The sequence below is a fragment of the Ancylobacter sp. Lp-2 genome (assembly GCF_020523795.1).
Taxonomy (GTDB): Bacteria; Pseudomonadota; Alphaproteobacteria; order Rhizobiales; family Xanthobacteraceae; genus Ancylobacter.
Genome location: NZ_JAJALI010000003.1, coordinates 449965 through 507635 on the forward strand (window position 1 = coordinate 449965; position 57671 = coordinate 507635).

The window sequence follows — 57671 nt, forward strand, 5'->3', positions numbered from 1 at the left end:
GGTGGCGCTGGCGCTCAGGGTGAGCCGGCGCACGCCAATCGCGCTGCTCACCAATAACGGGCACATCATGAAGGAGCATTTCGACCTTCTGGTGCCCGGCCTGCGCGACGTGTTCGGCCCGGCCATGCATGTCGCCGCCGAGTTCAACACCAAGAAGCCGGACCCGGACATCTACCGCCGCCTCGCCGCGCTTTACGGCGCCGCGCCGCAGGAGGCGGTGATGATCGACGACAAGCAGGTGAACATCGACGGCGCGCTGGCCGCCGGGCTGCATGCCCACCGCTTCACCGACGCCGCCGGGTTGGAGAGGTTTCTCGCCGGGCTCGCTCTTCTATAGAGAAAGCCCGGCACGCCGCCCGATCACAGCCGGGCCAGCCGGTCGCGCCATGCCGCCGACGCGCATGGGGCTCGCGCGTGGGGCCACCTGCGCGCGCCCTTGAGCGACGCCGGACCGAGGCTGCCACAGCCCCCCTTCGCCTCTGGCTCCTTCCACTGGCTCGCCCTGCCCCAGCGCCGCGCCGGGGCCACTCGCCCGGCATGATCGGGGCCACCACCCCCATCCAGTGAGGCAGCGAAAGACGCGCGCAGCCGGCGCCACGCCCTCGGCCTCGCCTTTTCTTGCGCCGAAACAACAAATACTTGCCCTGCGCCAGCTTCTCGTGTCTTCCGGCAATTGACGCCTATCGGGTATCCCGACAAAATCACGCCATTGTCGAATTGTTCTTCCGACCGCGTCGTTGACAACAACGACCGCGAAGTTGCGTCGCCGTGTTCTCAGCATTCACCGGATCATCGCAAGGGGGCGCATACCTATGGCGGACTACAGTATAATTGGCTCTTATAAAGTTACGTTTTCCTCCGGCACCCCGTCCACCATAACGACCATTCAAACATTCGCCCCAAACCCGACAACCGCCACGGATAACACCACCGACGATGCGTTTTCCGTCGGTGAGTTCATCTATTATTCGGGTGACCCATTTGGGACCGGGTATTTCGATGTCTATATCGGCTACACGCCATATGGCTTCATCACCGAACTCGCCGGCGACTACTACCTGAACACCGACAATCCCAGCCTGGCCCTCGGCACGGTTCTCTCCGTGACCGAGCAGGACCTGATCGTCTGTTTCCTCGCCGGCACGCGGATCGCGACGCCGGCCGGCGAAGCCGCCATCGACACGCTCGCGGCCGGCGATCTCGTGCTGACCCATGAGGGCACGGCGAAGCCGGTACGCTGGCTGGCGCGGCAGACGGTCGCCACCGTCTTCGCCGATCCCTCCAGGGCCATGCCGATCCTGGTCCGCGCCGGCGCGCTCGGCGAAGGCCTGCCGATGCGCGACCTCGAGGTCTCGCCCGATCATGCCCTGCTGGTCGACGGCACGCTGGTACAGGCCGCCGCGCTGGTGAACGGCACCAGCATCCGGCGCCGCAGCGCCATGCCGCCGACCTTCACCTACTATCACGTCGAACTCGACGACCAGTCGCTGATCCTCGCGGAGGGCGTGCCGGCCGAAACCTTCGTCGACAATGTGACGCGCCGCCGCTTCGACAATTGGCAGGAGGCGCCGGAGGCGAGCGTCGCCGAGCTCGACCTCCCGCGCGTGAAGTCGGCCCGGCAATTGCCGCCCGCCCTCCGCACCCGCCTCGCCGAGCGGGCGCGACTGATCGGGAGCGACGCCCCCGAAGGAACCGCTGCGGCCTGACCGGACAGCGGCGGCCGACCGCTCGGGCGCGATTCGATATCCTTGAGACGACGGCCCCTATATAGAAGGCATGATCCTGCAATCCTGCCGGAGAGGGGCATCCATGACCGGGCGCCCCTCCCCCGAGTTGTCGCATGCCTGAGCTGCCCGAAGTCGAAACCGTCCGCCGGGGCCTGGCCCCGGTCATGGAAGGAGCCCGCCTCGTCGAGGTGGTGGCGCGCCGCCCGGATTTGCGCTGGCCGCTGCCGGAGCGCTTCGCCGAGCGGCTCACAGGGCGCCGCGTCGCCGGGCTGGGGCGGCGGGCGAAATATCTCGTCGCCGATATCGAGGCCGCGAACGGCCGGCCGGCCGAGGCGCTGGTCATGCATCTCGGCATGTCCGGCTCCTTCCGCATCGACATGCCGGCGACGGAACCGCACGCGCCCGGCGCCTTCGCCCTCCCGCGCTCGAAGGCGGCGGCGCATGACCATGTCGAGTTCGGCTTCGAGAGCGGCGCCCGCATCGTCTACAACGACCCCCGCCGCTTCGGGGCGATGCTGCTGGTGCCGCGGAACGAGCTGGAGGAGCACCCGCTGTTCCGCGACCTCGGGCCGGAGCCGCTCGGCAACGCCTTCGACGCCGCGACGCTGGCGGCGGCCTGCGCTGGCCGGCGCTCCCCCATCAAGGCGGTGCTGCTCGACCAGACCGTCGTGGCGGGGCTCGGCAACATCTATGTCTGCGAGGCGCTGCACCGGGCGGGAATCGCCCCGGACCGGATGGCGGCCAGCCTCATCGGCGCCATCGGACAATCGGACGGCGGCGTCGCTCCCATCATACACCCCACTGCACCGCTCGACCGCCTCGTCGCGATCATCCGCGAGGTGCTGGAGGAGGCGATCCGCGCCGGTGGCTCGACCCTGCGCGACCACGCCCAGGTCGACGGCACGCTCGGCTATTTCCAGCACACCTTCCGGGCCTATGGCCGCGCCGGCGAGCCCTGCCTCACCCCCGGCTGCGGCGGTGTGATCGAGCGGCTGGTGCAGTCCGGGCGCTCCACCTTCCATTGCACGAGCTGCCAGAAATAGGGATGACGTACCAATGTCTTACGAGAACATCCTGGTCGAGACCAACGGGCGTGTCGGCACCATCACCCTCAACCGCCCCAAGGCGCTAAACGCCCTCAACTCGGCGCTGATCGCCGAATTGAACAAGGCGCTGGACATCTTCGAGGCCGATGCCGGCATCAGCGTCGTCATCCTCACCGGCTCGGAACGCGCCTTTGCCGCCGGTGCGGATATCAAGGAAATGCAATCACTTAGCTTCCCCGCTACCTATTCCGACGACTTCATCACCTCGTGGGAGCGGCTCTCCCGGTTCCGCAAGCCGGTGATTGCGGCGGTGGCGGGATATGCGCTGGGCGGCGGCTGCGAGCTCGCCATGATGTGCGACATCCTGCTCGCCGCCGACAATGCCCGCTTCGGCCAGCCGGAGATCCAGCTCGGCATCATGCCCGGCGCCGGCGGCTCGCAGCGCCTCACCCGCGCGGTCGGCAAGGCCAAGGCGATGGAAATGTGCCTGACGGGACGGACACTTACCGCCGCCGAGGCGGATATGTACGGCCTCGTCTCGCGCGTCGTCCCGCTCGCCGATCTGATGGGCGAGGCGATGAAGGTCGCCGACACCATCGGCAATCTCTCGCTGCCGTCGGTGATGATGACCAAGGAGAGCGTCAACCGGGTCTTCGAAACCACGCTCAGCGAAGGCATCCGCTTCGAGCGCCGGCTGTTCCAGGCGCTGTTCGCCACCCACGACCAGAAGGAGGGCATGAGCGCCTTCGTCGAGAAGCGCAGTCCGAACTTTAACAACCGGTAAACGCTGCCCGCCGCTATTGACGCCGCGGCGCCCCCCGACTATAAGCCCGCCACTCACGCAGGGCTCCCAACGGAGTGCCCGCTTCCCTTTTGTCACATGACATTCCTGCCGGTACGGCCCCGCTGGCCCGGCGACGATCGAAGAGGACGGCCGATGGCCAATACGCCCTCCGCCAAGAAGGCGGCACGCAAGATCGCGCGTCGCACCGAGGTTAACGCGAGCCGTCGCTCGCGCATGCGCACTTTTGTGCGTAAGGTCGAGGAAGCCCTCGCTTCCGGCAACGGCGCCGCGGCGGCCGTGGCCCTGAAGGCGGCGGAGCCGGAGATCATGCGCGCGGCGCAGAAGGGTATCCTTCACAAGAATACCGCTTCCCGCAAGGTGTCGCGCCTGAGCCAGCGTCTCGCCAAGCTCAGCGCCTGAAACCTCGACGCGCGCAACCTGAAGTAGTTGAAAGCCCGGCGCTCTGCCGGGCTTTCTGCGTTGTGGCGCCCCTCTCGTCCCCTCCCCGCTCCGGCGGGTGACGGAACGAGGCCGCGTAAGGCGCCCTGCGGAAGGCGTCACATGAACGACACAGATGCGACCGACCTCACTTTGGCTGGCATTCCAAACTTGACTCTCCGGGCACGCTAACGCAGCGACAATCCTGTCACAGGCATCGGAGACCGTTGACGGGCGCACAAATATTCACGAAATAAATCAATAATTTAGACAGCACGCCCTGCACGCGCCGTCGAATCGCCCGCTCAGAAGCGGCTCTATCGGGCGCGACGGAAAAAAACCTGTTTCGGCCCGATTCGCGCCGCCTTCCCGAATCTTCCAGAGGAGTCAGAGATTTGCCGACTAGCAGTCCGACGGGACCGGCGCCGGGGAGCCGAATCGGCCCGCCGACGAGCCGCAGGGACCACCAAGAGGCGTTGCGCGAGCGGGAAGCGCTGTGTATGTTCTCTTCATCCGGCGAGGCCGGATATCTCAGCGAAAAGTTGAGTTTTTGAACTACTCATTGCACGTGAGGAGGGGGATTTTATGTTGTCCATAGCATCCGTCACCCTCACGTATATAGAGTACGCCGAGAATGACGGAGACCAGTGTCGGATGACCTCAACCCTCCGTCGGAACTCTAGTAGCGTTCGTATATAGCGTCACCTGAAAGCAATAAACTTCAACAGGGACGGCAATGCACTTGCCGCGAAGGGGCTCTTATGTTCACGCGAATGGGCGCGTTTGATATGACGCGCACAGGATCCGCCGGCCGCAGTTGCCGGGTTCGGGGAATGTTCAACGGCCACGATCTGCCGAGCCACCCCAAGGCATCCTGTTCATCCGCGTTGCCCCCGTGTTCCGGGCCGCCGGCCTGACCCGGTGACGCAGCCGTTCTGACGGCCTCCAACTTCACAATTTGCCCTCGTCACCGTCGCGCCTGTCGCGCGTCCACGCATCGTCTTGACGCATGCGTGACGTGCCGCCGACGAGTGATTCCAATAAACCGCCCAAAAAGCAGCGGAGCCTCCATGTTCAAGACCAGCATCGCCGAAACGTCCGTTTCCGATTCCCTCGCCGTGTCCCAGCGCGGCGATGCGGGGGTCGATGGATTCGACGGAGATCCGCGCAGCTTCTGGGACCGGGTGCGTCGCCGCCTGCGCGCGGAGATCGGGGAAGAGGTCTATCTGAGCTGGTTCGCCCGCGTGGAACTGGACGGCATTTTCGGCGAGACCGTGCGGCTGTCGGTGCCGACGCGTTTCCTCAAGAACTGGATTCAGCAGCACTATATCGACCGTCTCAATGCCTTGTGGCGGGAAGAGATCACCGGCTCGCGCGTCGAGCTCTCGGTCCGCACCGCGGTCCTGCGCGCCCCCGGCCAGGCGCCGGTGATCGTGCGTAGCGAGCCCGCGGCGACGGCGCGCCAGCCGATCGAAGCCAAGCCGTCGCCCGTGGTGGCCTCGTCCTCCGCCGCGGCCGCCCCGGATCTCGGTTCGGGATCGCCGCTCGACGCCCGCCTCACCTTCGGCACCTATCGGCTCGGCAGCTCCAACCGCCTCGCCCATGCGGCGGCGCTAAAGGTGGCGCAAGCGGCTGCCGGTGGCCCGGCCGTGTTCAACCCGCTTTACCTTCATGCGGCGGTCGGCCTCGGCAAGACGCACCTCCTGCAGGCCATCGTCGCCGCCGGCGCCGAGCGTGGCCGCCGCGTCGTCTATCTCACCGCAGAGCGCTTCATGTACGGCTTCATCGCCGCGCTGAAGAGCCAGTCGGCGCTTGCTTTCAAGGAGCAGGTCCGCGAAATCGACACGCTGGTGATCGACGACCTGCAGTTTCTACAGGGCAAGAGCGTGCAGCAGGAATTCTGTCACACCCTCAACGCGCTGATGGATTCCGGCCGGCAGATCGTCATCGCCGCCGACCGGCCGCCGTCCGAGCTGGACGCGCTGGAGGAGCGGGTACGCTCGCGCCTCGCCGGCGGCCTCGTCGTGGAGATCGATCCGCTCGACGAGGATCTGCGGCTGGAAATCCTGGCGAGCCGCGTCGCCGCGCTGGCCCAGCAGCATCCCGGCTTCAGCGTGCCACAGGACGTGCTGCAGTTCATCGCCCGCAATTGCGGCCAGAACGGCCGCGACCTCGATGGCGCCCTGAACCGCCTGCTGGCGCATAACCAGCTGACCTCCCGCGCCATCACGCTGGAGATGGCGGAAGAAGCGGTGCGCGACCTCGTGCGCTCCTCCGAGCCGAAGCGCGTGCGCGTCGACGACATCCTGCGCGTCGTCGCCAAGCACTATAACGTCACCCGCGCCGACATCCTCTCGCAGCGCCGCACCGCCAATGTGGTAAAGCCCCGGCAGATCGCGATGTATCTCGCCAAGACGCTCACCCTGCGCTCGCTTCCCGAGATCGGCCGGCGCTTCGGCGGCCGCGACCACACCACTGTCCTGCACGCCGTGCGCAAGATCGAGGGCCTGGTGGGCAGCGACAGCGTGCTGGCCGGCGAGGTCGAGGCGCTGAAGCGTCTGGTCAGCGAATAGCCCGGCCGCCGCTGCGGCCGCTTATCCCCACGAAATCGCCGCACTGCGGCATGGTGGGCTTGTATTGCGAAGGGTCTGGCGGCAATGTCGTCAGCCCGGCGGCGCGCCCGCGCCGCCCGCCGGGGCGCGATATGAGGCAGCGCCCGCTTCATTCCGCGCCCTGGGAAGTCCCTCCCCTTTCCAAAAGCCATGGGTGTTGCGGCCATGAAGGTCACCGTCGAGCGGGCCGAGCTCCTCAAGTCTCTCGCCCATGTCCACCGGGTCGTCGAGCGGCGCAATACCATTCCGATCCTGGCGAATGTGCTGATGCGCACCGATGCGCGCGGCCTCGCCCTGCGCGCCACCGATCTCGACATCGAGGTCGTGGAGACCATCGCGGCAGAGGTCAGCCAGGAGGGCGCCACCACGGTGCCGGCCCACACCATCTACGAGATCGTGCGCAAGCTGCCCGAGGGCGCGCAGGTACAGATCGAGACCTCGGGCGACCGCGGTACGCTGACCGTGCGCGCCGGCCGCTCGCGCTTCCAGTTGCAGACGCTGCCGGAAACCGAGTTCCCCGACCTCGCCGCCGGCGAGATGAGCCATCGCTTCACGCTGCCGGCCGGCGAGCTTCGGCGCCTCGTCGACAAGACCCAGTTCGCGATCTCGACCGAAGAGACCCGCTACTACCTCAACGGCATCTATTTCCACGTCACCGAAGCGAGCGGCCCGGTGCTGCGCGCGGTGGCGACCGACGGCCACCGTCTGGCCCAGGCGCAGACCGAGGCGCCCGCAGGCGCGGCCGGCATGCCCGGCATCATCGTGCCGCGCAAGGCCGTGGCGGAGATCCAGCGCCTTGCCGAGAATGGCGAGGCGGAAGTCACCGTCGAATTGTCGGCCGCTAAAATCCGCGTCTCGCTCGACCGCGTGGTGCTGACCTCGAAGCTGATCGACGGCACCTTCCCCGATTACGGCCGGGTCATCCCCCTCAACAACGACAAGACGCTGGTGGTCGAGAAGGCGGATTTCGCCGCCGCGGTCGACCGCGTCTCGACGGTCGCCAGCGAGCGCGGCCGGGCGGTGAAGCTTTCCATCGCCGATGGCAAGCTCACGCTGTCGGTCACCAACCCGGATTCCGGGAGCGCGACCGAGGAGATCGAGGTCGAGTACGCCGCCGAGGCGATCGATATCGGCTTCAACAGCCGCTACCTCCTCGACATCACCGGCCAGATCGAGGGCACCACGGCGGAACTGAAATTCGCCGACCCCGGCTCGCCGACGCTGGTGCAGGACCCGGACAAGCGCGGCGCCCTCTACGTGCTGATGCCGATGCGCGTGTGAGCCCTCCCGCCACACGCATCACCCGCCTGCGGCTGACGCAGTTTCGCAGCTATGCGGCGGCGGAGTTGCGGCCGCATTCCGATACGGTGGCGCTGATCGGTCCCAACGGCGCCGGCAAGACCAACATCCTCGAGGCCATCTCGCTGCTGGCGCCTGGCCGCGGCCTGCGCCGCGCCTCCCTCGATCAATTTGCCTGTCGGCGTGACGAGGCCAAGGCGGATGGCTGGGCGGTGTCGGCAACGCTGGAAGGCCCTCACGGCGAGGTCACCCTCGGCACCGGCCAGGAACCCGACCCAACCGGCGAGGTGCGTTCGCGCCGCTGCCGCATCGATGGCGAACCGGTCGGCTCGGCCGCCGCCTTCGCCGATTTCGTGCGAGTGATCTGGCTGACGCCGGAGATGGACGGCCTGTTCACCGGCCCGCCGGCCGAGCGGCGTCGCTTCCTGGACCGACTGGTGCTGGCGGTCGACGCCGAGCACGGCGCACGGGTGAACGCTCTGGAGCGCGCCTTGCGGGCTCGCAATCGCCTGCTGGAAGAGCCTCGCACCGACCCGCGCTATCTCGATGCCGTGGAACAGGAACTGGCGTCGCTGTCTGTGGCGGTGGCCGCCGCACGATTGGAGACGGTCCGCCGGCTTGCCGCCGGCATCGAAGCCGGCCGCGACGACGGATCCGCCTTCCCCTGGGCGACGCTGGTGCTGGACGGCGAGATCGAGCGTCAGCTCGGCCGCCTGCCGGCGACGCAAGTGGAGGACAGCTACCGCACGGTGCTGCGCGAAGGCCGGCCGCGGGACCGCGCCGCGGGGCGGACGCTGGAAGGCGCGCACCTGTCCGATCTGATCGTCGGCCACGGCCCGAAGGCCATGCCCGCAACGCAAGGCTCCACCGGCGAGCAGAAAGCCCTGCTGATCGGCCTCATCCTCGCCCATGCCCGGCTGGTCGGCGAGATGGCTGGCATGAGCCCGATCATGTTGCTCGACGATGTCGTCGCCTATCTCGACCCGGCGCGCCGCGCGGCGCTGTTCGCCACGCTCCAGACCCTCGGCGGGCAGGTCTGGATGACCGGCGCCGACCCTGCGGCGTTCACCGCGCTGCCGGAAGGCGCCGAACGGTTCACGGTCAGCCCGGGGCACATCGTCGCTGCCGCCGAATAGCTTCCCCAACATATTGAATTATCTTAATTATTTTATCCCTTGACCTTTCGCACGCACGCGCGCACGTAAGGGCATGGATCCGTTGGGACTGATCGTCTTCGCTGCCGCCCTCGCATTGGCGGCCGCCTCGCCCGGGCCCAGCGTGATCGCGCTGGTCGCCCGCACGTTGGCGCATGGCCGCGAAGGCGCGACCCCGCTGGTGGCCGGCATCATCCTGGGCGACATGGTGTGGCTGACCGCCGCCGCGCTCGGGCGGGCGGCGCTGGCGGCGACGCTGGGCTCACTTTTCGTGCTGGTGCGGCTGGCGGCAGCGCTCTACCTGGTCTTTCTCGCCTGGAAGCTGTGGACGGCCCCCGCCCATGCCATCGCCGCTCCGGCGCCGAAGCCGGGTGGCTCGTCGGCTGGGCTGTTCCTGACCGGGCTCGGCATGACGCTCGGCAATCCCAAGGCGATGGCGTTCTATCTCGCGCTGCTGCCGACCATCATCGACCTCAACCACCTGACGCCGCTGGCCTTTCTGGAAATGTGCGCGATCATCGCACTGGTGCTGGCGCTGGTCTTCGGCCTCTATGTCACCCTCGCCCAGCGGGCGCGCGGCATGGTGGCCAGCCAACGGGCGATCCGCCTGATCAACCGCGCCTGCGGCACGGCGATGGCCGGCGCCGCGGTGATGGTGGCCGCGAAATAGGCGCATGTTTGCGCTACAAAGAAGCTGAATAATTTCAACGATTCGAAGGGCTCTCAGCCATGGCCGATACCGATTCCGCTCCGTCTCCCGACGAGTACGGCGCGCAGTCCATCCAGGTCCTCAAGGGACTGGACGCGGTACGTAAGCGGCCGGGCATGTATATCGGCGATACCGACGACGGCTCGGGCCTGCATCATATGGTCTATGAGGTGGTGGACAACGCCATCGATGAAGCATTGGCGGGGTATGCGACGGAAGTCACCGTCACCCTCAACGCCGAAGGCTCGGTGACGGTCACCGACAATGGCCGTGGCATTCCCACCGATATTCATCCGGAGGAAGGCGTTTCGGCGGCGCAGGTCATCATGACGCAGCTGCACGCCGGTGGAAAGTTCAACCAGAACTCCTACAAGGTTTCCGGCGGCCTTCACGGCGTCGGCGTCTCGGTGGTGAACGCGCTCTCTACCTGGCTGGACCTGACAATCTGGCGCAATGGCTACGAATACTATATGCGCTTCCGTCATGGTGATGCGGAAAACGATCTGGCGCAGGTCGGGCCGGCGCCGGAAGGACGGCGCGGGACTCGTGTTACCTTCCTGCCGTCTCCGGGCACCTTCACCAGGATCGAGTTCGACTATGCGACGCTGGAACACCGGCTGCGGGAGCTTGCGTTCCTGAATTCCGGCGTTCGGATCATTTTGACCGACGCGCGCCATGCTGAAATCAAGCGCGAGGAGATGATATATGAGGGCGGCGTCGAAGCCTTCGTGCAGTATCTCGACCGCTCCAAGCAGGCGCTTCTGCCGAATCCGGTAGTGATCCGCGCCGAGAAGGACGGCATTAGCGTCGAATGTGCGCTGTCTTGGAACGACAGCTATCACGAAAACGTGCTGTGCTTCACCAACAACATTCCGCAACGTGACCGCGGCACCCACTTCACCGGCTTCGCGGCGGCGCTGACCCGGCAGATCATCGGCTATTCCGAGCGTTCGGGCATCGCCAAGAAGGAGAAGGTCGATCCGACCGGCGAGGACTGCCGCGAGGGCCTCACCGCCGTGCTGTCGGTGAAGGTACCGGATCCGAAATTCTCCTCGCAGACCAAGGACAAGCTGGTTTCCTCCGAGGTCCGGCCGGTGGTCGAGGCGCTGGTCAACGACGCGCTGAACAACTGGCTGGAGGAGCATCCGGCCGAGGCGAAGTCGGTGGTCGGCAAGGTGGTGGAGGCGGCGGCCGCGCGTGAGGCGGCGCGCAAGGCGCGTGAACTTACCCGCCGCAAGAACCCGCTCGACGTTGCCTCTCTTCCAGGTAAACTCGCCGATTGCCAGGAGCGTGACCCGGCAAAGTCGGAGCTGTTCATCGTCGAGGGCGACTCGGCGGGCGGCTCGGCGAAGATGGGGCGAAACAGAGCCTTCCAGGCTATTCTTCCACTGCGCGGCAAGATCCTGAATGTCGAGCGCGCCCGCTTCGACAAGATGCTGTCGTCGGACCAGGTTGGTACGCTGATTACCGCGCTCGGCACCGGAATTGGCCGCGACGACTTCAATGCCGACAAGCTGCGCTACCACAAGATCATCATCATGACCGACGCGGATGTCGACGGCTCGCATATCCGCACCCTGCTGCTGACCTTCTTCTTCCGCCAGATGCCGGAACTGCTGGATCGCGGGCACATCTATATCGCCCAGCCGCCGCTCTACAAGGTGACGCGCGGCAAGTCCGAGCAGTACCTCAAGGATGAGCGGTCGCTGGAAGATTACCTGATATCGCAAGGACTTGACGAGGCCAGCCTGCTCACCGCCAGTGGCGAGGTCCGGGCCGGCGCCGACCTGTTGTCGGTGGTGGAGAGTGCTCGCGCCTTCCGCACCACGCTGCAGGGACTGCACCCGCGCTACAACCGTGCAGTGGTGGAGCAGGCGGCGCTTGGCGGCGCCCTCGCACCCGGCCTGCTGATCGACGAGGAGCGCGCGGCCAAGGTGGCTGCCGATATCGCGCAACGCCTTGATAACATTGCGGAAGATATCGAGCGCGGCTGGACCGGCGAGGCCAACGGCTCGGGCTTCCACTTCCAGCGCACGGTGCGTGGGGTGAAGGAAGCGGTTCATCTCGACGCCACCTTCGTCGGCTCCGCCGAGGCGCGCCGGCTCGACCAGCTGGTCGGCAACCTGCACGAAGTGCATGCGCGGGCGGCGACGCTGAAGCGCCGGGGCAACGAGACGGTGGTGCACGGACCGATGGACCTTTTCGACGCCATCACCGATGCCGGCCGAAAAGGCGTGTCGCTGCAGCGCTATAAGGGCCTCGGCGAGATGAATGCCGAGCAGCTTTGGGAGACGACGCTCGACGTCAACGCCCGCTCGTTGCTGCAGGTGAAGGTGAAGGAAGTCGCCGACGCCGACGACCTGTTCAACCGGCTGATGGGCGACGTGGTGGAGCCTCGTCGCGAGTTCATCCAAGACAACGCGCTGCGCGCCAGCGTAGACGTCTAGTTCTCGCCGCCCACCGGGAAGACACGATAGCCTGCCGGACAGCATCGCTAACGACGTCCGACGGACTTCTGTTTCTTGGTCACGTATTGAGACGCCGTCGCCAAGATGATCGCTTCTGGCTGCCACACTGACGTGGGGGCCGGTGGGGTGGACGATGAGGACGATTGACGACCGATGAGGCCGATGAGGCCCGCGATCGTGCGCCCGTCATTGGACGTCGACCGTCTCGGGGCCTACCGGCGGCGCCGGGGTAAAAGCGCCCTACCGTTGCGACGATACTCGGCGACGAGGTTCGCCCGTCGCCGACCGGCGAAGCCGACGTGCCGGACGGGTCATACCGCCTTGGCGATGGGGAGGTCGCGCGCCCACCGAGAGCGGCGCCCTTGTCCGATCTCCGCCATCCAACCGCGGCCTTCCGGCGGGGGTCGTGCAGCGATGCCCTGTTCGGCAACGTCCATCCCGCGGCAGCCGTGCAGTAGCGGCTTGCTGGCGGCAGTCTTCCGATGGTAGCTCGCCCGCTGTGACCATCCAGCGGCGCCCTTTTCGGTGGTGCCCATCCAGCGACCGCCTTCCGGCGGCGATCGTCCAGCGGTGCCCTTTTCGGCAACGTCCATCACGCGGCAGCCGTGCAGTCGTGGCTTTCTGGCGGCAGCCTACCGATGGTAGCTCGCCAGCTGGGCCATCCAGCGGCGCCCTTTTCGGTGGGGCCCATCCAGCAACGGCCTTCCAGCGCGGGGGTCGTACAGCGATGCCCTGTTCGGCATCGTCCATCACGCGGCAGCCGAGCAGTAGCGGCTTGCTGGCGGCAGTCTTCCGATGGCGGCTTGCCCGCTGTGACCATCCATCAGCGCTAATTCGGTACGTCCATCCAGCGACCGCCTTCCGGCGGCGATCGTCCACCGGTGCCTGTTCGGCAACGTCCATCACGCGGCAGCCGTGCAGCAGCGGCGTTCTGGTAGCAGTCTTCCAATGACGGCTCGCCAGTTGCGACTATCCATCGGTGCCCTTCTCGGTAGCGTCCATCCAGCGACCGCCTTCCGGCGGCGGTCATCCAGCGGCGCCCTTTTCGACAGCACCCATCCAGCAACAGCCTTCTGGTGGCAGCCTTTCAGAAGCGACCTTCGGTCGGCGGCCCTCCAGCGGCGACCTTCCGACCGGTCCTCCCCGCCCTCCCCGCTCTTGCGGCCAAGCCGCCCGGGCGGCTGGCGCGATTGTGAGCGGGGGGCTGTCGCCTTTCGCGGCGGCGGGGGCGTAACCTGACGCAGGTTCCGTAGCGACAGGAGATGCCGATGTCTCATCCCTCCCTGCCCCGCCCCTCCCTACCCCACCTCTCCTTGCGCCGCCCCTTGCGGCTCCGCTCCCCCGCTTCGCTCGCCGCCGTGCTCACGATCACGCTCGGCGTCGCCGCGGCTCCGGCGTTCGCCCATCATGGCTGGTCCTGGGCCGACGGCGACAAGATGACCCTGACCGGCACCATCCGCTCCATCTCCATGGCGCCGCCGCATCCTACCCTGCACGTGGCCGCTCAGGACGGCACGGTGTGGCGGGTCGATCTCGGCAATCCCCGCCAGACCGAGGCCTCCGGCTTCACCGCCGACACCGCCAAGCCGGGCGACGCCGTCACCGTGCTTGGCAACCGCTCGCGCGACCACGCGCAGACGCATATGAAGGCGGTGCGCATCACCATCGCCGGCAAGAACTACGACATGTATCCCGAGCGGATCGGCGACGGCTGACGCGGCCCGCCCGATGGAGCTGATCGCCGCGCTCGGCGGCTGGCCCGGCGCGCGCTGGCTGCAGGGATCGGCCACCGCCTATCTCGTCGTCAGCGCCGCGCATATTCTCGGGATCGGGCTGGTGCTCGGCGCCGTGCTGCCGCTCGACGCGCGGCTGCTCGGCCTCGTGCGCGCGGTGCCGATCCCGCTGCTGGTGCCGTTTCTCGCGCGGGCGGCGGCGCTGGGGGTCGTGCTCGCGCTGTCGACCGGCCTGTGGCTGTTCACCGTGCGGTCGGCGGAATATCTCGCCAACACCGCCTTCCTGATCAAGATGGGCCTGCTGGCGCTGGCACTCGCCAATATAGGCTGGCAGCACGCCAGCGGCGGCTATCGCGCCGCGCTGGCCGGCCTGCCGCCGACCGCCGGGGTGAAGCTGCGGGCGCTCGCCTCGATGGGCCTGTGGCTCGGCCTGCTGCTCACCGGCCGCTGGATCGGCTTTCTCTAGAGCCTCCGCCCCGCGGATCGTCCTCGCCCGACGAGCCGCTGACGCCGGAGCGCGCCAGTCCATTCCGCAACGTAAGATGGTGAAACTGCCGCATCGTCCCCAATAGGTTGGCACTCTCGATGCATGGACAGCGCATGCCCCGGGACGAGCCCGGCGGCACCACCCAGCGGGGATCGCCATGAGCACGGTGACGGAAACAGCGGGCGTACCGGACTACACAGACGAAGCCAAGCATGCCGACGTGAAGATCCTGCACGACATGGGCTATGCGCAGGAGCTGGAGCGGCGCATGAGCCGGTTCTCCAACTTCGCCATCAGCTTCTCGATCATCTGCATCCTGTCCGGCGGCATCAACTCGCTGGCGCAGGCCACGTCCGGCGCCGGCGGCGCGGCGATCGGCCTCGGCTGGCCGCTGGGCGTCGCCATTTCCGGCGTGTTCGCCCTCGCCATGGCGCAGATCGGCTCCGCCTACCCCACCGCCGGCGGCCTCTATCACTGGGGCTCGATCCTCGGCAACCGCTTCACCGGCTGGGTCACCGCCTGGTTCAACCTGCTCGGCCTCGTCACCGTGCTCGGCGCCATCAATGTCGGCACCTACTACTTCTTCTTCGGCGCCTTCGGGCCCATGCTGGGCATGGAGGACACCGTCACGGTGCGCATCCTGTTCCTGGCGGTGCTGACCGGCGCGCAGGCGCTGATCAACCATTTCGGCATCGGCCTCACCGCCAAGCTCACCGATTTCTCCGGCTACCTGATCCTCGCCACCTCGGTGGTGCTGACGCTGGTCTGCCTCGCCTTCGCGCCCGGCTACGAGATCGGCCGGCTGTTCACCTTCTCCAACTACACCGGCGCGGCCGGCGCCGATGTGTGGCCGGAGGTCTCGACCGGCTGGGCGTTCCTGCTCGGCCTCCTGCTGCCGATCTACACCATCACCGGCTACGACGCCTCCGCCCACACCTCGGAGGAGACCCGCGACGCCGCGAGCTCGGTGCCGCGCGGCATGGTGATGTCGGTCGTGTGGTCCGGCGTGTTCGGCTATGTGATGCTGTGCGCCTTCGTGCTGATGATCCCCAACATGGACGACGCCGCCAAGCAGGGCTGGAACGTGTTCTTCTGGGCGATGAACGCGCGGGTGCCGGGGGTGATCAAGGAGATCCTCTACCTCGCCATCTTCGTCTCGCAGTTCCTGTGCGGCCTCGCCACCGTGACCTCCGTGTCGCGCATGCTGTTCGCCTTCGCCCGCGACGGCGGCCTGCCGGCCTCCGCCGCGCTCGCCAAGGTGAGCCCGAAGCACCGCACCCCGGTGGCGGCGATCTGGACCGGCGCGACGCTGGCAGTGCTGTTCGTGTGGGGCACCTCGCTGGTGTCGTTCGGCGGCACCTCGGCCTATGCCATCGTGGTGTCCTGCACCGTCATCTTCCTGTTCTTCTCCTTCGCCATCCCGATCGCGCTGGGGCTCGTCGCCTATGGCGGCGCCAAATGGCCGAAGATGGGACCGTGGAGCATGGGCGCGCCGGCCTTCAAGCTGGTGGCGGTGCTGTCGATCCTCGCGATGGCGCTGATTTTCGTGCTCGGTATCCAGCCGCCCAACGACTGGGCGCTGTACATCACCGTCGGCTTCCTCGTGCTGGCCGGCGTGGTGTGGGCGCTGTTCGAGAAGCGCCGCTTCAAGGGCCCGCCGATCGGCGACGAGATCGCCCGCCGGCAGGCGGCGATCCGCGCCGCCGAGAAGGCGGTGGGCGAGACCGCCTGAGCCTCCGCCGTCCCCGCGCGGAGGGGATTCCGCCCGGCGGATTTCCCCCCGGCGGGCGCGTTTTTCGCCTGCGCGGCCGGCGCGGGCGGGATAGATTGCCGCCGGATCGGCCCTCGCGCCGGTCCGGCTTCAACCGCGCCCGCTGCGCCAATCCGCGTGACCCGATGACGTCCCTTCCGATCCGTCCCCGCCTCGCCGCCCGCTCCGGCGCCCGCCTGCTCGTCGACGCCCTGCTCGCCCATGGCGTCACCCGCGCCTTCGGCGTACCGGGCGAGAGCTATCTCGACGTGCTCGACGCGATGTCGGACACCGATATCGACTTCGTGGTGTGCCGCCACGAGGGTGGGGCGGCGATGATGGCGGAAGCCTCCGCCAAGCTGACCGGCCGGCCGGGCATCTGCTTCGTCACCCGCGGGCCGGGCGCCACCAATGCCAGCGCCGGTGTGCATGTCGCCCAGCAGGATTCGACGCCGATGATCCTGTTCGTCGGCCAGATCGGCCGGGCGATGCGCGGGCGCGAGGCGTTCCAGGAGGTCGACTACCGCGCGGTGTTCGGCACGCTGGCCAAATGGGCGGTGGAGATCGACGACGCCGCGCGCATTCCGGAGATCCTCGCCCGCGCCTTCCGGGTGGCGACGCAGGGCCGCCCCGGCCCGGTGGTGATCGCGCTGCCGGAGGACATGCTCGCCGACATGGCGGAGGTGGTGGACGCTCCCGCCTTCGAGCCGGCCGAGACCTGGCCCGGCCTCACCGACATGATGAAGCTGCAGAAGCTGTTGTGGAACGCCGAGCGTCCGCTGCTGATGCTCGGCGGCAGCCGCTGGAACGCCAAGGCGGTGGCCAGCGTGAAGCGCTTCGCCGAGCGCTTCGACCTGCCGGTCTGCGTCAGCTTCCGCCGGCAGATGCTGTTTCCCGCCGATCATGCCTGCTACGCCGGCGATGTCGGGCTGGGCATCAACCCGAAGCTGGTCAACCGGCTGAAGCAGGCCGACCTCGTCATCCTCGCCGGTGGACGGCTCGGCGAGGTACCCTCGCAGGGCTATTCGCTGTTCCCGATTCCCGAGCCCGGCGTCGACATCGTGCATGTCCATGCCGATCCCGACGAGATCGGCCGGGTGTTCCAGCCGGCGCTGGCCATCAACGCCTCGCCGCAGGCCTTCGCCGCGGCGCTGGAGGGCGTGCAGCCGCCGCAGGTGATCCGCTGGGGCGGCTGGCGGCAGGAGGCGCGGGCCGACTACCGCGCCTGGAGCGACCAGCCGCCGGCCAATCCCGGCGCGGTGCAGATGGCGACGCTGGTGCACTGGCTGCGGGCGCTGCCGGCCGACACCGCGATCTGCAACGGCGCCGGCAATTTCGCCACCTGGGTGCACCGCTTCCACCATTTTCGCGCCTTCGGCACCCAGCTGGCGCCGACCTCCGGCTCGATGGGCTACGGCTTTCCGGCGGCGATCGCCGCGCGCCGCACCCATCCCGAGCGCATCGCCGTGGCGGTGTGCGGCGACGGCGACTTCCTGATGACCGGGCAGGAACTCGCCACCGCCGTGCAGCACAAGATCCCGGTGCTGGCGGTGGTGATCGACAACGGCATGTACGGCACCATCCGCATGCACCAGGAGCGGGAATTCCCCACGCGGGTGTTCGGCACCTCGCTCACCAATCCGGACTTCGCCGCCTATGCCAAGGCGTTCGGCGCCTTCGGCACGCGGGTGGAGCGCGACGACCAGCTGGTGCCGGCGCTCGACGCCGCGCTGGCCTCCGGCCTGCCGGCGGTGGTGCATGTGCTGCTCGACCCGGAGGCCATCACCCCCACCACCACGCTCACGGCGCTGCGCGAGAAGTCGCTGGCGGCGCGCTCGGTGAGCTGAGGCCGGCGGCCGGACGCGCCGCGTGCCGATGGCGCGCGGCGGGGGACGCCCGGTGGCGGGTGTTCAGCGGCGGATGCTCGGCGGCGACGAACGCGCGGCGAGGAGCCGTAGCGGCGATCAGCGGCAGGTGAGCCGGCCGTCGACATTGGCGATGTCGCGGCCGGTGCACCAGCTGGCCGCCGTGGTGGTGTCGACCCAACGGCCCTTCATGTCCTGACAGGTCGCCTTGAGCCAGCCGGCCGACATGCGCACATCGCGGCAGGTGCCCATATAGGAGCCCTGCGGCGGGCGCTCCGCCCACGACGAGGTGGTCTTGCAGACGAGGCGGCCATCCTCGTTGGAGATGTCGTTGCCCGGCGCGCACCAGGAAATCGCCATGTTGGCCTCGACCCAGCGCCCCGAGCGGTCGCGGCAGGCGGCCTTGAGCCAGCCGGCGACGTTGCGGATGTCCTGACAGGATTGCTGATAGCTGCCCGGCGGCACCGACTGGGCATTCGCCGGCGCCATGGCCGAGGCGAGCAGCGTGGCGGCGAGGAGGACGGCGAGGCAAAGGCGCGACATGACGGCGTCTCCGGGCGCGGGCGCCGGGCTCAACGCCGCCGGCGCATCATCGCCCGACCATGTGCCTGCCGGCCGGCGCGCGGACAAGCAGAAGCCGCCGGCGTGGTAAATAGCGGACCACCGCCGCGACCATCGCCTCCGGCACGCCAGCTAGCAGGGTGCCGCCGCTGGCGTCGGAACGCCCCTCGCCCTAGCTCATCGGCATGCCCCCCGCCGCCAAAGCCTCGACGGCGCGGCACCGGCTGCCCGGTCGATGCCGGTCCTGTTCCGGCGCGTTGTGGATCGGATCGATCCCGTAGGCTGCCTCCGGCTTCTCCACCGGATGGACATCGGTGATGCTCACCACCCCCGCCTCATTGTCCGAGCGCACCAGCAGGCATTCCGACAGCTGGTCGGGATCTGCGTCGATCTCCCGATGCGGCACATGGGGCGGCGCGAAGATGAAGTCGACCGGCTCGGCCTCGGCGACATAGTCCAGCCGCCCGCCCGTCGCCGGCGGGCACGGCCGCCCACGGCATAGATGACGCTCTCCAGCGCCCCCGCGATGGTGCACACCGGTTCTGGCATCGGGCTGGTTGGCGACGGTGTCGGCTCAGATCTTCTGCGCACCGACGCGGGCAGGATGGATCGCCGCCCGACGGTGTATGCCGGGCGTCCCGGCGGTGTCGTCGTCGAGCTGGTCACCCTTGATCAGGCGCACGCCGCCATGCTTCCGACGCGGCTCCGGGGGGATGCGGATCCGGGATGCGGGTGGGCGTGATCGTGAGAATGGTGGTGAGCCATGGCGTCCGCCTCACGTCGCGCGCGAGGTCAGGACGCCATGGCCGGCCGGGAAAGCGCGGCCGTGCCGGCCGCGCGAGATCAGACCAACACGGGTCAGGCCGCGCCCAGCCTCAGGCGGCGCCTTTGGCCAGTTCGCCGGACAGCGCACGGGCGATCAGCGCCCGCGTCTCCGGGATGCCGTAGGCGGCGACGAAGGTGCCGAAGCGCGGACCTTCCTTCTCGCCGAGCAGCAGCTCGTACAGCGCGCTGAACCAGGCGAAGGACACGCCCGGCCCGCCGGTCGGGCTCTTCTTCTTGTGGTCCTGATAGCGCTCGATAGCACGGCCGACATCGAGCACCGCGTTCTGGATGGCATCGCGGTCGGTCCCATCCAGCGGCGCCAGCGCGGCGTCGAGACGGGCGAGCGCGTCGGCCTCCACCTCGTCGGCCAGACGGAAGACGCGGCGCGGCTTCACCCGGTCGACGAAGTAGCGCACCGCATAGCCGGCGAGCTGGTCCATATGCGGATGGGTTTCCGCCGTCACGCCCGGCGCATAGCGGCTGATCATCCGCCACAGCACGCCCTTGTCCTCGGCGTTGGAAGCCGAGGCGAGCTTGAGCAGCAGGCCGAACGACACCGGTAGATCGAGGACCGGCGGGTTGCCGGAGTGGATGTGCCAGACGGGGTTGCCGAGCCGGTTCTTCCAGTCCTGCGTCGGGTAGCGGGCGAGGAAGCCGTAATATTCGTCGACCGCCTTGGGGATGACGTCGAAATGCAGCTTCTTCGCCGAACGCGGCGACTGGAACATGTACAGCGCCAGGCTCTCCGGGCTGGCATAGGTCAGCCACTCGTCGATGGTCAGGCCGTTGCCCTTGGACTTGGAGATCTTCTGGCCGACCTCGTCGAGGAACAACTCGTAGACGAAATGCTCCGGCGCCACGCCGCCGATGATCTCGCAGATGCGGTCATAGATCGGCGCGTTGGTCTGGTGGTCCTTGCCGAACATCTCGAAATCGACGTCGAGCGCCGCCCAGCGGGCGCCGAAATCCGGCTTCCACTGCAGCTTCACCTGACCGCCGGTGACCGGGAGGGTCTTGTCCACCCCGTCCTCGTCGGTGAAGGTGATGGTGCCGGCCTTGGCGTCCACCGCCTTGAGCGGCACGTAGAGCACGCGGCCGGAGATCGGCGAGATCGGCAAGAAGGGCGAATAGGTCGCCTGCCGCTCCTCGCCCAGCGTCGGCAGCATCACCTCCATGATGGCGTCGTACTTCTCGGCGGCCTTGAGCAGCACCGAATCGAGCTTGCCCGACTTGTAGTACTCGGTTGCCGAGGCGAACTCGTATTCGAAGCCGAAAGTGTCGAGGAAGCGGCGCAGCATGGCGTTGTTGTGGTCGCCGAAGCTCGCATAGCCGCCGCCGAACGGATTCGGCACCACGGTGAGTGGCATCTGCAGATACGGCTTCAGCGCGGCGGGATCCGGCACGTTCTCCGGGATCTTGCGCATGCCGTCCATGTCGTCCGAGAAGCACAGCAGCCGCGTCGGGATGGTGTCGCCGGTGAGCACGTGGAAGGCGTGGCGCACCATGGTGGTGCGCGCCACTTCGCCGAAGGTGCCGATATGCGGCAGGCCGGACGGACCGTAGCCGGTCTCGAACAGAACCTCTTCTTTCGGTTTCCGCTTCAGACGCTCGACGATCTTGCGGGCTTCCTCGAACGGCCAGGCGCCGGCGGTCTGCGCCAGCTCCCGCAGTTCGGCTGCAACATCCTCGACCTGAGCGGTCGCCGTCATGATGGGTCTCTCCCGACCTTAAAAGAATGGGCGCGGACACTAGGCAGTCGTACCCCCAGCGTCAATCGACGCGACACCGCGAAATCGCCTCGTGCCCCGTCTTTCGCCCAAGCGCACCCGGACGCCGGGCGACAGGGGAAGCTGCCGGCGTGCTCCGGCGCTCGCCAGCGACTCAATAGACGCCGATGGGGAACCAGCGCAGATAGAGATCGACATAGGCGCCGGTCTCCCAGATCTGTGCCAGCGCGTAGTTGAGCGACTGGCGCAGCGCATCGTCGCCGCGCCGCACCGCGATGCCCATGCCCTCGCCGAAATACAGGCTCTCGGTGAACGGCCCGCCGGCGAAACCGCAGCAATTCCCCGACGACGAGCCGTTGAGCCAGAAGGCCAGTTGCACGCCGTCGCCGAAGACGAGGTCGACCTCGCCCTTCTGCAGCGCGGTGCGGGCGGCCTCCGCCGTCGGGAAGGACCGGATGGCGACCTCGGCGAAGAAATCGCGCAGATAGGCCTCATGAGCGGTGCCGGCGACGACGCCGACCGTCTTCGCGGCGACGAGATCCGGCGTGATCGCCGGCATGATGTCCGCCTTGCGGGCGACGAAGCGTGCCGGCGAGCGGAAATAGCGGTCGGAAAAGTCCACCTGCTGGCGGCTCGCCGGGGTGATGGCGAGGCCGGCGATGGCGGCATCCGCCTTGCCGCCGGCCAGCGCCTCGGTCAGCCCCTCGAACGGCACCACTTCCAGCGAGCAGGTAACGGCGAGCTCGGCGCAGATGGCGCGGGCCATGTCGACATTGAAGCCGGCCGGGCGGCCATCCTCGCCGCGGAAGCTGAAGGGCGGGTAGTCCTCGGTGGTGACGAAGCGGATCTGCACCGGCACGCGGGTGACGTCCGGCTTTTCCGGCCGGCGCTTCGGGTCCCAGAAGCCGGGCACGGCGACCGTTGCCGCCGGCGCGGACGACGCGCCGGCGGTGGGCGGCGCGCCCTGTGCCGCCGCCGGCGATGCGGCCGTCGCGACCGCGAGCCCAAGCGCGGCAGCAAGGCCACAGAGGTAATATTTTATCGTCGCGTACCGCACCTGGCGCCTCGAACCCGCTCCGGCCGATTGAAGACCGGCCTCGATCTTGTAGCGTCTCCGGGGGACGGGCGCGAGGGGCGGCACGGGTGAGCAGGGACGCGGCGGCAGGACAGGCGGAGGATCCCGCTGCGGAGATGACCGCCGAACGCGCCCGCGAGCCCGACGCGACGATGACGGCGTTGCCGGTCGAAATTGCCGGGCTGGCGGGGCGGTTGCCATCCGCGCAACTGGCGGCAGCGCGCGAGCGGGCGGCGCGGCTCGGCATCGGCGCCGACGAGGTGCTGCTGGCCGACGGCGCGGTCACGCCGGAGCTTGCCGCCGCCGCGGCCGCCGCGCATCTCGGCCTCGCGGTGGAACCGCTCGACGGGATGCCCTCCCCTGCCCCACCACCCGAGGCGCTGCGGGGGATGATGCGCAGCGGGCTGTTGCGCCAGCCGGACGGCTCCATCGTCGTCGCAGCGCGCGGCCGGCAGCTTCGCCGCCTCGCCGACGAGCTGGAGGCGATGCCAGCCCTGCGCATGCGCTTGCGGCTGACCACGCCGGAACGGCTGGCCCAGCATGTGCGCCAACATTTCGCCGGGGCGCTCGGCCAACTCGCCGCCTTCGCGCTGCGCGACGAGCGGGCTGACCAAAGCGCGGCGACGCTCGGCCTGTCGCGCTATTTGCTGGTGCTCGGCGCGCTGGCCTGCGTGCTGCTGGCCGGGCTGGCGCTGATCACTCCCGCGGCGCTGCTGGTCGCGCCGATGCTGCTGGTGTCGCTGGTGCTGCTCGGCTGGTCGCTGCTGCGGCTGGTCGCCTCGACGACGACGCCAGAGATCGCGCCGCCGCCGCCGCGCGACGATGCCGCCCTGCCGGCCTACAGCCTCATCGTCCCGCTCTACCGCGAGGCGCGGGTGGTGCCGCAACTGATCGAGGCGCTGGCCGCGCTCGACTACCCGCCGGAGAAGCTGCAGGTGCTGCTGGTCGTCGAGCCCGACGACGCCGAGACCGCCGCCGCGCTGGCGCGCCATGTCCGCCGCCCCGGCTTCGACATCCTCGTCGCGCCCGATGCCGGCCCACGCACCAAGCCGAAGGCGCTCAACGCCGCCTTGCCCTTCGCGCGCGGCGAGATCGTCGGCATCTACGACGCCGAGGACGTGCCGGAGCCGCAGCAATTGCGCCGCGCCTGCTCCGCCTTCGCCGCGCCCGGCAACCGGCGGGTCGGCTGCGTGCAGGCGCGGCTCGCCATCGACAATGTCGCCGACAGCTGGATCACCCGCCAGTTCGCGGCGGAATATGCGGCGCATTTCGACGTGGTGCTGCCGCTGCTCGCCAGTGCGCGGCTGCCGCTGCCGCTCGGCGGCACCTCCAACCATTTCCGCCGCGTCGCGCTCGACCGGGTGGGTGCCTGGGACCCGTTCAACGTCGCCGAGGATGCCGATCTCGGCGTAAGGCTCGCGCGCGGCGGCTGGCGCACGCTGGTCATCGCCTCCTCGACCGACGAGGAGGCGCCGCGCACCGCCGGCGCCTGGCTGCGCCAACGCACCCGCTGGTACAAGGGCTGGATGCAGACGCTGCTGGTGCATGGCCGCACGCCGCGCCGGCTGCTCGCCGAGATCGGCTGGAGCGGCGTGCTGAGCTTCCTGCTCCTGCTCGGCGGCGGGCTGGTCTCGGCGCTGATGCACCCGGTCTTCGCGCTCGCCCTGGGGCTGCGCTGGAGTCTCGGCGCCGAGGCCGGCACTTCGACGGCCAGCCTGCTGCTGGAGGGGCTGGGCCTATTGGTGCTGCTGACCGGCTATGGCGCCACCGCGCTGTGCACCCTTGTCGGCATGCGCCACCGCCGGCTTTCCGGCCTGTGGCAGGTGCTGCCGCTGATCCCGCTCTACTGGCTAATGCTCTCGCTCGCCGGCTGGCGCGCGCTGTTCCAGCTGATCGCCGCCCCGCAGCGCTGGGAGAAGACAGAGCACGGGCTCGCCCGCACCTCGCGCCGGCGGCCGGTGCGGCTGCGCCTGCGTCCCGCCGCAAGCCAGCCGGCAGCGCGGCGCGGCCGGCCTTCCGGCCTCAGAAATACGGACGCAGCGCCGCCGCCGCATCGGCCGGCGGACGCTTGAGGTCGAAGGGCGCGACGAAATTGCCGTCCTTGTCCATGAGATAGACGATGGCGGTGTGGTTCATCGTGTAGTCGCCGTTCTGCCCCGGCACCTTCTGCGCATAGGCCCGGAACGCCTTGACGGTCGCCGCCACCTGCTCGGGCGTGCCGGTGAGCCCCTGGATGCTCGGGTGGAAGCTGCCGATATAGGACTTCATCACCTCGGGCGTGTCGCGCTCCGGATCGACGGTGATGAACAGCCCCTGCACCTTGCGGGCGTCCTCGCCGAGAGTCTCGAACAGCTGCGACATCTCGAACAGCGTGGTCGGGCAAATGTCCGGGCAGTGGGTAAAGCCGAAGAAGATCAGCGTCGGCGCGCCCTTGAAGGTCTCGTCGGTGACCGGTTCGCCGTCCTGGTCCACAAGGGCGAACGGCCCGCCGACGCTCGCCTGGGTGGCGACCTGCTTCGCCGGCGGCAGCAGCACGAACACCGACACCGCGACGAGGGCCGCCCCGACGAGGAAGGCGGAGAGGATGAGGAGCAAGCGACGACGGGCGGGCATGCGCGGTCCAACGATCGAGAGCAGCCAAGGGCGGCCGCGAATCCGGCATCAGAAGCAGTAGGCGATGCCGCTGGCAATCAGGTCAAAGAAAACGGCCGAACCGTGGCGGGCCCAGAGACCGATGGCCACAACCAGCAGCGCCACTCCGAGAAATACAACCGCAAGACGAATGACAAGCGAGAGCATTCCTCCCGGACGCACCGTTTGCTGCGACGAAAGCGCTCGCGAATCCTCGATCATTCAGGCTGCTCCCACCGGAACTTTGCGCCCCAGTCTGCATTCTGCATTATCATTCGTAGTGCATATCGTCACGTGAGGTAATAAGCGGCAGTTTTTTCTTAATCCATCGGCTATTGACTATAGGGCCACTGCCGTTGTCATGACATTGACGATCGCGAGGGGGACTGCGTCTCATGGCCAAGGCTGGCGCTTCCGACGAACCGGACCTCGGGGGGCGGGGCATGGCCATGCCCTCGGGCGGACCGCGTCGCCGGGACGTCGACCTGCGCGAAACCCTTGATTTCCTTAGCGATGGCTTCGCCCTGTTCGACACCGACGACCGCCTCGTCGTCCATAATGACCGTTTCATCGAGCTGTTTCCCTTCCTGTCGGTGCTCGGCGATCTCGAAGGTTTGAACTTCTTCGCCCTCGCTTCCGTCCCCTGCGGCGAATGGAGCCGGGTGCCGGATCCCGACGCCTATGTCGTCGAGCGCATGCGCCGCCATCACCGCGCCGATGGCGAGCCGTTCGACATCCCGCTGGAGAATGGCGGCTGGGTGCGGGTGCGCGAGCGCCGCACCCCGACGGGCGGCATCGTCTCCACCTGGACCGATATCAGCGAATTGAAGGAGGTGGAGCACACCCTGCGCGACGCCATCGACGGCATCGGCGAGGGTTTCATCCTGCTCTCCCCCGACGGGCAGATCGTGCTCGCCAATGCCAGCATGAGCCGGCTGTTCGCCAAGGTCGGCGTCACGCTGCGGCCCAGCGCCCGCTTCGACACCGCCCTCGAGGCGGCGAAGCGCGGCGGGCTGTTCGGCCCCGCCACCACCGACGACGCGCTGGCGCTGCTCACCGGCCGCCCCGATGCCGAGCCGCGCATCGAGATCGCGCTCAGCACGGGCGCCTGGCTGCTCGCCAGCCACCGGCGCATGGAGGATGGCTGCCTCGCCGCGGTGTGGACCGACGTCACGGCCCAGAAGCGCCGCGAGCAGGAACTCATCGACGCGCGCTCGCAGGTCGAGGAGCAGGCGGCGGCACTCGGCGAATTCGCCCGGCTGGTGTCGCGGCAGGCGCGCAGCGACGCGCTGACCGGGCTGCCCAACCGCTTCGCGCTGGAAGAGCGCATCGACCAGCTACTCGCCGAAGAGAAGGACCAGCCGGAAATCTGGCTCGGCTTCATCGACATCGACCACTTCAAGACCGTCAACGACCGGGTCGGCCACGCCGCCGGCGACCGGCTGCTGATCGATTTCGCCGCCTTCCTGCGCAACCAGCTGCGCGCCGACGACCTGATCGCCCGCATCGGCGGCGACAGTTTCGCGGTGATGCTGCTCGGCATCGACGAGGCCGAGGCCCAGCGCATCGCCACCCGGCTGGTCGCCGTCACGCGCGGCCATCTGTTCCCGATCAGCGGGCAGAGCTTCGCGCTCAGCCTCAGCATCGGCCTTGCCCGCACTGGCGGCCCGGATTCCTCGGCGCGCGCGGTGCTGGTCTGCGCCGACACCGCCTGTTGCGTGGCCAAGGAATCCGGCCGCGACCGGGTGCAGCTCTACGACACCGGCGACCCCAAGGTCACCGACACGCATGAGCGCATCAGCTGGGCCGAACGCATCAGGAGCGCGCTCGAGCTCGACCAGCTCATCCTCGAATTGCAGGCGATCGTCGGCACCGACGGCGGGGTGCAGGGCTATGAGGCGCTGATCCGCCTCGACGACAATATGGGTGGCATGTACGGCCCGGCGCATTTCCTGCCCGCCGCCCGCCGGCTCGGGCTGATGCGGCGGATCGACAGCTGGGTGTGCCGGCGCGCGGTCACCTATGCCAGCCGGCTGGTGCGCCGCGGCATCCAGCGTTACGTCTCGGTCAATATCGGCGCCCGCACCCTCGCCGACCCCGGCTTCCACAAGGAACTCGTCCAGCTGCTCGACCGCTATCCCGGCTGCGAGAAGGGATTGAGGATCGAGATCACCGAGACCGAGGCGATTCACAGCCTGAGCGAGATCACCGGCTTCCTGGCCCGGCTGCGCCAGCGCGGCATCAGGATCTATCTCGACGATTTCGGCAATGGCTACAATTCGTTCGACGCGCTCAAGCAACTGCCGGTCGACGGCATCAAGATCGACTGGCGGGTGACGCGCGACCTGCTGGTCGACCCGATCGACGAGGCGCTGATGAAGGCGGCGATCTCCATCGCCCATTCGCTCGACCTCGAACTGGTCGCCGAAGGGGTGGAGAACGACACCCAGCTGCGCAAGCTGCGCGAACTCGGGGTCGCGAAGTACCAGGGCTACTACTTCCATCGGCCGCAGCCGGCGGAAGCCGCGCTCAGCTGACGCCCGGCGCTACTCGGCGGCGTCGAGCAGCACCGCCTCGCTGAGATCGACGGCCAGCGCCAGCGACGCCCCGACCGGGGCGGCGGCGACGATGTCGGCGCCTGTCACCCGCGTCTCGATCAGGCCAATGCCCTCCACCACCACGCGGGTGATGGTGTGCGAGCCCTGATAGATGTGCGCCTCCACCGTGCCGGTGACGACGTTCGGCCCGGCCTCGCCGCCAAGCACCGGGCGCACATGCTCCAGCCGCAGGAAGGCGCGCACCTGCCGGCCCGGCGCGAAGCCGGTGGCCGGGGCAACGGGGAACGCCAGCGGGCCGATGCCGGGCAGCACCAGCGAGGCAGTGCCACCGTTCACCTCGCAGCGGCCGGGCGGCAGGGCATTGATCTCGCCGATGAAGGAGGCGACGAAGCCATTGGCCGGCCGGCGGTAGAGCTCGACCGGCGCCGCCACCTGCTGCACCGAGCCCTTGTTCATCACCACGATGCGGTCGGAGAGCGACAGCGCCTCGCCCTGGTCGTGGGTGACGAAGATGGTGGTGAGCCCGGTCTTGCGGTGCAGCTCGGACAATTCGACCTGCATCTGGGCGCGCAGGTTCTTGTCCAGCGCCGAGAGCGGCTCGTCCAGCAAGAGCACCTTCGGGCGGATGACGATGGCGCGGGCCAGCGCCACGCGCTGCTGCTGGCCGCCGGAGAGCTGGCGCACGCGGCGGTTCTCGAAGCCGTCGAGCTTCATCATGCCGATGGCGCGGCGCACCTCCGCCTCGATCTGCGCGGCCGGCAGTTTGCGCATCTTCAGGCCGAAGGCGATGTTGTCGTAGACGTTCATATGCGGGAACAGCGCATAGGACTGGAACACCATGCCGATGTCGCGCCGGTAGGGCTCGAGATCGGTGATATCGGCGCCATCGACGACGATCTTGCCGGCGGTCGGCGTGACGAAGCCGGCGATCATGCCGAGCAGGGTCGACTTGCCGCAGCCCGACGGGCCGAGCAGGGTGACGAACTCGCCCTTGCCGATGGTGAGCGACACGTCGGCGACGCCGACCGCCGCGCCGAAATCCTTGCGCACCCGCACGATATCGACGGCGCTGCCGGCTTCCTGCGACGGGATGGGGCGGCTCGCTTCCTGGGTGGGCGTGGCGGTCATGGGATCAGGCGTCTCCGGCAAGGTCAGTGCGTGTCGATGGCGAGGACGCGGCGCAGCCCGATCGTCCGGTCCGCCACCAGCATGATCAGCGTGGTGGCGATGATGAGCAGCGCCGAGACCGCCGACACGGTGGGATCGGCATATTCGCGGATGTAGTTGTACATGGCGACCGGCAGCGTCTGGGTGCGCGAACCGGTGACATAGAGCGAGGCGGTGAACTCGGTGAGCGACAGCACCGCGGCGATCAGCCAGCCGCCCGCCATGCCCGGCACCACCAGCGGCAGCGTGATCCGCGTCAGCACCTGGAACGGCGAGGCACCGAGATTGGCGGCGGCGCGGGCCAGCGCCGGGTCGATATTGGCGAGGCTGACATGCACCGCGCGGGTGACGAACGGCATGACCAGCACCATGTGCGCCAGCACGATCATCACATAGCCCTGCTGCATCCTGAAAGCGCCGCCGAGCAGCAGGAAACCGAAGCCGAGGGTGAAGTGCGGGATGATCAGCGGCGACCACAGCACGCCTTCCAGCAGGCCCCTGCCGCGGAACTCGTAATGGTGGATCAGCCAGGCGAAGGCCGAGCCGACGATCAGCGCCAGCGTCGAGGCGCAGGCGGTGACGATCAGCCCGTTCCTGAAGGCCACCTGGAAGTCCGGATAGGTGACCGCCTTGGCGTACCAGTCGAACGAGATGCCCTGCGGCGGGAAGGCGAGAATCTCGGTGGGGTTCACCGAGGTCATCAGCACGACGATGGTCGGCAGCGTCATATAGGTCAGCAGCGCGACCACGAGGCTCCAGAACGCGAAGGACCGCATCGCTCCCTCCTCAATTGACCGCGAGGCGCCGCTCGATGCGGCTGGTGACGCCCTTCATCAGCGCGAGGCTGCCGAGGGCACAGATGAGGGCGATCAGGCTCAGCGTCGCCGCGAAGGGCAGGTTGAGCACCGAGAAGCCCTGCAGATAGGCGAGATTGGAAATCATCAGGATCTTGCCGCCGCCGATGAGCTGCGGGGTGGAGAAGGCGCTCATGGTCCAGGCAAACACCACCACGATGCCCGACAGGATGCCCGGCACGGTGAGCGGCAGGGTGATGCGCCAGAACACCGCCGTGGGCGAGGCGCCGAGATTGGCGGCGGCCTTCTCGCAGTCGCGGTCGACATGGGCGATGGCGGTGGCAAGCAGGATGATCATCACCGGCATGGAGAACTGCACCAGCGCCACCACCACGCCGAAGCGGGTGTACATCAGCTGGATCGGCATATCGATCAGGCCGAGCTTGCGCAGCATCGAGTTGATGAAGCCGTCGGTGCCGAGCGTGAGCATCCAGGAGAAGGTGCGCACGATCTCGCCGGTGAACAAAGGGGTGATGGAGAGCGAGACCAGCGCCGAGCGCACCCAGTCCTTCTTCGCCCGCACCAGCGCATAGGCGACCGGATAGGAGGCGAGCAGCGAAAAGATCGCGGTGAGCAGGCTGATGAAGAAGGTGTCGGCCAGCACCCACCAATAGATCGGCTTGTTGAGCGCGGCGAAATTGGCGAGCGTGAAGCCGCCCACATTCAGCGAGCCCGGGATGAACTCGCGCACGCTGTATTGCAGCACCTCGAAGATAGCGGCGGCCAGGATCACCGCGGTAAGCACCGCCGGCGCCAGGAAGGTGATGAAGAAGGGGCGTCTAGCGAGCATCGGGCCTTGGGGGCTGGGGTTCAGGCAAGGGATAACGGTGAGCGGGCGGCACGCCCCCTCTCCCCATTGGGAAGAGGGCCGGGGTGAGGGGCCTTGGCGTGAGACCTTCTGGCCTCCCGGTGTCGCCTTCCCTCACCGACCCGCTTCGCGGGCCGCTTCCCCCCAATGGAAAGAGGGGAGGAAGAGCGCCATCGCGGACAACCGAAGGCGAATCCGGGATCACGTCAACACCGGAGAACTAGCCCGGCTCCCAGGCGTCGCCGGGGTCCGGAAAGCCGCTGGAACGGGACGGCCGGCAGCACGACGCCGCCGGCCGCCCTCTCCGCGTCTCAGTGCATCATGTTCTCGGTGAACCACGCCTTCCACTGCGGCAGCAGGGTGGCATAGGTCTTGTCGTCGAGGATGATGGCGCCCTTCTCGATGGCTTCCTGGCTGGTGAAAATGCCGGGCAGCTTGGCGACTTCCGGATCGAGCTTGGCTTCGCCGCTCATCGGCGAGCATTTGTGGAAGTTGCACAGCTGGGCGAGCATCGCCGGCTCGAGCGCGATGTTGAGGAACTGCTCGGCCAGCGCCTTCTTCTTGGAGTTGGCGTTGATGCCCCACACGTCGGTGCCGGCGACGGCGCCTTCCTTCGGCACGTCGATCTCGATCGGGATACCGAGCTTCTGGATGTGGTAGCCGTTGATGTTGAGCAGCACCTGCACCGGGGTCTCGCCGGTGCGGATGAGGTTCTGGCTGGTGGCGTCCGACTGGTAGAAGGCCTTGATGCTCTTCTTCAGTTCGAGCAGCTTCGGCTTCACCTTGTCCCACTCCTCCGGCTTCACGCCGGCGAGCTTGGTGGCGGCGATGATGACGTGGCTCGGGTCGAAGTCGGGCAGGCCGAGCTTGCCGGCGACTTCCGCCCCCCACAGGGCTTCCCAGCTGTCGATCTTGAAACCCTTCGGCATCAGATCCGTGCGGAAGGCCGGCGTGTAGACGTAGACATAGTCGGCGACCGTGTAGTCGGAACGCTTCGCCATCGGGTAGAGCTTGGCGGCGTTCGGGATCTTCGACCAGTCCAGCTTCTCCATCAGCCCGTCGGAATGATAGAGATAGCCGACATGGGCGGTGGTGTTGATGAGGTCGGACTCGGGGTTGTCGCGGGCGACCTTGGCCTTGGCCAGGCGGTCCAGCGTGCCACCGGTGATGTACTCCACCTCGACGCCGGTGCGCTTGGTGAATTCCTTGCCGACGATGGCGACGCCTTCCTTCCAGTTGCCGCCCCAGGTGCTGATGACCAGCTTCTCCTGGGCCGAGGCAACGCTCGCCGAGGCCATGACAGCCAGCGCGCCAAGCGCGAAAGCAAGCTTCTTCATAGTTCCACCTCTCTTCATTGGGCGGCATGACCCGCCGGAATTTCCGGCCGCGACATCGTTGGCCGCGAGCCGCCCGCCCGCGGGCTAGTAGCCGCGGGCGGGATCGATCTCATGCAACGGCGGCTGGCCGGCGCGCACGCGGCGAATGCTCTCGGCGACGTCGCGGGCGGCGAGCGCCGGCACGGTGATGCTGGCCATGTGCGGCGTGATCAACACGTTGTCGAGCGCCCAGAGCGGATGGCCGGAGGGCAGCGGCTCGACATTGAAGACGTCGAGCGTCGCCTCGGCCAGGGTGCCGGAGGTGAGCGCGGCGACAAGCGCGTCCTCGTCGACCACCGGCCCGCGCGAGGCGTTGATGAACTTGGCGCCCTTCGGCATCAGAGCGAGTTCGGCGGCGCCGAGGAGGCCGCGCGATTCCTTGGTCAGCGGGATGAGGCTGACGACGATCTCGCTTTCCCGGAGGATGGTTTCCAGCCCCTCGCGACCGGTGAGTGAGCGCACGCCGGGGATGGACTTCGGCGAGCGCGACCAGCCGGAGACGGCGTAGCCCATCTGCGCCAGCATGGCGGCGGCGGGGCCACCGAGTTCGCCGAGGCCGAGCACGGCGACCTTGATGTCGGCAAGCGGGCGCGGGTGCACATATTCCCACTCGCCGCGCCGCTTGGCGCGCTCGAAGACGTGCATGTCGCGGGCGTAGCGGGTGACGGCGAAGACGACGTAGCTGGTCATCATCGCCGTCATGCCGGTGTCGTTCAGGCGCGAGAAATGCACCGGCACCAGATCGTCGCGATTGACCAGCCGGTCGACGCCGGCACCGAGATTGGTGACCAGCTTCAGATTCGGGAAGCGGGCGAAGAAGCCGTCCGGCGGCGTCCATGCGAGGACATAGTGGACCTCGGCCGGATCGCCGACCTCGGGGTCGACGCGGAAATCGAGATCGGGCAGCTCGGCGGCCATCGCCGCGCGCCATTCCTCGGCGCTGTCGACGGGGCTGTAGAAGACGAGGGCATCGCGTCCCATTACGGGGCCTCCTTGTTGAGGCGTGCAGGGTCGGCGAAGCGCTGCATCGAATGCAATTCCCGTCGGTGTTTTTCCTGACAGGAAATGTTGCGGTTGCGAGCTAAATAGAAAAATACTTTTTATTGTTACCTAAGATTGGAAAAATAGATCTAGCTGTCCTGGCGTCGGGTCGGCGACAGGAAGGCGACGATCGCCTCGCCGTCACGCTGCGAGGAGGCGCGCAGCGTCGTCTCCTCGCGGGCGATCAGCGTCTCGCCCGGACGCACGATCACCGAGCCCACCCGGTCGCCGACCTGCCAGGCGCCGGAGACGGCATGCAGCACCACCAGCCCGCCATCGGGCACCGCCAGCAGCGGCTCGTTGGCCGCGGCGACCGGCATCACCTGCGCGTTCCAGCGCCCGCGCCGCGTCATCACGTTGAGCACCTGCGCCGGCCCGTCCGGCAGCACCGAGCGCGGCTGCAGCACGCTGTCGAAATACAGCGGTTCGAGGCGCTTCAGTTCGCGGGTCTCGCCGCCGAAGACGAGGTCGAGCGGGGCGGCGCCGAGGCGGGTGATGTGGCGGTCGATGCCGGGGAAGGAGGAGAAGGCGCCCTCGGCGACGATGGGCGCCAGGCTGAGGCGGATGTCGAAGCTTTCATGCGTCGCCCCCTCGGGGAACAGGAACACGTCGCTGGTGACGCCACCGCCGTTCTTCCACGGCGTGACGACGTAGTCGGACATGGTCAGGACTTTCAGCGACATGATGCACTCCCACGCCGCCGGACCCGCCGGCGACGCTCCCCCTCTGCCAAAGAGGCCGGAGACTAACGAGCGTCGTTACGCCCCGGCAATCGGGGGAAGCGGACGCCATGGCAACAGTTTGCCGATGGATTGCATAGGGCGCGCTTATGGAGGCGGAGGTGCCACCGCACGCCTCTCCCTTAGGGAGAGGAAGGTGTCGGGAAACGACGACCGCCCCCTCCCGGCCGTTGCGGCGCCGGAGGGAAGGCTCAGCGGATGGTCACCTGCGGCGACAGCGTGCCGGGGGCGAACACCCCGCCGGGCGAGAACGATTCCTTCAGGTGGCGGGCGAACACCTCCACCGCCGGGCGCGGCGCCTGCCGGCGCAGCCGCAGGCTGACGAGGTGCACCGGCTCCAGCCGCTCCACCAGCGGCACCGCCGCCACCCGGCCGCCATCATGCGTGGTCTGGGTGCGCGGCATGACGTTCTGGATGGTGTAGCCGCGCCCATGGCCGACCAGACCGCGCGTCAGCTCATAGGCCTTGGAGCGGAAGGCGATGCGCGGCTCGATGCCCACCGCGCGGAACAGGCCGAGGAAATAGTCGCGCGAATGCGGCAGGTCGAGCAGGATGAAGGGCTCGTCCTTGAGGTCGGCGAGGCGGACATTGTCGCGCTGGGCGAGCGGGTGGTCGGGATGCAGCACCACATAGGGCGGCAGTTCGGCCAGCGGCTCGGCCACCACCTCTTCCGGCACGGCGAATTCATAGGAGAAGGCGAGCTCGGTGCGGCCGGAGATGATGGCGTCGAGGATCTGCGCCTGATCGCCCTCGTCGAGGCTGACCGAGATGCCGGGATGGCTTTCGGCGAAGTCGGACAACAGGCTCGGCATGAAATGGGTGGCCAGCGTCCAGAAGCAGCCTACCGTGATCTCGCCATGCACCTCGTCGGCCATCGCCCGGGCGTTCTGGCCGAAGTCGCGGGCGTGGTTCAGCAAGAGGCGCGCCTCGTTGATGATGCGGGTGCCGGCGATGGTGGTGGTGACACCCTTGGCGTGGTGACGCACGAAGATCTGCACGCCGCATTCGGCCTCGAACTGCGCCACCGCCGCCGAGATCGAGGGCTGCGACACGTTCAGGAACTTCGCCGCCTCGGTCAGATTGCCGAAGTCGGCCGTCGCCACGACGTAACGCAGGGCCCGGAGCGAGACGTTCATCGGATTTTCTTATCCCAAAAAATGAATGATAATATTTTACCGATCTATCGCCGCGACGCAATATTTCCTCACAGGAATAAGGATGGAATCATGATCCGTACCGGCGACCAGTATCGTGAGGGACTTCAGGACGGCCGTGAGGTCTGGATGGACGGCGAGCGGGTGAAGGACGTCACCCAGCACCCGGCCTTCAAGCCGATCGTCGACGTCCGGGCCCGCATGTACGACATGGCCCATGAGGCGAAGTACCAGGACCGCCTGACCTACGTCGAGGACAACAAGCGCAACACCATCTTCTACAAGCCGCCGCGCGACACCAAGGACTGGACCGACAAGGTCGAGGCCGTCGACGCGGTGATGCAGGACATTGGCGGCGTGGTCACCCGCGTCGGCGACGAGACCATCGGCGAGGTGTGGTCGCTGATCGACGGGCGCGACGTGCTGGCCGAGTTCGACCCGCGCTTCGCCGACAATGTCGACCGGCACGTGCAGAACATCTTCGAGAACGACATCTTCCACATCTCGGCCAACACCGACCCCAAGGGCGACCGCTCCCTGCCGCCGCAGGAGCAGGACCCCGACATGATGGTGCATGTGGTCAAAGAGACCGATGCCGGCATCGTCATCCGCGGCGCCAAATACGAGACCGCCGCCGCCTATGCCGACCAGGCCTTCCTGAAGCCGACCGTCGGCGCCTGGACCAACGAGACGCTGTCCGACTACGCGGTGGGCGGCATCATCGACATGGGCGCGCCGGGCGTGCGGCAGATCTGCCGCTCCTCCTTCGCCGGCCGCAACAACCCGAAGGACTACCCGCTCGCCAACAAGTTCGACGAGGTCGAATCGCTGGTGATCTTCGACAACGTGCTGATCCCGTGGGAGAACGTGTTCTTCTATCGGCACACCAAGGCGGCGCAGTTCATCCGCGCCACGCTGCACCGCTACTCGGCCTTCCCCTATGTGCACCGCCTGCTCTATGTCGCCGACATGATGATCGGCGCGGCGATGTGGAACGCCAAGCAGACCGGCCTCGACAAGCTGCAGTCGGTGCGCGAGAAGCTCGCCGACCTCGTGGTCTACCGCGAGGGCATCAACGCGCATCTCACCGCCTCGATCACGCTGGCCGAGAAGAGCCCCGGCGGGCTGCTCATGCCCAACCAGTCGATGCTCTATGCCGGCCGCGTCCATGCCTGCAGCGGCCTGCCGGCGATGATGCACATCGCCCGCGAGCTGTGCGGCGGCCAGATCTGCGTCACCCCCAACGCCGCCGCCTTCGAGGCGGAGGGCTCGGGCGACTGGCTGAAGAAGTTCTACTCGCTCAACAAGCAGTGGGAGAGCGAGGACCGCCGCAAGCTGCTGGCCTTCGCCCGCGACCTGCTCAACTCCGACTATGCCGGCCACCGGCTGACCTTCGTGCAGTTCGCGCAGGCGCCGCACTTCAACCACCTGAACGCCGTCTACAACAGCTTCGACTTCTCCGGCCCGCTCGACTTCGTGCGCAAGGCGGCTGGCCTGTCGGACAAGGTGATGGGTACCGGAAAATGAGCCAGATCGACGCCGCCCTCTTCAGTCAGGCCGATTTTCGCGCTGCCATGGGGCGTACCGCCTCCGGCGTGACCGTCGTGACCACCGACGGCGACGCCGGACGGGGCGGCGTCACCGTCTCCTCGCTTTGCTCGCTGTCGATGGAGCCGCCCTCGGTGCTGTTCTGTTTGCACAAGGGCAGCCGCATCCTGTCGACGCTGATGAGCAACGGCGTGTTCGCCGCCAACATCCTCGCCCATGACCAGCACCGGGTGGCCGACAGCTTTGCCGGCCTGATCCCGGAGCTGCGCGACGACCGCTTCGCCGTCGCCGACTGGGATGCCCTTCACACCGGCGCGCCGGTGCTGCCGGGCGCCCTGTGCCGTTTCGACTGCAAGATCGCCAGCGTGTTCGAATTCGGCACCCACCACATCATTGCCGGCGAGGTGGTGGCGCTGGAAAGCTTCGAGACCAAGCCGTTGGTCTATTCCAACCGCGGCTACCACAAGCTCGAGGTCGCGTAAGGCATGAGCGTGGGGGCGTTGCGTAGCGGGACCGCAGCGGAGGGCGCCGAGCCCTCGGCCGAGCTTCTGCGTCTTCTGGCCGACTTGATCGCCATCCCCTCGATCAGCGCCGTCTCCAACCTGCCGGTCGTCGACTATATCGAGACCTACCTCGCCGGGCACGGCGTCACCTCGCGGCGCCTCTACAACGCCGCCAGCGACAAGGCCTCGCTGCTCGCCACCATCGGCCCGGCCGATGCCCCCGGCCTCGCGCTCTCGGCCCATACCGACGTGGTGCCGGTGGAGGGACAGAACTGGTCGAGCCCGCCCTTCACCGCGACGATCCGCGACGGCAAGCTTTACGGGCGCGGCTCCTCCGACATGAAGGGCTTCCTCGCCACCGTGCTGGCGGCGGTGCCGGACTTCGTCCGCCACGCCACGCGGCGCCCGGTTCATCTGTGCTTCTCCTATGATGAAGAGGTCGGCTGCGCCGGCGCGCCCGATCTCGTCGCCGCCACCGCCGCGCTGGCGGTGCCCCCAGTGCTGTGCCTCGTCGGCGAGCCGAGCTCGCTCAAGGTGGCGCGGGCGCACAAGGGCAAGTTCGCCAACCGCCTTATCATCACCGGCAAGGGCGGGCATTCCGCCCTGCCCCATCGCGCCGCCAATGCGGTGAACGCCGCCGCCAAGATCGTCGTCGGGCTGGAGGCGATCGGCGCCTCGCTCGCCACGATCACCGACGATGCCTTCGAGCCGCCCTACACCACCGTGCATGTCGGCGCGCTGCATGGCGGCACGGCGCTGAATCTCGTCCCCGACCGCGCGGTGCTCGACTATGAGGTGCGCACCATTCCCGGTGCTGACGCCGTCGCCATCAAGGCCCGCATCGACGCTCTCGTCGCCGAGGTGCGCGCGAGCCTGAAGGCGCAGGCACCGGAGGCAGACATCGTCGTCGAGCCGATCAGCGCCTATCCCGGCCTCGACACCCCGGCCGACCTGCCGGCCGCAGCCAAGCTCGCCCGCCTCGCTGGCTCCAACGAGGCGCCGATCACGCTGGCCTACGGCACAGAGGCCGGGCTCTATGACGAGGCCGGCATTGCGACGCTGGTGTGCGGCCCGGGCGACATCGCCCGCGCGCACAAGGCCGACGAATGGATCGGCCTCGATGAACTCGCCCGCGCCGAACACCTGATGCATCGCCTGGCCCTGGCACTCGGCGACACCCCTTCCGATCCGCTGTTCTGAATTCCCAACGAGGTCACTCCCATGGTCGTGCACACCCGCATCCGCCCGTTCAACACCAAGGAAACCTATCCCGAGCAGAAGTTGAACAACGACCTGTCGCAGGGCGTGGTGGCTCGGGGCACCATGGTGTTCCTGCGCGGGCAGGTGGCGCAGGATCTCGACACCCGCGAGAGCCTCCATGTCGGCGATGCCGGCAAGCAGACCGAGAAGGCGATGGCCAACATCAAGCAGCTGCTGGAGGAAGCCGGCAGCGACATGAGCCATATCTGCCGCATCGTCGTCTACGTCACCGATATCCGCTACCGCGAGGCGGTCTATCTGGAGATGGGCAAGTGGCTGGCCGGCGTATTCCCTTGCTCCACCGGCCTCGTGGTGCCGGCGCTCGCCCGGCCGGAATGGCTGGTCGAGATCGAAGTGACCGCCGTCATCCCCGACGCCGCCTGAGCTGGCGTATTTCCGCGTTTCGCTGAAGCGCGGAAATGCACCAACCTTTTGTTTTAGCGCATTTTCTTCACGCGAACCGGTACCCACTTCGCTTGAAAATGCTTTGAAAGGCGCCGACGTGACCTTCTCCATCTCCGCCCGCTGCGCCCGCACCGGGCGCTTCGGCATCGCGGTCTCCTCCTCCTCGCCGGCGGTGGCGGCGCGCTGCGCCCATGCCCGCGCCGGCGTCGGCGTGGTGGCAACGCAGAACATCACCGACCCGACGCTCGGCCCCAAGGGCCTCGACCTCCTGGCGCAGGGGCTCTCCGCCGACGAGGTGATGGCCCGCTTCAAGGAAGAGGCGCCGCATTTCGACTACCGGCAGGTGGTGGTGCTGGACAAGACCGGCCATTCGGTGGGCCATTCCGGCGTGAAGACGCTCGGTACCCACACCATCGCCCATGGCCCGGACGTGGCGGCGGCGGGCAACCTACTCTCCTCCAAGGCGGTGCCGCAGGCGATGGTCGACGCCTTCCTGGCGCTGCCCTCCGCCGATCTCGGCGACCGGCTGGTCGCCGCCATGCAGGCGGCGGTGAAGGCCGGCGGCGAGGAAGGCCCGGTGCACTCGGTCGGCCTGCTGATCGTCGACAAGGTGGCGTGGCCGGTCGCCGATCTGCGCATCGACTGGTCCGACGGCGACGTGATGGCCGAGCTGGCCAGCCTGTGGGAGCTGTGGAAGCCGCAGCTGGAGGCCTATGTCACCCGCGCCCTCGACCCGTCCACCGCGCCGTCCTACGGCGTGCCGGGCGATCAGTGAGGCTGCCATGTCCGTGACCCGCCCCGCCCTCAAGCTGACCCATGACGGCGCCCTGAAGGCGCTCCATGGCGCGCTCGCCAAGGCCACCGAGCTCGGCGTGCCGCAGAACATCACCATCGTCGACGAGGGGGGCAACCTCCTCGCCTATATCCGCATGGACGGCGCCAAGCTCTTGTCCCGCGAGACCTCGATGTCCAAGGCGGTGACCGCCGCCTCGCACCGCCAGCCCTCCTCGCGGCTGAACCCGAAGGACGAGGTGAAGCTGTCGCTCGCCGCCGGCCAGCGGCTGACCAATCTCGAAGGCGGGCTGCCGATCATCATCGACGGCCAGTGCGTCGGCGCCATCGGCGTCGGCTCCGGCAAGGGCGCCGAGGACGTGGAAGTGGCGCGGGCGGGTCTGGCCGCCATCGGCGCGGAGGACCAGATACCGTGAAGCTCATCTACGCCCCCACATCGCCCTTCGTCCGCAAGGTGATGGCGGTCGCCCTTGAGGTCGGCCTCGCCGGCAAGCTCGAGATCGAGTTCAACCCGGCGAGCCCGCTGCAGCGCGACCCGGCGCTGGTCGACTACAACCCGCTCGGCAAGATCCCGGCGCTGGTGCTCGACGACGGCAGCGTGCTGTTCGACAGCCCGGTGATCTGCGAATACCTCGCCGCGTCAGTCGGCGACACCGCGCTGTTCCCCGCCGCCGGGCCGGCGCGCTGGGCGGCGCTGACCCAGCAGGCTCTGGGCGACGGCCTGCTCGATGCCGCGATCGCCAACCGCTACGAGACGGTGGTGCGGCCGGAAGCCACGCGCTGGCCGGGATGGACGACGGCGCAGCTCGCCAAGATCACCGGCGCGCTCGACCGCATCGAGGCGCTGGCGCCGGAACTGCAGGACGCTGTGACCATCGGCACGATCACGCTGGGCTGCGCGCTCGGCTATCTCGACTTCCGCTATGCCCACCTCAACTGGCGCGAGGGCCGGCCGCAAGCGGCGGCGTGGTTCGCCGCCTTCGACGAACGCCCGTCCATGGCGGCGACGCGCCCGCGCGAGCACGTCGCCTGAGCGCGACGGCGGGCCGCCCACCGGATCGACGATGCGGCGCGGGCGCCCGACCCGCGTCGTTCCCTCTTCCAAGCCTGCATCCCCCCAGCCTCGTCCCCTCTGCGGAGCCTGCCCGTGACCGCCCTGCGTATCGACGTCGTCAACGGCCCCAACGCCAATCTCTACGGGCTCGACCCCACCGGCCCGTATGGTCGCCTGACGCTGGCCGATATCGGCGTGCGCTGCGAGGCGAAGGCCGCCGGCCTCGGCGCCACGCTGCGCTTCCGCCAGTCCAACCATGAGGGCGTGCTGATCGACTGGCTGCAGGAGGCGCGCACCGAGGCGGACGGTATCATCATCAACGCCGCCAGCCTGTCCTACGGCTCGATCGGCCTCCTCGACGCGCTGTCGGCGCTGGGCAAGCCGGCGTTCCAAGTGCATGTGAGCAACGTGTTCAAGCGCGAGAAGCTCAGGCATTTCTCGCCGCTCTCCGCCGCGGTGACCGGCTGCATTATCGGCGCCGGCCCGATGGGCTACGAGCTCGCCATCGAGGCGCTGGTGGCGCAGCTGCGCGGCGAGGTCTAGCGCGCGCGGGTCGACATCGGCGCCCCGCCAGCCGCAGGGCCGGCCAGGGAGCTATAGATGGCGCCGCCAGTGCTCCTCGGAGACGATGGGGATCGGCAGTCCCTCGCTCCGCCATTCGACAGCCTGCAGGATCTTGTTGCCGAACGAGGAATGCTTCCAGGATTCAGTGGCATAGGCGCCGATCACCAGCACCTGGGTTTTCTGGGTGATATTGCCGACCTGCGCGCCGCGCTCCGTCACGGCGGCTTCGCAATGTTTGCGCTGGCCGAAGGTGAAGGTGCCGGTGAAACAATAGCGTTTGCCGGCAAAGCTGAGGGCCGGCGCCGGCCGGCAGAGCGGCAGGCTGGTCGACTTGAGCACCTCGCCGAGCTCTAAATTGCCGGCGGAAAAGCTCTCCAGCGTCTCGAACAGCTCGAGCTTCTCCTGCTCGTCCACCACGCCGTCGGCGAGGATCGTAGCCACACGCGCGTAGAGACCGTGGATCAGCGGCTCGGCACTGATCGCCAGATTGGCGGCAAGCCACGTTTGCAGAAATCGGACCTCGGCCTCGTTGACCTGGCCGTCCGCGATCAGGCCGCGGGAAATGCCGATCAACTCGTCGATCTGCCGGCTGGTGAGGCGATCACCATTCACGCGTGCAAGGAATGCCTCGTCCATCCATCCCTCCGTTTTCCGCAAGGGAATATGAGGGAGCAGGCAACGTCAACCGAAGGTTGTGAAAAATCGAGAGCATCAGGGGAGACTGGAGCGGGCGAAGGGAATCGAACCCTCGTATGCAGCTTGGGAAGCTGCCGTTCTACCATTGAACTACGCCCGCATCGACGCGGCGCACCTTAGGGGGGCGGCACGCCCGGTTCAAGCGGATTGTCGCGCCTCCGCGCGCCTGCGCACAGGGTTCGACGGCGCACCGGGCCTCGCGTCCCAGGGGCGTCCATCTTGCCGACGTTGGGAACCGCGAGCCACGCTCGGCGGCCAGTCTCAGGCGAGGTGCCTCTTTCGCCGCCGAGACGCAGGCAGCGGGGTGGCGACCGCCGACGCTTCGCGCGCGTCGCGTGTCGCGAGAAATCCCTCGAAGTGATCCAGCGAACATTCGGGATGGAACGGCACGCGCAGATCAAGCTCCGGGACATGCCAGGATGAGGCGATCGTGTATCCACGCGCACCGAAATAATCCTCGAGCCGGTTTCGATTGAAAATCCGATAGGGACAGGCCGTGGTTATGAAGCCCTGAGACGTCCAGGCATCCGGCTTGTTCCAGACCGGTATCTTGTTGACGATCACATAGTCCGGTGCCTTTTCCAACTCGTCGAGGAAACCGGGACCGGACTGGCCGAGCGGGTCTCGCATGTATTGAATGCAACCGAGCGCCAGCATGATGTCGCTGGCCGGGGCCGCGCCAAGCTTGGTTCCGAAGCTGATGCCTGTCGATTTCAGCTTGGCATGGCGCTTTCGGCCCAGCTCGACCATCCTAGGCATGTCCACGACATGCCAGTGCTGCGAATCCGTCAGAAGGTTGTGGTGCTTGGATATTTCATAGAAGACACCACCCGCACCTCCCAGATCGAGGATCGTCATATCCGGTTTCAGCAATTTGCTCAGCCAGAGCAACACGGCGAACTGGGACGCCTGCATTGAGCCGCCACCGTCGCCCCGGCCTACATCGTCACGATCCACGAGAAGCTTCGCCAACGCCCCGTCATTCCAGCCAGCGCTTGAAAACTTGGCGGACCAATCTTCCGCAGAATCCACATTATCGTGGAGACCGTAGAATAAATTCATACGCTTCGACCAGATTTTCTTCATGTATATTTCAGAAACAAACGGCACCTTTCCAATCAAACGCCCCAATGATGTCTGCGTTAGCGCAAGCTTGATCAATTTTTCCACGAAAATATCACTCGATACGCTAGGGTTTCCATCGCCCGATTAAGGAACACACTCAACATATAACGCGGCATCATTCTTTTGCGGCACGCTCCGCGCTAACCTCTTCGGCCGAATTTCGGACATTCCCCTACGTCAAATTCGACGTCGACATTCAAACTAATTCGATTTCCGCCATATTGAGGGCCACAGGCACCCTTGAGGATCCGAGAACACCCTCCGCTTGTGCCAAGATCGAAGGACCGTCCGCCCTCTTCGGAATGAAGACAATGCGGATGCCGGAATCATCGAGCAGCTTGACGTGCAGGCATAAGTATTTCTTCGAATAACAAGCGATCTCCAGCCGTTGCGCGAAGCGATTCCCGCCGCACACGACAACAATGAGGCAATAAATATCAGCATATGACCTGGCGTCTATCGACGAACAATCGACGTAGAATGCCGTATATCATACGTAAATTATTGAAATAATTGCCAAATATGGAAATGTAATTATAAATGTATCGCGCAAATTTGTAATTCTTCTGACCTATTATTGAACCACGCCCGCATCGACGCGGCGCGCTTAGAGGCCGGACGGCGTTGTTCAAGAGCCAGGCGCGAAAAGCCCGCTTCCGCAGGCGGCATGCACAGGGATCGACGCGTGCCGGATTCGCCGGGGACATCGCCCCGTATCGAACCCGTCAAAGCGGAGAAACCCGGATACCACGCAACTCAAACCAGACAGCCCCCAAGCAGCCCGGCGTCGCTTTGTTCCGAGATGATATCCTGCCGCTGCCTGTGCGCCCGTCGTTCCCGCTCCACGTCGGCGCCGAGCATGATGGAACACAGCTCATGCATTGATGTCGTGTGCCGCCACCCCAGTATACGTTCGGCCTTGGTGGCATCCCCCAGCAAGATATCGACTTCCGCCGGACGCCGCAAAGCGGGGTCGACACGGACGAGCACGCGACCCGTCTTCCTGCAACAGCCTCGCTCCTCCTCGCCGCTCCCCATCCATTCCAGGGGCATTCCAGCCAATTCGAAGGCCAAACTCGCGAAATCGCGGACGCTTGCCGTCTTGGCGGTGGCGATGACGAAGGTGTCGGGCTCCTTTGCCTGCAGGATCGCCCAGATAGCTCGGACATAGTCGCCGGCATATCCCCAGTCGCGGCGGGCATCGAGATTGCCCAGCGTAAGCTCGACGGGCGCACCACGCGCAATGGCCGCGACGGTGGTGGTAATCTTGCGCGTGACGAACTCCTCGCCGCGCAGGGGCGATTCATGATTGAACAGGATGCCGATGCCCGCAAAAATTCCGTAGGATTCCCGATAGTTGATCGTCATCCAGTGCGCGAACAGCTTGGAGACGCCGTATGGGCTGCGAGGATAGAAGGGGGTTTGCTCATTCTGCGGAGTCGCCTGCACCTTTCCGAACATCTCGGCGGATGAGGCCTGATAGAACCGGATGTCGCGATTGACGGTGCGGATAGCCTCCAACATGTGAACAGGGCCAAGGCCGGTGATCTCGGCGGTCTGCGTCGGCTGGTCGAACGAACTGCCGACAAATGTCTGGGCACCCAAATTGTAGACCTCTTCCGGCTGGCATTTGTCCAGCAGCCGAATGGCCCCGCCGGGATCGATCAGATCGTGACCGACGAGATGCAGGCGCTCATGCCCGAGCACTCCGAGATATTCCAGTCGCCAAAAGTTGAGAATGCTCGATCGTCGATAAGTTCCATAGACGCGATAGCCATTTTCAAGAAGTAATTTCGCAAGATATGGACCATCTTGCCCGGTTATTCCTGTAATCACAGCGGTTTTCACGATCAAATTCCACATAATATTGAAAATTTTGAAGTTCATTCGCCTGATAATTCATTCCCCCGAATCATAATCGGATGTCGAGACCACCTTCGGGAGAGGAGCCCCTCTTGCCCAGATCGATCATCTTGTGATCGTTGTGACTTATCGGGTGCCGGTCGGGTGGAGGCTCTGCGAGCCTGAGCTGCTGATTGACCGACTCCGGCACCAGCCTTCCGAGATGAACCGCCCAGGCTTCCTCGACGAAGGCGCGAAATCGTGCCCGGAAAACGGAGCTGGAGAAACGTAGCGCCTGAGCGCGGAGCTGTTCCCGATCGAAATGATCGGGCGGAAGGGCTTCGAAGCGCTTGACCGCGTCCCGAATCGCGTCCGCCGTCTGCTGCTTGAAATGAAGGCCTGTGACACCGTCGATGACGGTCTCGCTGGCGCCTCCCTTGCCGAAAGCGATCACCGGCGTGCCACAGGCCTGCGCCTCGAGTGGCGCGATGCCGAAATCCTCCTCGGCGGCAAAAATGAACGCGCGGGCCCGCTGCAAGTGATGGAGAAGGACGGGAAATTCCTGGAAGCCCAGAATGCTGACGTTCGGCGTCGCCAATGCCTTGATGCGCTTGAACTGAGGCCCGTCGCCTATGACGACGAGCCGACGATCCGGCAACTGCGCGAAGGCTTCGACGATAAGGTGGATTTTCTTGTAAGGCACCATGCGCGACGACGTGACATAGAAATCTTCACGCTCGCCGCCCGGAACAAAGCTTTCGACATCCACATTCGGATAAATGACCGTCGAATCACGACGATATGTTTTGGTTATCCGTCGGGAGATGTATTTCGAACATGCGATAAAGTGATCGACGCTGAAAGGCGTTCGAGTGTCCCACACCCGCATGAAATGCAGCATCAGGCGCGCCATTCCGCCCCTGAAACCCGAGATACCGGACTCCAAAAGATATTGATTCTGCAGATCCCACGCGTACCGCATCGGACTGTAGCAATAGCAGATGTGAAGTTGGTCCGGTCCGACGATAACACCCTTCGCCACCGAATGACTATTCGATATGACGACGTCGTATTCCGACAAATCATGCTGCTCGACGGCGAGCGGCATAAGAGGAAAATAATATTGATATTTTTTTCTGGAAAATGGAAGATTTTGCAAAAAACTTGTTTTGGGCCGTCTATTTCCTATCTTGGATCGATCGTCGTCCGAAAGAAAATCCACCTGACAGAAAACATCCGCTTGCGGGAACTCGTCCAGCATGGCGGAGAGCACCTTCTCGGACCCGGCATAGGTTGTGAACCACTCATGTACTATCGCAATCTTCATGAAATGCCCCCCATATGCCACGCAATCTGGTCAACTAAAGTTCACTCAGACACCGCCGACCTGGCAAAGACAACCACGCAACGCGCGGATCACACCCCGCCTGTCGCACGGCGGATTTTTGGAAGATCGCTCGATCGGCAGATCAGCGCCCGTATGTCACGCAACCGATACACAACATTCGAATATTTACTGGCGAATAAAAAATTCATTTCATCAAAATCAGACGATAAACATCAAAATTCCGATGCATTACCTAAATGAATTCACCAAGGCGGCTCGATACGAATATTATTCGCAACTCGCCAACCCGGATGGCATATTGATTTTTTGGAAACATGAATGATTTCATATATTGATATGTAAGAACTACTGACTTTCTTGGAAGCCGCGACCGGCACCGACCCGAATTGTCGGACCCGCCATTGATCCGCTTACTGGCGCCCTCCTTCGCGCAGCGACTAGACCCGCCACAGCTTCAGTCACGCTGCCGCGCTTGAGGCGGCCGCCGTCCTCCACGAGCGTTCATGAAAACCTGAAGCGCGCTCCACTGACGCGTCAGGAGCACGATCTCGCGCATCTGCGCAGCGAGAATTTCACCACGCCGCCTGCGCTTCTTCGCCGCCGCCTTAGGGGGGCGGCGTGCCCGGTTCAAGCGGATTGTCGCGCCGCCGCGCGCCTGCGCATAGGGCTCGTCGCGAGGCCCTGCACCCGCCGAAAGCCGGCACCGGGGACCGCCACGGGAGCCATACGGCGGGACGCGCGGCAAGGTCGAAGGCGACGCCGCCGGAGGACGGCAACGCGCCGGGTCGGCCGGAGGCGCGACGGCACGGCCGAGGGCACGGCGAGACGGAGACAAGATCGACAGAACGACGCGCCGGTCACAGGGCGATGACGGGTGCCGATGCGCGCCTGCCGGGGGCTAGAGCAGGCTCTCACCGCGACTCTGCCGTGCCCGCGCGATCTCTTCCATGAGCTGGAACTGATCCTCCCAATCCAGGTCCAGCGCCTCGGCATCGACCATCTCGAAGAAGTAGGGGCGCTCGCCGACCCGGTCGCGAACCTTCCGCATCGTGGCGAACGGAATGGCGTATATCGCATGGTTGATTTCGAAGACCGGCTCCAGATCCTGGCTACGCGGCCAGCGCTCCAGAGTGTTGTCATAGTTGAACGGCGCCCCGTTGCGCCAAAGAAACTTCTGGATCCTCGTAGCGCTCACGAGACAATCATACCCCTCCGCCAGACGCCGACGATATTCGGCGATCGCCCGCGCATACACCTTCGATGTGGTGAAGGGATGCGTGACATGCGTCCAGAAAAGATGCCCCTCCTCGCTCAAATGAGCAATGTAGTCCTGAATGAAGGCTCCCATCGACGTGGTGCTGCTGCCGTAGATTTCCGGCCGGGGCAAGGCAACCACCCGCTCATCGTGCCGCGCGGAGAAATCCGCCGCGAAATCGAGAACCGCGGCATCGTTCGACGACACGATGATCTTGTCGAATTCATCCACCCTCTGAAGCTGACGCAGCTTCAGCTCGATCAGCCCCCCTTCGATACCGCCGAAGGGGCGCGTATTCTTGTGCCTGACGCGCTCGCTGCCTGCCCGGCAGGGGATGAAGCCGATCAATGTCACCGCCGCACGCCCCTTATCACCGGCCGAAGCGATGCATGCCTGGCACCACGCCCCTTCCCCCCATGTCGCAAGACGTCGCCCTTTCTATTCCGATGATCTTCAGGTGAATGGTAACCCGGCTTCGCGTGCTTCAGGCGGACTGTCAGCCGAACAAGGCCGCGCTCGCCCGGGCAAGGAAAGCCTCGTCGGTCACCCGACTGGCCACGGCCAGTTCCTTCGCCAACTGCGCCTGACCGACCTCCGTCTTATCTTCAATCAATTTGATCATCTTGGTTGCGGAGGTCGCGCAGCGATGATTTACCCCAAGCTCCGCAAACCATGAAGGATTCTTCGTACGACAATTCACGGACTTTACGAATCCGTTCACGGTCATTTCAAAATACTTCAAGGCCATCTTGATATTTTTACGGTGATAATAAGCCAGACCACATAACAGCATCGACTTGCAGGCGTTATATCCATGCATGACATGCAGCTTATCGATCGATTCATAAATCGCCGCGACGGACTCCGCCGCCTCTACAGCCTGATCCGCCTCCCCGCGATCAAGATAATAGTGCCAGAGCACCATCCGGCACGACATTCTGAGGTTCGTCCGGTCTTCCCTTGGATTTGACGCCGCCTTCAGTTGTTCGACATGTCGCTCGGCCAGCAGCCTCAACTTGTCCAGATCCGGGATGACGGCGTGGGTTTCCACCGATTTATAGATCAAGATCACAAATGCATTGGCGATATAGCCGGACAATGCCTCGTCGGCGTCGTCACGCCCTTCATAGAAATCAAGTATGTTGCGGGCAACGAACAACACTGTCGCAGAATCGAGATGCCGCTTGCTGCCATAGGAGAAGTAGCTTCGAAATTCGTCGCGCGTCAGCGGAAGCAGTTCGGAAAGCGCGAGCTCGTCGCCAGCCCATTTCAGGAATATCCGTTTCCCGTCCGCGTCGAGAACAAAGACATCGATACGCTTGATCGGAAGATCCGGCAGGGAGACCGTATAGTCGGCCTTGGCCGAGGACGGCCCCTTCACGCGCTTCCGATCGGGAATGGATAGTTCCAGCGACTGCAGGCGCCGGCGCCCTCGCTCATCGGCTGTGTCCAGCCGCTCCGTCTGGCTCGTGCCATCGACGAGCGACAGCACCACATAAAACGCCGCATCAGGCTCCGTAACACCCTTGTAGATGCGAACCGCGAGTTGCTCCCCCTCGATGCACGCGATACACTTCATCTGGCTGCCCGGCATGCGCAAAATGCTCCCATGATGCAGGCGCCTTGTCGTCAAGGATCCCGACGCCCCACCCCATCCATCCCAACCGCCCTGTTCTAGCCGACAATTCCCGGCGGCGCATCGAATGGCCGCAAGTACCACTCACCACCGAACGGCAGGACCGTCGCGGATATGAACACGATCCGGAGACTCACGGCGCAACAAGCGCAGCTTTCCGCGCTCCGCATCGGAAGTCGATACCTCCATCCCGGGAAAAGTCGTCGAGCCGGCGTCAGCGCGCCGTCCGGCTGCCGGTGGCCAACGCGCGAACCTGTAGCGCTATTGGTGGATCTGGGGCTCGACGAGGCGCGCCAGATTGCGCAGCGATTCCTGCCAGCCGAGGTAACACGCCTCGGGCGGGATTGCGTCGGGAATGCCGGATTGCGTGATATCCAACTCGGTGCCGACCGATACTTTCCTCAGTATCACGCTCACCTGCATCTCGCCGGGCAGATTGGGGTCGTCGAACCTGTCGACGTAGCGCAGGCGCTCGCCGGCAACCACCTCGAGATATTCACCGCCGAACGCATGGCTGTGCCCGGTGGTGAAATTGCGGAACGCCATGCGAAACGTGCCGCCGACCTTGGGTTCCAGATGCTGCACGGTGCACACGAAGCCGTTTGGCGGGAGCCATTTCGCCAGCGCGTCCACCTCGACGAACGCGCGATAGATCTTCTCCGGGCTGGTGGCCAGGACGCGGTGCAGGCGTACGGTGCCGGGCATGTTCATTCCTCCTCGTGAGCCATCCATCGACGTTGCAAGGACGAAGGCGGTCCGGGCGATCCGACACCGCCTGCGCAGATAAATGCCGGGCCAGCGGAACCGGCATCCGGCCTGATCGGCCGCGGCCGTGATGCCCGCGCATGTTGCGCCGCCGCAGGAATTGATCTAGCTCACAGGCATTCATCTGGACCCGGTGAAATCCCGGGTGGCTCTTCCGGCCGCCGATCCGCCGGATCACGCACATGCAGCGCCTCGCTCACTGCCGCCCCCGGCAGACGCACGCTCTTTGCGAAGTTTCCCATGATATCGACCTCCCGTTACTTCCGCGACTGGACCGCCAATATTCGTGCCGATGTGCTCGCCGGCATCGTCGTCGCCCTCGCCCTGATCCCGGAAGCCATCGGCTTCTCGGTCATTGCCGGCGTCGATCCGAAGGTCGGCCTGTTCGCCTCCTTCGCCATTGCCTGCGTTTCGGCCGTCGTCGGCGGACGGCCGGGCATGATCTCCGCCGCCACCGCCGCCACCGCCGTGGTGATGGTCAGCCTCGTCCGCGACCACGGCCTCCAATATCTGTTCGCCGCCACCATCCTGATGGGGCTCATCCAGATCGTCGCCGGCCTGCTGCGGCTCGGCCGCGTGATGCGCTTCGTGTCGCGCTCGGTGATCACCGGCTTCGTCAACGCGCTGGCCATCCTCATCTTCATGGCGCAGCTGCCGGAACTGGTCGGCGTGCCCGTCCAGACCTATCCGATGATCGCGGCGGGGCTCGCCATCATCTACCTGTTCCCGCGAGTGACGAAGACCGTGCCGTCCCCGCTGGTCGCCATCGCCGCGCTCACCCTGTTCGCGTGGTGGAGCGGGATGGAATTGCGGACCGTCGGCGATCTCGGCGAGCTGCCGTCGAGCCTGCCCGTGTTCGCGCTCCCCGACGTGCCGCTGAACCTCGAGACGCTGGCGATCATCCTGCCCTATTCGCTGACGCTGGCCGCCGTCGGCCTGCTGGAATCGCTGCTCACCGCGCAGATCGTCGACGACATGACGGATACGACGAGCCACAAGAGCCAGGAATGCATCGGCCAGGGCACCAGCAACATCGCCTCGGCGCTGATCGGCGGCATGGGCGGCTGCGCGATGATCGGCCAGTCGGTGATCAACGTCTCCTCGGGCGGGCGCGGACGGCTCTCCACCTTCGTCGCCGGCGCGTTCCTGCTGTTCCTCATCCTGGTGCTCGACGACCTCGTGCGCATCATCCCGATGGCCGCGCTGGTGGCAGTGATGATCATGGTGTCGATCGGCACCTTCTCCTGGCGCTCGCTGCTGGATCTGCGCACCAACCCGCGCTCCTCCTCGGCAGTGATGCTGGCGACGGTGATCACCGTGGTGGCGACGCATGATCTCGCCCTCGGCGTGCTGGTCGGCGTGCTGCTCTCCGGCGTGTTCTTCGCCGGCAAGGTGGCGCAGCTCGTCCATGTGACCGCCCGCATCGACGACGCGCGTGATCGCGTCGCCTACACCGTCACCGGGCAGATCTTCTTCGCCTCCGCCGAGGTGTTCCTGCGCGGCTTCGACTTCGACCGGCCCCGGCGCGAGGTGGTGATCGACGTCACCCACGCACATTTCTGGGACATCACCGCCATCGGTGCGCTCGACAAGGCGGTGATGAAGCTGCGCAAGGCGGGGGCGATGGTCACGATCGTCGGGCTCAACGACGCCAGCGCCGCCATGGTCGACCGCTTCGCCCGGCACGACAAGGACGTGTCGGCGGCCTCTCATCCACATTGAGCCGGCGGGGCCGGGCGCCGGCGAGCCTCACTGCCGGCGCGGCGGCGCGGTGCTGCCGCGCAGCACGAGCTCGACCGGCAGGACGATGTCCTCGGCCAGCGGGTCGCCGCCGATCATGGCCAGCAGGCACTGCGCCGCGCGACGGCCTATCGCTTCGCGCGGCTGACGGATGGTCGAGAGCGCCGGCGTCATGTGGGCGACCAGCTCGATGTCGTCGAAGCCCATCACCGACACGTCGCGCGGCACACTGAGGCCGCGATGCTGCACCTCGCCGATGAAGCCGCACGCCATGGCGTCGCTGGCGAGGAACATGGCGTCGGGACGCTCGCCGGCCGGCAGGGCCAGCCATTCGGCACCGGCGCGGCGACCGGATTCCAGCGAAAAATCGCCCTGCAGCACCAGCGGCGGCGGCAGGCCGCGCGCCTTCAACGCCTCCTCGGCACCGGCGAGGCGCGCCTGCGTCAGCACATTGCCCGGCGGGCCGGCGACATGGCCGATCCGCCGGTGGCCGAGATCGGCCAGATGATTGACGGCCATGGTCGCGGCGGCGCGGTTGTCGATCTTGACCCGCGGCGCGGCGAGGCCGGGGATCCACTCGCAGGCCAGCACTACCGGGCGCCGGCCCAGCACATCGGCCGGCAGCGCGCCGTCGAGCACGATCAGCCCATCGGTGCGGCTCGGCTCGGCATAGCCCAGCACGGTGTCGCCGCCCGCCGTGCGGGTATCGGCGACCAGGAGATTGTAGCCGGCCGGCGCCAGGACCGCCGCCATGCCGGCGAGGATGTGCGAGAAGAACGGGTTCGACAAATTGGGCACCAGCGCCACCACGCCGCCGGTGCGCCGGTGGCGCAGGTTGCGCGCCGCATGGTTGAGCCGATAGCCGGTCTGCCGGATCGCGTCCTCGACCAGTTCGCGGGTTTCGGCGGTGACGATCTGCGGGTTGGACAGCACGCGGCTGACGGTAGCGGTCGACACGCCGGCGAGCCGCGCCACGTCGATGATCTTCGGTCTCTGGTGCTCCATTGCCCTTCCATAGACGGGTCGCGCATCCGCCGGCAACCCGACGCCTCTTCCGTTGCGTGACCCCTCTTGAAATCGATTACATAACTCCGCTACGCTGTTTGCAACCGATCATAAAAACAAGACGGTTGGCCGGCGGGTCCGGTCGGGAGGAAACATGAAGACCATCAAGGGGCCGGGCCTGTTTCTGGCCCAGTTCATCGGCGCCGACGCGCCTTTCGACAGCTGGGATGCGATCACGCGCTGGGCCGCCGGCTGCGGCTATAGCGGCGTGCAGGTGCCGACCGGCGATCCCCGTATCCTCGACCTCGACCGCGCGAGCGCCTCGAAGGGCTGGTGCGAGGACTGGTCCGGGCAGGCCAAGGCGAACGGCGTCGCCGTCACCGAGCTGTCCACCCATCTGCAAGGCCAGCTTGTGGCGGTGCATCCGGCCTATGACGCGATGTTCGACGCGTTCGCGCCGGCTTCGGTGCACGGCAACCCCGCCGCCCGGCAGCAATGGGCGGTGGAGCAGGTGAGGAAGGCGCTCACCGCCTCCCGGCATCTCGGCCTCACCGCCATGGTGAGCTTTTCCGGGGCGCTGGCCTGGCCCTATGTCTATCCGTGGCCGCAGCGGCCGGCCGGGCTGATCGAGGAGGCCTTCGACGAGCTGGCGCGGCGCTGGCGCCCGCTGCTCGACCATGCCGAGGAGTGCGGCGTCGACATCTGCTTCGAGATCCATCCCGGCGAGGACCTGCACGACGGCGACACGTTCGAGATGTTCCTCGATCGCGTCGACAACCATCCCCGCGCCAGGATGCTGTACGACCCCTCGCACTACGTGCTGCAGCAGCTCGACTATCTCGACCATCTCGACATCTATGCCGAGCGGATCGGCATGTTCCATGTCAAGGACGCCGAGTTCAACCCGACCGGGCGCAAGGGCGTCTATGGCGGCTACCAGCCCTGGCTGAAGCGTGCCGGCCGTTTCCGCAGCCTCGGCGACGGGCAGGTGGATTTCGGCGCCATCTTCTCCAAGCTGGCGGCGATGGATTTCGACGGCTGGGCGGTCGTCGAATGGGAATGCTGCCTGAAGCATCCCGAGGACGGCGCGCGCGAGGGCGCGGAGTTCGTGAGGAGCCACATCATCCGCGTCACCGAGCGCGCCTTCGACGATTTCGCCGCCGCCGGCACCGACCGCGCCGCCAATCGCCGCCTGCTGGGGCTGGACCGATGATCGCGGCCTCGCCGACCTCGGAGCACGCCCCGATCCGCCTGGGCATGGTGGGCGGCGGCTCCGGCGCCTTCATCGGCGGGGTGCACCGCATCGCCGCCCGGCTGGACGGCGAGTTCCAGCTGGTCGCCGGCGCGCTGTCCTCGACGCCGGAGAAGGCGCGCGCCTCGGCTGAGGCGCTGGGCCTTCCCCGCTCCTATGACGACTTCGCTGCCATGGCGAAAAGCGAGGCTCGCCGCAAGGACGGCATCGAGGCGGTGGCCATCGTCACGCCCAATCACATGCACGCGGCGCCGGCGATCGAGTTCCTCAAGCGCGGCATCCATGTGATCTGCGACAAGCCGCTCACCGCCACCCTGGCGGAGGCGAAGAAGCTCGCGGCGGCGGCCGAGAAGTCGCGCGCGCTGTTCATCCTCACTCACAACTACACCGGCTACCCGATGGTGCGGCAGGCCCGCGCGATGGTGGAGGCCGGCGCGCTCGGCCGCCTGCGCCTCGTGCAGGTGGAATATGTGCAGGACTGGCTGACCGAGGCGGCGGAGAAATCCGGTTCCAAGCAGGCCGAATGGCGCACCGACCCGGAACGTTCCGGTGCCGGCGGCGCCACCGGCGATATCGGCACCCACGCCTATAATCTCGCCTGCTTCGTCTCCGGCTTGACGCCGCAGGCGCTGGCCGCCGATCTCACCAGCTTCGTGCCCGGCCGCGTGCTCGACGACAACGCCCATGTGCTGCTGCGCTTCGCCGGCGGCGCGAAGGGCATGCTGTGGGCGAGCCAGGTGGCGCCGGGCAACGAGAACGGCCTGCGCCTGCGCGTCTATGGCGACAAGGGCGGCCTCGACTGGGCGCAGGAAGACCCGAACCGGCTGTGGTTCACGCCGTTCGGCGCGGAAAAGCGGCTGATCACCCGCAACGGCGCCGGCGCGGGGCCGGAGGCGGCACGGGTGTCGCGCATCCCGCCCGGCCATCCGGAAGGCTATCTCGAAGCCTTCGCCAACATCTATGCCGAGGCGGCGCGGGCGATCCGCGCACATCGCACCGGCGAAGCGCCACCGGCCGGCACGCTCTACCCGACGCTGGCCGACGGGCTCGCCGGCATGCGTTTCGTCGCCGCCTGCGTGCAGTCTTCGAAGCGCGATGCCGCGTGGGTGACGTTATGAGCGTGGTAGCGCCCGTGCTGGAGCTCGCCGGCGTGCGCAAGAGCTTCGGGCCGATCGAGATCCTGCACGGCATCGACTTCGCGCTCGCCGCCGGCGAGGTGCATGCGCTGATCGGCGAGAACGGCGCCGGCAAGTCGACGATCATGAAGATCCTCGGCGGCTTCATCGCGCCGAGCGTCGGCGAGGTGCGGCTCGACGGCCGCCCGGCGCCCTATCACAGCGGCGCCGAGGCGGAGGCGGCCGGCGTGGTGGTGATCCACCAGGAGTTCAACCTCGCCCCTGACCTGACGGTCGCCGAGAACATCTATCTCGGGCGCGAGATCGGCCGGGTGTTCCTCGATCACCGCGCCATGCGGGCCGGCACACAGGCGCTGCTCGACGAGCTCGACAGTCCCATTCGCCCGGAGGCGCGCATCCGCGACCTGCCGGTGTCCGACCGGCAGATGGTGGAGATCGCCAAAGCCCTCTCGCGAAAAGCGCGGGTGCTGATCATGGACGAGCCCTCCGCCGTGCTCACCTCGCGCGAGGTCGAGGTGCTGTTCCGCCAGATCGAGCGGCTGCGGGCGCAGGGCGTCGCACTGCTCTACACCTCGCACCGGCTGGAAGAGGTCACCCGCCTCGCCGACCGCGTCACCGTGCTACGTGACGGCGCAGTGGTGCGCAGGGCGCTGCGCGGCGAACTCACCGAGGACGGCATGGCCACCGCCATGGTCGGGCGCGACCTCGAGGACATCTATCCGCGCAAGCGTCATCACCCCGGCGAAGCGGTGCTGGAGGTGCACGGCTTCTGCGTGCCGCCTTTGGTCGCCGATGTCTCCTTCGCGCTCCGGCGCGGCGAGGTGCTGGGCATTTCCGGCCTGGTCGGCTCCGGCCGCACCGAGCTCGCCGAGGGGCTGGTCGGCCTGCGCCCCGCGACCGGCGAGATCCGTCGCAACGGCGTGCCGGTGGCGATCGGCTCGGTGCGCGAGGCGGCGGCGCGGGGCATGGCCTACCTCACCGAGGACCGCAAGGAACGCGGCCTGCTGCTGGACAAGAACCTGCGCGAGAACCTGACCCTCTCGACGCTGGCCCGCTTCGGCGCGCCGTTCCTGTCCGCCGCGCGCGAAGAGGCGGCGCTCGGCAAGGCGATCGCCGATTTCGACATCCGCGCCCCGCGCCGCGACATGAAGGTCGGCAACCTCTCGGGCGGCAACCAGCAGAAGCTGCTGCTCGCCAAGACGCTGCTTGCCGATCCGGAAATCATCATCATCGACGAGCCGACGCGCGGCATCGACGTCGGCACCAAGAGCCAGATCTACGCCTTCATCGACGCGCTCGCCGCCGAGGGCAAAAGCGTCATCGTCATCTCCTCCGACATGCCGGAGATCCTCGGCCTGTCCGACCGGGTGCTGGTGATGCGCCATGGCCGCCTCGCCGGCGACCTCGCGGGCGAGCGCATCAGCGAGACCGCGGTGGTGCGCCTCGTCATGGGCACGGCCGAGGACGCCGCAGGGAACCCTCATCATGTCTGACGCCACTCTGCGCCCCGCCACTGGCCTGCACCTGCCCGGCCTCTCCGCGCTCGGCCCGTTGCTGGCGCTGATCCTGCTGGTGGTGCTCGGCGCCTTCCTCAACGACAATTTCCTGTCCGCCGGCAACGTCACCAATGTGCTGGCCCGCTCGGCCTTCATCGGCATGATCGCGGTCGGCATGACCTTCGTCATCACCTCGGGCGGACTCGACCTCTCGGTCGGCTCGATGGCCGCCTTCATCGCCGGGGTGATGATCCTCGCCATGAACGCGCTCTTGCCGGGCATGGGCGTCGGTGTGCCGCTGGTGCTCGCCGGCATGGCGATCGCGCTGGCGGTCGGCCTGCTGGCCGGGCTGGGCAACGGGCTGCTCGTCACCAAGGCGCGCATCGAGCCGTTCATCGTCACGCTCGGCACCATGGGCATCTTCCGCTCGCTGGTGACCTGGCTCGCCGATGGCGGCACGATCAGCCTCGATTTCGGCGTCCGGCAATTCTACCGGCCGGTCTATTATTCCGGCCTGTTCGGCGTCGCCTGGCCGATCCTGGTCTTCGCCGCCGTCGCCATCGCCGGGCAGGTCGCCATGCGGCACACCCGCTTCGGGCGCTATTGCGAGGCCATCGGCTCCAACGACAAGGTGGCGCTGTATTCGGCCGTGAATGTCGACCGCATCCGGCTGCTCACCTATGTGCTGCTCGGCCTGCTCGTCGGCCTTGCCACCATCATGTACGTGCCGCGCCTCGGCTCGACCTCGGGCTCGACCGGCATGCTGTGGGAGCTCGAGGCCATCGCCGCCGTCATCATCGGCGGCACCGCGCTCAAGGGCGGCTATGGCCGGGTGTGGGGCACGGTGGTGGGCGTGCTGATCCTCAGCCTGATCGACAACATCCTCAATCTCGCGGACCTGGTCTCGCCCTACCTCAACGGGGCGATCCAGGGCGTGATCATCGTTCTCGCTGTGGTGCTGCAGCGTGGAAAATCAGCCGCCTGAGAGCGGCGACACATGGGAGGAATCAACATGGAACGCAGGACTTTCCTTGCCACGGCGGCCCTCGCCACCGCTGCCGCCGGCCTGTCCGTGCCGGTCGCGGCACAGGGCAAGAAGGCGATCATCGGCGTCTCGATCCCCTCGGCGACGCATGGCTTCATGGGCGGGCTAAACTGGCACGCGCAGGAGACCATCAAGCGGCTCAAGGCCACCTATCCCAACCTCGATTTCGTGCTCGCCACCGCCGGCGCGGTGGGCAAGCAGGTCAATGACATCGAGGACATGATGGCGACGCGCAACATCGACGCGCTCGTCGTGCTGCCCTTCGAATCCGAGCCGCTGACCAGCCCGGTCAAGGCGGTGAAGGAAGCCGGCAAATGGGTGACGGTGGTCGATCGCGGCCTGTCGCAGGCCGGCATCGAGGATCTCTACGTCGCCGGCGACAACACCGCCTTCGGCCGGGTGGCCGGCGAGTATTTCAAGGCCAATCTCAAGAGCGGCCAGAAGATCGTCGTGCTGCGCGGCATCCCCACCACGCTCGACAATGAGCGCGTGGATGCTTTCAAGAAAGCGATCGACGGCTCGGGCATCGAGATCCTCGACATGCAGCACGGCAACTGGAACCGCGACAAGGCGTTCTCCGTGATGCAGGACTACCTGTCCAAGCACAAGAAGATC

The 57671-nt window shown here is 66.7% G+C and carries 51 protein-coding genes, 1 tRNA gene, 1 pseudogene and 1 other annotated feature (2 of these 54 only partly in view); of the genes and pseudogenes, 31 read left to right on the top strand and 22 right to left on the bottom strand.

What is annotated here, in order from left to right:
• The 14 genes from LGR54_RS10435 to LGR54_RS10500 form a co-directional block, all read left to right on the top strand.
• Positions 1 to 337, top strand: the 3' portion of a protein-coding gene (locus LGR54_RS10435) for an HAD-IA family hydrolase (protein ID WP_230361890.1). The gene continues 284 nt to the left of window position 1, outside the view; 337 of the gene's 621 nt are visible here — the last part of the coding sequence; its start codon lies off the left edge, out of view; its stop codon occupies positions 335 to 337.
• Between the two features lie 475 nt (positions 338 to 812).
• Positions 813 to 1706, top strand: a complete 894-nt coding sequence (locus tag LGR54_RS10440; protein ID WP_230361891.1) for a Hint domain-containing protein — start codon at positions 813 to 815, stop codon at positions 1704 to 1706.
• A 134-nt stretch (positions 1707 to 1840) separates the two neighbouring features.
• A complete protein-coding gene (gene mutM, locus LGR54_RS10445; protein ID WP_230361892.1) occupies positions 1841 to 2770 on the top strand; it encodes a bifunctional DNA-formamidopyrimidine glycosylase/DNA-(apurinic or apyrimidinic site) lyase in 930 nt (309 codons plus the stop codon).
• 13 nt (positions 2771 to 2783) lie between these two features.
• Entirely contained in the window at positions 2784 to 3557 is a 774-nt protein-coding gene (locus tag LGR54_RS10450; RefSeq protein ID WP_230361893.1) for an enoyl-CoA hydratase, read from the top strand.
• A gap of 153 nt (positions 3558 to 3710) precedes the next feature.
• Positions 3711 to 3977 (top strand): 30S ribosomal protein S20, encoded by a 267-nt coding sequence (gene rpsT, locus LGR54_RS10455; RefSeq protein WP_230361894.1) that lies wholly within the window; start codon positions 3711 to 3713, stop codon positions 3975 to 3977.
• A gap of 1088 nt (positions 3978 to 5065) precedes the next feature.
• Complete coding sequence (gene dnaA, locus LGR54_RS10460) at positions 5066 to 6568, top strand: chromosomal replication initiator protein DnaA (protein WP_230361895.1); 1503 nt, start codon at positions 5066 to 5068, stop codon at positions 6566 to 6568.
• 204 nt (positions 6569 to 6772) lie between these two features.
• Positions 6773 to 7888 carry a DNA polymerase III subunit beta gene (gene dnaN, locus LGR54_RS10465; protein ID WP_230361896.1) on the top strand — a complete coding sequence of 372 codons (1116 nt, stop codon included), beginning with the start codon at positions 6773 to 6775 and terminating at the stop codon, positions 7886 to 7888.
• Positions 7885 to 9042: a DNA replication/repair protein RecF gene (gene recF / locus LGR54_RS10470; protein ID WP_230361897.1), complete on the top strand. Its 1158-nt coding sequence runs from the start codon at positions 7885 to 7887 to the stop codon at positions 9040 to 9042. The genes dnaN and recF overlap by 4 nt, the downstream gene beginning before the upstream one ends.
• A 73-nt stretch (positions 9043 to 9115) precedes the next feature.
• Complete coding sequence (locus LGR54_RS10475; RefSeq protein WP_230361898.1) at positions 9116 to 9730, top strand: LysE family translocator; 615 nt, start codon at positions 9116 to 9118, stop codon at positions 9728 to 9730.
• 59 nt (positions 9731 to 9789) lie between these two features.
• Complete coding sequence (gyrB, locus tag LGR54_RS10480) at positions 9790 to 12216, top strand: DNA topoisomerase (ATP-hydrolyzing) subunit B (protein WP_230361899.1); 2427 nt, start codon at positions 9790 to 9792, stop codon at positions 12214 to 12216.
• 1289 nt (positions 12217 to 13505) lie between these two features.
• Complete coding sequence (locus LGR54_RS10485) at positions 13506 to 13952, top strand: DUF6152 family protein (protein WP_230361900.1); 447 nt, start codon at positions 13506 to 13508, stop codon at positions 13950 to 13952.
• A gap of 13 nt (positions 13953 to 13965) precedes the next feature.
• Entirely contained in the window at positions 13966 to 14436 is a 471-nt protein-coding gene (locus LGR54_RS10490) for a DUF2214 domain-containing protein (RefSeq protein WP_230361901.1), read from the top strand.
• Positions 14437 to 14614: 178 nt separating this feature from the next.
• Positions 14615 to 16189, top strand: coding sequence for an amino acid permease (locus LGR54_RS10495; protein WP_230361902.1), 1575 nt, complete (start codon positions 14615 to 14617; stop codon positions 16187 to 16189).
• Positions 16190 to 16353: 164 nt separating this feature from the next.
• Positions 16354 to 18054, top strand: coding sequence for a thiamine pyrophosphate-binding protein (locus LGR54_RS10500; protein WP_230361903.1), 1701 nt, complete (start codon positions 16354 to 16356; stop codon positions 18052 to 18054).
• 117 nt (positions 18055 to 18171) lie between these two features.
• Here LGR54_RS10500 and LGR54_RS10505 read toward each other — a convergent pair whose 3' ends face one another.
• From LGR54_RS10505 to LGR54_RS10520, 4 genes and pseudogenes are all read right to left on the bottom strand, one after another.
• Positions 18172 to 18615, bottom strand: a complete 444-nt coding sequence (locus tag LGR54_RS10505) for a CVNH domain-containing protein (RefSeq protein ID WP_230361904.1) — start codon at positions 18613 to 18615, stop codon at positions 18172 to 18174.
• 190 nt (positions 18616 to 18805) lie between these two features.
• Positions 18806 to 19398 (bottom strand): annotated as a pseudogene (locus LGR54_RS10510) (mannose-6-phosphate isomerase).
• Between the two features lie 110 nt (positions 19399 to 19508).
• A complete protein-coding gene (locus tag LGR54_RS10515) occupies positions 19509 to 21167 on the bottom strand; it encodes a lysine--tRNA ligase (protein WP_230361905.1) in 1659 nt (552 codons plus the stop codon).
• 172 nt (positions 21168 to 21339) lie between these two features.
• Positions 21340 to 22242 (bottom strand): transporter substrate-binding domain-containing protein, encoded by a 903-nt coding sequence (locus LGR54_RS10520; protein ID WP_230361906.1) that lies wholly within the window; start codon positions 22240 to 22242, stop codon positions 21340 to 21342.
• A gap of 134 nt (positions 22243 to 22376) precedes the next feature.
• On the opposite strand from LGR54_RS10520, the gene LGR54_RS10525 reads away from it, so the two are divergent.
• Positions 22377 to 24332 (top strand): glycosyltransferase, encoded by a 1956-nt coding sequence (locus tag LGR54_RS10525; protein ID WP_230361907.1) that lies wholly within the window; start codon positions 22377 to 22379, stop codon positions 24330 to 24332.
• Here the strand turns inward: LGR54_RS10525 and LGR54_RS10530 are convergent.
• Together LGR54_RS10530 and LGR54_RS10535 are read right to left on the bottom strand one after the other, a co-directional pair.
• Positions 24283 to 24873, bottom strand: a complete 591-nt coding sequence (locus LGR54_RS10530; RefSeq protein WP_230361908.1) for an SCO family protein — start codon at positions 24871 to 24873, stop codon at positions 24283 to 24285. The genes LGR54_RS10525 and LGR54_RS10530 overlap by 50 nt on opposite strands.
• 48 nt (positions 24874 to 24921) lie before the next feature.
• Positions 24922 to 25113 carry a hypothetical protein gene (locus LGR54_RS10535; RefSeq protein ID WP_230361909.1) on the bottom strand — a complete coding sequence of 64 codons (192 nt, stop codon included), beginning with the start codon at positions 25111 to 25113 and terminating at the stop codon, positions 24922 to 24924.
• Between the two features lie 221 nt (positions 25114 to 25334).
• Between LGR54_RS10535 and LGR54_RS10540 the strand changes: the two genes are divergently transcribed.
• A complete protein-coding gene (locus LGR54_RS10540; protein ID WP_230361910.1) occupies positions 25335 to 27428 on the top strand; it encodes a bifunctional diguanylate cyclase/phosphodiesterase in 2094 nt (697 codons plus the stop codon).
• Positions 27429 to 27437: 9 nt separating this feature from the next.
• On the opposite strand, the gene LGR54_RS10545 is transcribed toward LGR54_RS10540, so the two are convergent.
• The 7 genes from LGR54_RS10545 to LGR54_RS10575 form a co-directional block, all read right to left on the bottom strand.
• On the bottom strand, positions 27438 to 28577 hold the full coding sequence (locus LGR54_RS10545) for an ABC transporter ATP-binding protein (protein WP_230361911.1): 1140 nt from the start codon (positions 28575 to 28577) through the stop codon (positions 27438 to 27440).
• Between the two features lie 23 nt (positions 28578 to 28600).
• A complete protein-coding gene (locus tag LGR54_RS10550; protein ID WP_230361912.1) occupies positions 28601 to 29392 on the bottom strand; it encodes an ABC transporter permease in 792 nt (263 codons plus the stop codon).
• 10 nt (positions 29393 to 29402) lie between these two features.
• A complete protein-coding gene (locus LGR54_RS10555) occupies positions 29403 to 30260 on the bottom strand; it encodes an ABC transporter permease (RefSeq protein ID WP_230361913.1) in 858 nt (285 codons plus the stop codon).
• A 329-nt stretch (positions 30261 to 30589) separates the two neighbouring features.
• A complete protein-coding gene (locus LGR54_RS10560) occupies positions 30590 to 31615 on the bottom strand; it encodes a PotD/PotF family extracellular solute-binding protein (protein WP_230361914.1) in 1026 nt (341 codons plus the stop codon).
• An 84-nt stretch (positions 31616 to 31699) separates the two neighbouring features.
• The gene (locus tag LGR54_RS10565) at positions 31700 to 32635 is read right to left on the bottom strand and encodes a glyoxylate/hydroxypyruvate reductase A (RefSeq protein ID WP_230361915.1); all 936 of its coding nucleotides are present in this window, start codon (positions 32633 to 32635) and stop codon (positions 31700 to 31702) included.
• A 149-nt stretch (positions 32636 to 32784) separates the two neighbouring features.
• Positions 32785 to 33378: a HutD family protein gene (locus tag LGR54_RS10570; RefSeq protein ID WP_230361916.1), complete on the bottom strand. Its 594-nt coding sequence runs from the start codon at positions 33376 to 33378 to the stop codon at positions 32785 to 32787.
• 248 nt (positions 33379 to 33626) lie between these two features.
• Positions 33627 to 34571: a LysR family transcriptional regulator gene (locus LGR54_RS10575; RefSeq protein WP_230361917.1), complete on the bottom strand. Its 945-nt coding sequence runs from the start codon at positions 34569 to 34571 to the stop codon at positions 33627 to 33629.
• Between the two features lie 90 nt (positions 34572 to 34661).
• On the opposite strand from LGR54_RS10575, the gene LGR54_RS10580 reads away from it, so the two are divergent.
• The 8 genes from LGR54_RS10580 (at position 34662) to LGR54_RS10615 (ending at position 40694) form a co-directional block, all read left to right on the top strand.
• Positions 34662 to 36116 carry a 4-hydroxyphenylacetate 3-hydroxylase family protein gene (locus LGR54_RS10580; protein ID WP_230361918.1) on the top strand — a complete coding sequence of 485 codons (1455 nt, stop codon included), beginning with the start codon at positions 34662 to 34664 and terminating at the stop codon, positions 36114 to 36116.
• On the top strand, positions 36113 to 36619 hold the full coding sequence (locus tag LGR54_RS10585) for a flavin reductase family protein (RefSeq protein WP_230361919.1): 507 nt from the start codon (positions 36113 to 36115) through the stop codon (positions 36617 to 36619). Before LGR54_RS10580 ends, LGR54_RS10585 begins: the two co-directional genes overlap by 4 nt.
• A gap of 18 nt (positions 36620 to 36637) precedes the next feature.
• Positions 36638 to 37840: an acetylornithine deacetylase gene (gene argE, locus LGR54_RS10590; protein ID WP_230361920.1), complete on the top strand. Its 1203-nt coding sequence runs from the start codon at positions 36638 to 36640 to the stop codon at positions 37838 to 37840.
• A gap of 21 nt (positions 37841 to 37861) precedes the next feature.
• On the top strand, positions 37862 to 38284 hold the full coding sequence (locus LGR54_RS10595; protein WP_230361921.1) for a RidA family protein: 423 nt from the start codon (positions 37862 to 37864) through the stop codon (positions 38282 to 38284).
• Positions 38285 to 38402: 118 nt separating this feature from the next.
• On the top strand, positions 38403 to 39080 hold the full coding sequence (locus LGR54_RS10600; protein ID WP_230361922.1) for a DUF1028 domain-containing protein: 678 nt from the start codon (positions 38403 to 38405) through the stop codon (positions 39078 to 39080).
• Positions 39081 to 39087: 7 nt separating this feature from the next.
• Positions 39088 to 39513, top strand: a complete 426-nt coding sequence (locus LGR54_RS10605; RefSeq protein ID WP_214011264.1) for a heme-binding protein — start codon at positions 39088 to 39090, stop codon at positions 39511 to 39513.
• On the top strand, positions 39510 to 40130 hold the full coding sequence (locus LGR54_RS10610; protein ID WP_230361923.1) for a glutathione S-transferase N-terminal domain-containing protein: 621 nt from the start codon (positions 39510 to 39512) through the stop codon (positions 40128 to 40130). The genes LGR54_RS10605 and LGR54_RS10610 overlap by 4 nt, the downstream gene beginning before the upstream one ends.
• Before the next feature lie 114 nt (positions 40131 to 40244).
• Complete coding sequence (locus LGR54_RS10615; RefSeq protein WP_230361924.1) at positions 40245 to 40694, top strand: type II 3-dehydroquinate dehydratase; 450 nt, start codon at positions 40245 to 40247, stop codon at positions 40692 to 40694.
• A 51-nt stretch (positions 40695 to 40745) separates the two neighbouring features.
• Here LGR54_RS10615 and LGR54_RS10620 read toward each other — a convergent pair whose 3' ends face one another.
• From LGR54_RS10620 to LGR54_RS10640, 5 genes are all read right to left on the bottom strand, one after another.
• Positions 40746 to 41351 (bottom strand): BRCT domain-containing protein, encoded by a 606-nt coding sequence (locus LGR54_RS10620; RefSeq protein ID WP_230361925.1) that lies wholly within the window; start codon positions 41349 to 41351, stop codon positions 40746 to 40748.
• Between the two features lie 86 nt (positions 41352 to 41437).
• Positions 41438 to 41511 (bottom strand) — tRNA-Gly (locus LGR54_RS10625).
• Positions 41512 to 41672: 161 nt separating this feature from the next.
• Entirely contained in the window at positions 41673 to 42581 is a 909-nt protein-coding gene (locus LGR54_RS10630; protein ID WP_230361926.1) for a methyltransferase, TIGR04325 family, read from the bottom strand.
• 711 nt (positions 42582 to 43292) lie between these two features.
• The gene (gmd, locus tag LGR54_RS10635) at positions 43293 to 44423 is read right to left on the bottom strand and encodes a GDP-mannose 4,6-dehydratase (protein ID WP_370638180.1); all 1131 of its coding nucleotides are present in this window, start codon (positions 44421 to 44423) and stop codon (positions 43293 to 43295) included.
• A 25-nt stretch (positions 44424 to 44448) separates the two neighbouring features.
• Positions 44449 to 45639 carry a glycosyltransferase gene (locus tag LGR54_RS10640; protein WP_230361927.1) on the bottom strand — a complete coding sequence of 397 codons (1191 nt, stop codon included), beginning with the start codon at positions 45637 to 45639 and terminating at the stop codon, positions 44449 to 44451.
• Positions 45640 to 45684: 45 nt separating this feature from the next.
• Here LGR54_RS10640 and LGR54_RS10645 point away from each other — a divergent pair, with 45 nt between their 5' ends.
• Entirely contained in the window at positions 45685 to 45966 is a 282-nt protein-coding gene (locus tag LGR54_RS10645; RefSeq protein WP_230361928.1) for a hypothetical protein, read from the top strand.
• 658 nt (positions 45967 to 46624) lie between these two features.
• Here LGR54_RS10645 and LGR54_RS10650 read toward each other — a convergent pair.
• The 3 genes from LGR54_RS10650 to LGR54_RS10660 all read right to left on the bottom strand — a co-directional run bounded on the left by LGR54_RS10650 (position 46625) and on the right by LGR54_RS10660 (position 49322).
• Positions 46625 to 47335 carry a cytidylyltransferase domain-containing protein gene (locus LGR54_RS10650; RefSeq protein ID WP_230361929.1) on the bottom strand — a complete coding sequence of 237 codons (711 nt, stop codon included), beginning with the start codon at positions 47333 to 47335 and terminating at the stop codon, positions 46625 to 46627.
• 142 nt (positions 47336 to 47477) lie between these two features.
• Complete coding sequence (locus tag LGR54_RS10655) at positions 47478 to 48575, bottom strand: hypothetical protein (RefSeq protein ID WP_230361930.1); 1098 nt, start codon at positions 48573 to 48575, stop codon at positions 47478 to 47480.
• A gap of 303 nt (positions 48576 to 48878) precedes the next feature.
• A complete protein-coding gene (locus tag LGR54_RS10660) occupies positions 48879 to 49322 on the bottom strand; it encodes an SRPBCC family protein (protein WP_230361931.1) in 444 nt (147 codons plus the stop codon).
• 183 nt (positions 49323 to 49505) lie between these two features.
• Positions 49506 to 49561, top strand: a sequence feature (sul1 is cis-regulatory element that is thought to sense ions involved in sulfur or methionine metabolism; They are found in Alphaproteobacteria).
• A 61-nt stretch (positions 49562 to 49622) separates the two neighbouring features.
• On the opposite strand from LGR54_RS10660, the gene LGR54_RS10665 reads away from it, so the two are divergent.
• A complete protein-coding gene (locus tag LGR54_RS10665) occupies positions 49623 to 51104 on the top strand; it encodes a SulP family inorganic anion transporter (RefSeq protein WP_230361932.1) in 1482 nt (493 codons plus the stop codon).
• 27 nt (positions 51105 to 51131) lie between these two features.
• Here the strand turns inward: LGR54_RS10665 and LGR54_RS10670 are convergent, their stop codons facing one another.
• Complete coding sequence (locus LGR54_RS10670; RefSeq protein WP_230361933.1) at positions 51132 to 52127, bottom strand: LacI family DNA-binding transcriptional regulator; 996 nt, start codon at positions 52125 to 52127, stop codon at positions 51132 to 51134.
• 154 nt (positions 52128 to 52281) lie between these two features.
• Between LGR54_RS10670 and LGR54_RS10675 the strand changes: the two genes are divergently transcribed.
• The 5 genes in view from LGR54_RS10675 to LGR54_RS10695 are tightly spaced (at most 27 nt apart) and all read left to right on the top strand, a layout consistent with a single transcriptional unit that may run on beyond the window.
• Positions 52282 to 53340, top strand: coding sequence for a sugar phosphate isomerase/epimerase (locus LGR54_RS10675; RefSeq protein WP_230361934.1), 1059 nt, complete (start codon positions 52282 to 52284; stop codon positions 53338 to 53340).
• Entirely contained in the window at positions 53337 to 54497 is a 1161-nt protein-coding gene (locus LGR54_RS10680) for a Gfo/Idh/MocA family protein (protein ID WP_230361935.1), read from the top strand. Before LGR54_RS10675 ends, LGR54_RS10680 begins: the two co-directional genes overlap by 4 nt.
• A complete protein-coding gene (locus LGR54_RS10685) occupies positions 54494 to 56008 on the top strand; it encodes a sugar ABC transporter ATP-binding protein (protein ID WP_230361936.1) in 1515 nt (504 codons plus the stop codon). Before LGR54_RS10680 ends, LGR54_RS10685 begins: the two co-directional genes overlap by 4 nt.
• Positions 56001 to 56996: an ABC transporter permease gene (locus tag LGR54_RS10690; protein WP_230361937.1), complete on the top strand. Its 996-nt coding sequence runs from the start codon at positions 56001 to 56003 to the stop codon at positions 56994 to 56996. Before LGR54_RS10685 ends, LGR54_RS10690 begins: the two co-directional genes overlap by 8 nt.
• Before the next feature lie 27 nt (positions 56997 to 57023).
• Positions 57024 to 57671: the 5' portion of an ABC transporter substrate-binding protein gene (locus LGR54_RS10695; RefSeq protein WP_230361938.1), read on the top strand. The gene runs 312 nt beyond the window's last position; the window shows 648 of its 960 coding nt (coding positions 1-648); the start codon lies at positions 57024 to 57026; its stop codon lies beyond the right edge, outside the window.

Bases quoted from the DNA above. Each gene is read 5' to 3' on its own strand.
- LGR54_RS10440 (WP_230361891.1), top strand. From the start codon at position 813: ATGGCGGACTACAGTATAATTGGCTCTTATAAAGTTACGTTTTCCTCC.
- mutM (WP_230361892.1), top strand. From the start codon at position 1,841: ATGCCTGAGCTGCCCGAAGTCGAAACCGTCCGCCGGGGCCTGGCCCCG.
- LGR54_RS10450 (WP_230361893.1), top strand. From the start codon at position 2,784: ATGTCTTACGAGAACATCCTGGTCGAGACCAACGGGCGTGTCGGCACC.
- rpsT (WP_230361894.1), top strand. From the start codon at position 3,711: ATGGCCAATACGCCCTCCGCCAAGAAGGCGGCACGCAAGATCGCGCGT.
- dnaA (WP_230361895.1), top strand. From the start codon at position 5,066: ATGTTCAAGACCAGCATCGCCGAAACGTCCGTTTCCGATTCCCTCGCC.
- dnaN (WP_230361896.1), top strand. From the start codon at position 6,773: ATGAAGGTCACCGTCGAGCGGGCCGAGCTCCTCAAGTCTCTCGCCCAT.
- LGR54_RS10475 (WP_230361898.1), top strand. From the start codon at position 9,116: ATGGATCCGTTGGGACTGATCGTCTTCGCTGCCGCCCTCGCATTGGCG.
- gyrB (WP_230361899.1), top strand. From the start codon at position 9,790: ATGGCCGATACCGATTCCGCTCCGTCTCCCGACGAGTACGGCGCGCAG.
- LGR54_RS10485 (WP_230361900.1), top strand. From the start codon at position 13,506: ATGTCTCATCCCTCCCTGCCCCGCCCCTCCCTACCCCACCTCTCCTTG.
- LGR54_RS10490 (WP_230361901.1), top strand. From the start codon at position 13,966: ATGGAGCTGATCGCCGCGCTCGGCGGCTGGCCCGGCGCGCGCTGGCTG.
- LGR54_RS10495 (WP_230361902.1), top strand. From the start codon at position 14,615: ATGAGCACGGTGACGGAAACAGCGGGCGTACCGGACTACACAGACGAA.
- LGR54_RS10500 (WP_230361903.1), top strand. From the start codon at position 16,354: ATGACGTCCCTTCCGATCCGTCCCCGCCTCGCCGCCCGCTCCGGCGCC.
- LGR54_RS10505 (WP_230361904.1), bottom strand. From the start codon at position 18,615: ATGTCGCGCCTTTGCCTCGCCGTCCTCCTCGCCGCCACGCTGCTCGCC.
- LGR54_RS10515 (WP_230361905.1), bottom strand. From the start codon at position 21,167: ATGACGGCGACCGCTCAGGTCGAGGATGTTGCAGCCGAACTGCGGGAG.
- LGR54_RS10525 (WP_230361907.1), top strand. From the start codon at position 22,377: ATGACCGCCGAACGCGCCCGCGAGCCCGACGCGACGATGACGGCGTTG.
- LGR54_RS10530 (WP_230361908.1), bottom strand. From the start codon at position 24,873: ATGCCCGCCCGTCGTCGCTTGCTCCTCATCCTCTCCGCCTTCCTCGTC.
- LGR54_RS10535 (WP_230361909.1), bottom strand. From the start codon at position 25,113: ATGATCGAGGATTCGCGAGCGCTTTCGTCGCAGCAAACGGTGCGTCCG.
- LGR54_RS10540 (WP_230361910.1), top strand. From the start codon at position 25,335: ATGGCCATGCCCTCGGGCGGACCGCGTCGCCGGGACGTCGACCTGCGC.
- LGR54_RS10545 (WP_230361911.1), bottom strand. From the start codon at position 28,577: ATGACCGCCACGCCCACCCAGGAAGCGAGCCGCCCCATCCCGTCGCAG.
- LGR54_RS10550 (WP_230361912.1), bottom strand. From the start codon at position 29,392: ATGCGGTCCTTCGCGTTCTGGAGCCTCGTGGTCGCGCTGCTGACCTAT.
- LGR54_RS10555 (WP_230361913.1), bottom strand. From the start codon at position 30,260: ATGCTCGCTAGACGCCCCTTCTTCATCACCTTCCTGGCGCCGGCGGTG.
- LGR54_RS10560 (WP_230361914.1), bottom strand. From the start codon at position 31,615: ATGAAGAAGCTTGCTTTCGCGCTTGGCGCGCTGGCTGTCATGGCCTCG.
- LGR54_RS10565 (WP_230361915.1), bottom strand. From the start codon at position 32,635: ATGGGACGCGATGCCCTCGTCTTCTACAGCCCCGTCGACAGCGCCGAG.
- LGR54_RS10570 (WP_230361916.1), bottom strand. From the start codon at position 33,378: ATGTCGCTGAAAGTCCTGACCATGTCCGACTACGTCGTCACGCCGTGG.
- LGR54_RS10575 (WP_230361917.1), bottom strand. From the start codon at position 34,571: ATGAACGTCTCGCTCCGGGCCCTGCGTTACGTCGTGGCGACGGCCGAC.
- LGR54_RS10580 (WP_230361918.1), top strand. From the start codon at position 34,662: ATGATCCGTACCGGCGACCAGTATCGTGAGGGACTTCAGGACGGCCGT.
- LGR54_RS10585 (WP_230361919.1), top strand. From the start codon at position 36,113: ATGAGCCAGATCGACGCCGCCCTCTTCAGTCAGGCCGATTTTCGCGCT.
- LGR54_RS10595 (WP_230361921.1), top strand. From the start codon at position 37,862: ATGGTCGTGCACACCCGCATCCGCCCGTTCAACACCAAGGAAACCTAT.
- LGR54_RS10605 (WP_214011264.1), top strand. From the start codon at position 39,088: ATGTCCGTGACCCGCCCCGCCCTCAAGCTGACCCATGACGGCGCCCTG.
- LGR54_RS10620 (WP_230361925.1), bottom strand. From the start codon at position 41,351: ATGGACGAGGCATTCCTTGCACGCGTGAATGGTGATCGCCTCACCAGC.
- gmd (WP_370638180.1), bottom strand. From the start codon at position 44,423: ATGAACTTCAAAATTTTCAATATTATGTGGAATTTGATCGTGAAAACC.
- LGR54_RS10640 (WP_230361927.1), bottom strand. From the start codon at position 45,639: ATGCTGGACGAGTTCCCGCAAGCGGATGTTTTCTGTCAGGTGGATTTT.
- LGR54_RS10645 (WP_230361928.1), top strand. From the start codon at position 45,685: ATGTACTATCGCAATCTTCATGAAATGCCCCCCATATGCCACGCAATC.
- LGR54_RS10655 (WP_230361930.1), bottom strand. From the start codon at position 48,575: ATGCCGGGCAGCCAGATGAAGTGTATCGCGTGCATCGAGGGGGAGCAA.
- LGR54_RS10660 (WP_230361931.1), bottom strand. From the start codon at position 49,322: ATGCCCGGCACCGTACGCCTGCACCGCGTCCTGGCCACCAGCCCGGAG.
- LGR54_RS10665 (WP_230361932.1), top strand. From the start codon at position 49,623: ATGATATCGACCTCCCGTTACTTCCGCGACTGGACCGCCAATATTCGT.
- LGR54_RS10670 (WP_230361933.1), bottom strand. From the start codon at position 52,127: ATGGAGCACCAGAGACCGAAGATCATCGACGTGGCGCGGCTCGCCGGC.
- LGR54_RS10675 (WP_230361934.1), top strand. From the start codon at position 52,282: ATGAAGACCATCAAGGGGCCGGGCCTGTTTCTGGCCCAGTTCATCGGC.
- LGR54_RS10680 (WP_230361935.1), top strand. From the start codon at position 53,337: ATGATCGCGGCCTCGCCGACCTCGGAGCACGCCCCGATCCGCCTGGGC.
- LGR54_RS10685 (WP_230361936.1), top strand. From the start codon at position 54,494: ATGAGCGTGGTAGCGCCCGTGCTGGAGCTCGCCGGCGTGCGCAAGAGC.
- LGR54_RS10690 (WP_230361937.1), top strand. From the start codon at position 56,001: ATGTCTGACGCCACTCTGCGCCCCGCCACTGGCCTGCACCTGCCCGGC.